Annotated in this window: 54 protein-coding genes and 3 tRNA genes (1 of these 57 only partly in view); 34 read left to right on the plus strand and 23 right to left on the minus strand. The window is 54.6% G+C overall.

All coding sequences use genetic code 11. The features are described from left to right. Positions 1-34: 34 nt before the first annotated feature. The 15 genes from folP (at position 35) to NR302_RS02630 (ending at position 15,288) form a co-directional block, all read left to right on the plus strand. The gene (folP, locus tag NR302_RS02565; RefSeq protein ID WP_154193142.1) at positions 35-868 is read left to right on the plus strand and encodes a dihydropteroate synthase; all 834 of its coding nucleotides are present in this window, start codon (positions 35-37) and stop codon (positions 866-868) included. Positions 869-872: 4 nt separating this feature from the next. Further along, on the plus strand, positions 873-2,207 hold the full coding sequence (gene glmM, locus NR302_RS02570; RefSeq protein WP_008104307.1) for a phosphoglucosamine mutase: 1,335 nt from the start codon (positions 873-875) through the stop codon (positions 2,205-2,207). 217 nt (positions 2,208-2,424) lie between these two features. Continuing rightward, the gene (secG, locus tag NR302_RS02575) at positions 2,425-2,760 is read left to right on the plus strand and encodes a preprotein translocase subunit SecG (protein WP_007886689.1); all 336 of its coding nucleotides are present in this window, start codon (positions 2,425-2,427) and stop codon (positions 2,758-2,760) included. 49 nt (positions 2,761-2,809) lie between these two features. Next, positions 2,810-2,896, plus strand: a tRNA-Leu gene (locus tag NR302_RS02580). Between the two features lie 59 nt (positions 2,897-2,955). Continuing rightward, positions 2,956-3,032, plus strand: a tRNA-Met gene (locus NR302_RS02585). 212 nt (positions 3,033-3,244) lie between these two features. Next, complete coding sequence (gene rimP / locus NR302_RS02590; RefSeq protein ID WP_036620302.1) at positions 3,245-3,697, plus strand: ribosome maturation factor RimP; 453 nt, start codon at positions 3,245-3,247, stop codon at positions 3,695-3,697. Between the two features lie 24 nt (positions 3,698-3,721). Continuing rightward, positions 3,722-5,209 carry a transcription termination factor NusA gene (nusA, locus tag NR302_RS02595; RefSeq protein WP_258144470.1) on the plus strand — a complete coding sequence of 496 codons (1,488 nt, stop codon included), beginning with the start codon at positions 3,722-3,724 and terminating at the stop codon, positions 5,207-5,209. Positions 5,210-5,226: 17 nt separating this feature from the next. Next, the gene (gene infB, locus NR302_RS02600; protein WP_061718245.1) at positions 5,227-7,917 is read left to right on the plus strand and encodes a translation initiation factor IF-2; all 2,691 of its coding nucleotides are present in this window, start codon (positions 5,227-5,229) and stop codon (positions 7,915-7,917) included. A gap of 66 nt (positions 7,918-7,983) precedes the next feature. Further along, positions 7,984-8,391, plus strand: coding sequence for a 30S ribosome-binding factor RbfA (rbfA, locus tag NR302_RS02605; protein ID WP_007886693.1), 408 nt, complete (start codon positions 7,984-7,986; stop codon positions 8,389-8,391). Beyond that, on the plus strand, positions 8,391-9,335 hold the full coding sequence (gene truB / locus NR302_RS02610; protein WP_061718244.1) for a tRNA pseudouridine(55) synthase TruB: 945 nt from the start codon (positions 8,391-8,393) through the stop codon (positions 9,333-9,335). The genes rbfA and truB overlap by 1 nt, the downstream gene beginning before the upstream one ends. A 133-nt stretch (positions 9,336-9,468) precedes the next feature. Beyond that, the gene (gene rpsO / locus NR302_RS02615; protein ID WP_036620269.1) at positions 9,469-9,738 is read left to right on the plus strand and encodes a 30S ribosomal protein S15; all 270 of its coding nucleotides are present in this window, start codon (positions 9,469-9,471) and stop codon (positions 9,736-9,738) included. A gap of 309 nt (positions 9,739-10,047) precedes the next feature. After that, on the plus strand, positions 10,048-12,186 hold the full coding sequence (gene pnp, locus NR302_RS02620) for a polyribonucleotide nucleotidyltransferase (protein ID WP_008104291.1): 2,139 nt from the start codon (positions 10,048-10,050) through the stop codon (positions 12,184-12,186). Between the two features lie 129 nt (positions 12,187-12,315). Next, positions 12,316-13,200 (plus strand): lipoprotein NlpI, encoded by an 885-nt coding sequence (gene nlpI / locus NR302_RS02625; RefSeq protein ID WP_008104288.1) that lies wholly within the window; start codon positions 12,316-12,318, stop codon positions 13,198-13,200. Positions 13,201-13,310: 110 nt separating this feature from the next. After that, the gene (gene yrbN, locus NR302_RS23705; protein WP_152689941.1) at positions 13,311-13,361 is read left to right on the plus strand and encodes a protein YrbN; all 51 of its coding nucleotides are present in this window, start codon (positions 13,311-13,313) and stop codon (positions 13,359-13,361) included. Between the two features lie 16 nt (positions 13,362-13,377). Beyond that, positions 13,378-15,288 (plus strand): DEAD/DEAH family ATP-dependent RNA helicase, encoded by a 1,911-nt coding sequence (locus NR302_RS02630; protein ID WP_008104286.1) that lies wholly within the window; start codon positions 13,378-13,380, stop codon positions 15,286-15,288. Positions 15,289-15,356: 68 nt separating this feature from the next. On the opposite strand, the gene NR302_RS02635 is transcribed toward NR302_RS02630, so the two are convergent. Beyond that, a complete protein-coding gene (locus NR302_RS02635; protein WP_258144473.1) occupies positions 15,357-16,103 on the minus strand; it encodes an SDR family NAD(P)-dependent oxidoreductase in 747 nt (248 codons plus the stop codon). Between the two features lie 183 nt (positions 16,104-16,286). Between NR302_RS02635 and NR302_RS02640 the strand changes: the two genes are divergently transcribed. Next, positions 16,287-17,204: an AraC family transcriptional regulator gene (locus NR302_RS02640; protein WP_154154453.1), complete on the plus strand. Its 918-nt coding sequence runs from the start codon at positions 16,287-16,289 to the stop codon at positions 17,202-17,204. Between the two features lie 3 nt (positions 17,205-17,207). On the opposite strand, the gene NR302_RS02645 is transcribed toward NR302_RS02640, so the two are convergent. The 3 genes from NR302_RS02645 to NR302_RS02655 all read right to left on the minus strand — a co-directional run bounded on the left by NR302_RS02645 (position 17,208) and on the right by NR302_RS02655 (position 20,225). Then, the gene (locus NR302_RS02645; RefSeq protein WP_154154450.1) at positions 17,208-18,218 is read right to left on the minus strand and encodes a luciferase-like monooxygenase; all 1,011 of its coding nucleotides are present in this window, start codon (positions 18,216-18,218) and stop codon (positions 17,208-17,210) included. A gap of 117 nt (positions 18,219-18,335) precedes the next feature. Then, positions 18,336-19,220: a U32 family peptidase gene (locus NR302_RS02650; protein WP_179451903.1), complete on the minus strand. Its 885-nt coding sequence runs from the start codon at positions 19,218-19,220 to the stop codon at positions 18,336-18,338. A 9-nt stretch (positions 19,221-19,229) separates the two neighbouring features. Beyond that, positions 19,230-20,225: a peptidase U32 family protein gene (locus NR302_RS02655; protein ID WP_258144474.1), complete on the minus strand. Its 996-nt coding sequence runs from the start codon at positions 20,223-20,225 to the stop codon at positions 19,230-19,232. A 203-nt stretch (positions 20,226-20,428) separates the two neighbouring features. Here NR302_RS02655 and NR302_RS02660 point away from each other — a divergent pair, with 203 nt between their 5' ends. Both NR302_RS02660 and NR302_RS02665 read left to right on the plus strand, forming a co-directional pair. Beyond that, entirely contained in the window at positions 20,429-20,953 is a 525-nt protein-coding gene (locus NR302_RS02660) for an SCP2 domain-containing protein (RefSeq protein ID WP_036648365.1), read from the plus strand. Next, positions 20,947-21,453 carry a GNAT family N-acetyltransferase gene (locus NR302_RS02665; RefSeq protein ID WP_061718238.1) on the plus strand — a complete coding sequence of 169 codons (507 nt, stop codon included), beginning with the start codon at positions 20,947-20,949 and terminating at the stop codon, positions 21,451-21,453. The genes NR302_RS02660 and NR302_RS02665 overlap by 7 nt, the downstream gene beginning before the upstream one ends. On the opposite strand, the gene NR302_RS02670 is transcribed toward NR302_RS02665, so the two are convergent. Further along, entirely contained in the window at positions 21,437-21,724 is a 288-nt protein-coding gene (locus NR302_RS02670; RefSeq protein WP_061718453.1) for a GIY-YIG nuclease family protein, read from the minus strand. The genes NR302_RS02665 and NR302_RS02670 overlap by 17 nt on opposite strands. Positions 21,725-21,804: 80 nt before the next feature. On the opposite strand from NR302_RS02670, the gene NR302_RS02675 reads away from it, so the two are divergent. Together NR302_RS02675 and NR302_RS02680 are read left to right on the plus strand one after the other, a co-directional pair. After that, on the plus strand, positions 21,805-22,236 hold the full coding sequence (locus tag NR302_RS02675) for a YhbP family protein (RefSeq protein ID WP_008104269.1): 432 nt from the start codon (positions 21,805-21,807) through the stop codon (positions 22,234-22,236). Between the two features lie 140 nt (positions 22,237-22,376). After that, positions 22,377-23,411, plus strand: a complete 1,035-nt coding sequence (locus NR302_RS02680) for a permease (RefSeq protein WP_258144475.1) — start codon at positions 22,377-22,379, stop codon at positions 23,409-23,411. On the opposite strand, the gene nrdG is transcribed toward NR302_RS02680, so the two are convergent. Then, positions 23,304-23,870: an anaerobic ribonucleoside-triphosphate reductase-activating protein gene (nrdG, locus tag NR302_RS02685; RefSeq protein ID WP_256698299.1), complete on the minus strand. Its 567-nt coding sequence runs from the start codon at positions 23,868-23,870 to the stop codon at positions 23,304-23,306. The genes NR302_RS02680 and nrdG overlap by 108 nt on opposite strands. Beyond that, positions 23,867-26,005, minus strand: coding sequence for an anaerobic ribonucleoside-triphosphate reductase (gene nrdD, locus NR302_RS02690; protein ID WP_258144476.1), 2,139 nt, complete (start codon positions 26,003-26,005; stop codon positions 23,867-23,869). The genes nrdG and nrdD overlap by 4 nt, the downstream gene beginning before the upstream one ends. A gap of 268 nt (positions 26,006-26,273) precedes the next feature. Between nrdD and NR302_RS02695 the strand changes: the two genes are divergently transcribed. Next, positions 26,274-28,658 carry a beta-N-acetylhexosaminidase gene (locus NR302_RS02695; protein WP_258144477.1) on the plus strand — a complete coding sequence of 795 codons (2,385 nt, stop codon included), beginning with the start codon at positions 26,274-26,276 and terminating at the stop codon, positions 28,656-28,658. 67 nt (positions 28,659-28,725) lie between these two features. Here NR302_RS02695 and ridA read toward each other — a convergent pair whose 3' ends face one another. The 4 genes from ridA to argF form a co-directional block, all read right to left on the minus strand. Then, on the minus strand, positions 28,726-29,112 hold the full coding sequence (ridA, locus tag NR302_RS02700; protein WP_061718232.1) for a 2-iminobutanoate/2-iminopropanoate deaminase: 387 nt from the start codon (positions 29,110-29,112) through the stop codon (positions 28,726-28,728). 78 nt (positions 29,113-29,190) lie between these two features. Further along, positions 29,191-29,655, minus strand: coding sequence for an aspartate carbamoyltransferase regulatory subunit (pyrI, locus tag NR302_RS02705; RefSeq protein ID WP_007886734.1), 465 nt, complete (start codon positions 29,653-29,655; stop codon positions 29,191-29,193). An 11-nt stretch (positions 29,656-29,666) separates the two neighbouring features. Next, positions 29,667-30,602 (minus strand): aspartate carbamoyltransferase, encoded by a 936-nt coding sequence (pyrB, locus tag NR302_RS02710; protein ID WP_176970202.1) that lies wholly within the window; start codon positions 30,600-30,602, stop codon positions 29,667-29,669. A gap of 243 nt (positions 30,603-30,845) precedes the next feature. After that, positions 30,846-31,853, minus strand: coding sequence for an ornithine carbamoyltransferase (argF, locus tag NR302_RS02715; protein ID WP_258144479.1), 1,008 nt, complete (start codon positions 31,851-31,853; stop codon positions 30,846-30,848). A gap of 162 nt (positions 31,854-32,015) precedes the next feature. Here argF and rraB point away from each other — a divergent pair, with 162 nt between their 5' ends. Beyond that, the gene (gene rraB, locus NR302_RS02720; RefSeq protein ID WP_008104254.1) at positions 32,016-32,438 is read left to right on the plus strand and encodes a ribonuclease E inhibitor RraB; all 423 of its coding nucleotides are present in this window, start codon (positions 32,016-32,018) and stop codon (positions 32,436-32,438) included. 58 nt (positions 32,439-32,496) lie between these two features. After that, positions 32,497-33,267, plus strand: a complete 771-nt coding sequence (locus tag NR302_RS02725; RefSeq protein ID WP_258144480.1) for a tRNA-(ms[2]io[6]A)-hydroxylase — start codon at positions 32,497-32,499, stop codon at positions 33,265-33,267. A 64-nt stretch (positions 33,268-33,331) separates the two neighbouring features. Here the strand turns inward: NR302_RS02725 and NR302_RS02730 are convergent, their stop codons facing one another. From NR302_RS02730 to pepA, 4 genes are all read right to left on the minus strand, one after another. Next, complete coding sequence (locus tag NR302_RS02730; protein ID WP_008104250.1) at positions 33,332-33,835, minus strand: GNAT family N-acetyltransferase; 504 nt, start codon at positions 33,833-33,835, stop codon at positions 33,332-33,334. Between the two features lie 66 nt (positions 33,836-33,901). Then, positions 33,902-36,757, minus strand: coding sequence for a valine--tRNA ligase (locus NR302_RS02735; RefSeq protein ID WP_258144481.1), 2,856 nt, complete (start codon positions 36,755-36,757; stop codon positions 33,902-33,904). Between the two features lie 2 nt (positions 36,758-36,759). Continuing rightward, positions 36,760-37,221 carry a DNA polymerase III subunit chi gene (locus NR302_RS02740; RefSeq protein ID WP_008104246.1) on the minus strand — a complete coding sequence of 154 codons (462 nt, stop codon included), beginning with the start codon at positions 37,219-37,221 and terminating at the stop codon, positions 36,760-36,762. Positions 37,222-37,387: 166 nt separating this feature from the next. Beyond that, entirely contained in the window at positions 37,388-38,899 is a 1,512-nt protein-coding gene (pepA, locus tag NR302_RS02745; protein WP_008104244.1) for a leucyl aminopeptidase, read from the minus strand. Between the two features lie 269 nt (positions 38,900-39,168). Between pepA and lptF the strand changes: the two genes are divergently transcribed. Next, on the plus strand, positions 39,169-40,269 hold the full coding sequence (gene lptF / locus NR302_RS02750; protein ID WP_036648360.1) for an LPS export ABC transporter permease LptF: 1,101 nt from the start codon (positions 39,169-39,171) through the stop codon (positions 40,267-40,269). Beyond that, positions 40,269-41,345 (plus strand): LPS export ABC transporter permease LptG, encoded by a 1,077-nt coding sequence (lptG, locus tag NR302_RS02755; protein ID WP_008104239.1) that lies wholly within the window; start codon positions 40,269-40,271, stop codon positions 41,343-41,345. The genes lptF and lptG overlap by 1 nt, the downstream gene beginning before the upstream one ends. 66 nt (positions 41,346-41,411) lie before the next feature. Here lptG and NR302_RS02760 read toward each other — a convergent pair whose 3' ends face one another. The 3 genes from NR302_RS02760 to NR302_RS02770 all read right to left on the minus strand — a co-directional run bounded on the left by NR302_RS02760 (position 41,412) and on the right by NR302_RS02770 (position 45,938). Further along, positions 41,412-42,689 carry a DUF445 domain-containing protein gene (locus NR302_RS02760; protein ID WP_258144482.1) on the minus strand — a complete coding sequence of 426 codons (1,278 nt, stop codon included), beginning with the start codon at positions 42,687-42,689 and terminating at the stop codon, positions 41,412-41,414. Between the two features lie 10 nt (positions 42,690-42,699). Next, positions 42,700-44,202, minus strand: a complete 1,503-nt coding sequence (locus tag NR302_RS02765) for a helicase HerA-like C-terminal domain-containing protein (protein WP_258144483.1) — start codon at positions 44,200-44,202, stop codon at positions 42,700-42,702. Positions 44,203-44,369: 167 nt separating this feature from the next. Beyond that, entirely contained in the window at positions 44,370-45,938 is a 1,569-nt protein-coding gene (locus NR302_RS02770) for an ABC transporter substrate-binding protein (protein ID WP_258144484.1), read from the minus strand. Positions 45,939-46,470: 532 nt separating this feature from the next. On the opposite strand from NR302_RS02770, the gene NR302_RS02775 reads away from it, so the two are divergent. The 3 genes from NR302_RS02775 to NR302_RS02785 are packed head-to-tail and all read left to right on the plus strand — an operon-like array spanning position 46,471 to position 50,264. After that, positions 46,471-47,202, plus strand: a complete 732-nt coding sequence (locus NR302_RS02775; protein ID WP_008104229.1) for a gluconate 2-dehydrogenase subunit 3 family protein — start codon at positions 46,471-46,473, stop codon at positions 47,200-47,202. Positions 47,203-47,239: 37 nt separating this feature from the next. Beyond that, the gene (locus tag NR302_RS02780) at positions 47,240-49,009 is read left to right on the plus strand and encodes a GMC family oxidoreductase (RefSeq protein WP_008104227.1); all 1,770 of its coding nucleotides are present in this window, start codon (positions 47,240-47,242) and stop codon (positions 49,007-49,009) included. Positions 49,010-49,013: 4 nt separating this feature from the next. Then, positions 49,014-50,264, plus strand: a complete 1,251-nt coding sequence (locus NR302_RS02785) for a cytochrome c (RefSeq protein ID WP_258144485.1) — start codon at positions 49,014-49,016, stop codon at positions 50,262-50,264. Between the two features lie 47 nt (positions 50,265-50,311). Here the strand turns inward: NR302_RS02785 and NR302_RS02790 are convergent, their stop codons facing one another. The 4 genes from NR302_RS02790 to NR302_RS02805 form a co-directional block, all read right to left on the minus strand. Next, positions 50,312-50,989 (minus strand): MarC family NAAT transporter, encoded by a 678-nt coding sequence (locus NR302_RS02790; protein WP_008104223.1) that lies wholly within the window; start codon positions 50,987-50,989, stop codon positions 50,312-50,314. A 114-nt stretch (positions 50,990-51,103) separates the two neighbouring features. Continuing rightward, positions 51,104-51,739 (minus strand): hypothetical protein, encoded by a 636-nt coding sequence (locus NR302_RS02795; protein WP_008104221.1) that lies wholly within the window; start codon positions 51,737-51,739, stop codon positions 51,104-51,106. A 95-nt stretch (positions 51,740-51,834) separates the two neighbouring features. After that, a complete protein-coding gene (locus tag NR302_RS02800; RefSeq protein ID WP_008104219.1) occupies positions 51,835-52,314 on the minus strand; it encodes a carboxymuconolactone decarboxylase family protein in 480 nt (159 codons plus the stop codon). A 17-nt stretch (positions 52,315-52,331) separates the two neighbouring features. Next, positions 52,332-52,937, minus strand: coding sequence for an FMN-dependent NADH-azoreductase (locus NR302_RS02805; RefSeq protein ID WP_258144486.1), 606 nt, complete (start codon positions 52,935-52,937; stop codon positions 52,332-52,334). A gap of 112 nt (positions 52,938-53,049) precedes the next feature. Here NR302_RS02805 and NR302_RS02810 point away from each other — a divergent pair, with 112 nt between their 5' ends. Next, a complete protein-coding gene (locus NR302_RS02810) occupies positions 53,050-54,426 on the plus strand; it encodes a PLP-dependent aminotransferase family protein (RefSeq protein WP_258144487.1) in 1,377 nt (458 codons plus the stop codon). Between the two features lie 45 nt (positions 54,427-54,471). On the opposite strand, the gene NR302_RS02815 is transcribed toward NR302_RS02810, so the two are convergent. Further along, positions 54,472-54,981, minus strand: a complete 510-nt coding sequence (locus NR302_RS02815; RefSeq protein ID WP_179451918.1) for a DUF2501 domain-containing protein — start codon at positions 54,979-54,981, stop codon at positions 54,472-54,474. A 273-nt stretch (positions 54,982-55,254) separates the two neighbouring features. Here NR302_RS02815 and NR302_RS02820 point away from each other — a divergent pair. The 5 genes from NR302_RS02820 to NR302_RS02840 form a co-directional block, all read left to right on the plus strand. Next, positions 55,255-55,339: transfer RNA gene (locus NR302_RS02820), tRNA-Leu, on the plus strand. A gap of 365 nt (positions 55,340-55,704) precedes the next feature. Continuing rightward, the gene (locus tag NR302_RS02825; protein WP_258144488.1) at positions 55,705-56,190 is read left to right on the plus strand and encodes an Hcp family type VI secretion system effector; all 486 of its coding nucleotides are present in this window, start codon (positions 55,705-55,707) and stop codon (positions 56,188-56,190) included. 3 nt (positions 56,191-56,193) lie between these two features. Further along, positions 56,194-56,610, plus strand: coding sequence for a polymorphic toxin type 44 domain-containing protein (locus NR302_RS02830; RefSeq protein WP_258144489.1), 417 nt, complete (start codon positions 56,194-56,196; stop codon positions 56,608-56,610). Then, entirely contained in the window at positions 56,588-57,016 is a 429-nt protein-coding gene (locus tag NR302_RS02835; protein ID WP_154193104.1) for a hypothetical protein, read from the plus strand. The genes NR302_RS02830 and NR302_RS02835 overlap by 23 nt, the downstream gene beginning before the upstream one ends. A 94-nt stretch (positions 57,017-57,110) precedes the next feature. Further along, a protein-coding gene (locus NR302_RS02840; RefSeq protein WP_258144490.1) for a DUF1090 domain-containing protein crosses the window boundary here: on the plus strand, positions 57,111-57,279 show its beginning. Its footprint extends 218 nt past the window's final position; only the first 169 of its 387 coding nucleotides appear in the window; the start codon lies at positions 57,111-57,113; its stop codon lies beyond the right edge, outside the window.

Here is a 57,279-nt window from a genome sequence, read left to right on the forward strand (position 1 = left end):
TGCGATTCAGTGATTCCTCAAGGAGATTCTCGCCATGAAGTTGTTCGCCCGTGATTCCCATCTCGATCTCTCTTTTCCCCATGTGATGGGTATTTTGAATGTCACGCCGGACTCTTTCTCTGATGGTGGAAGCCACAACACGCTGGTCGATGCGCTGACGCACACCAATGAAATGGTAAATGCCGGTGCCACCATCATAGATGTTGGCGGTGAATCAACACGTCCGGGCGCTGATGAAGTCAGCGTGGAGGAAGAACTGGCACGCGTCATTCCGGTGGTTGAAGCCATCGCGCAGCGTTTTGAGGTGTGGATTTCCGTCGATACTTCCAAACCAGAAGTGATTCGTGAAGCGGCGCGAGTGGGCGCTCACATTATCAATGACATTCGTTCCCTGTCCGAACCGGGCGCGCTGGCAGCGGCAGCAGAAACCGGTTTGCCAGTGTGTTTGATGCACATGCAAGGTGAACCGCGCACCATGCAGCAGGCACCGGAATATAGCCACATCGTGAGCGAAGTGGACGCTTACTTCGCTACGCAGATTGCGCGATGTGAAGCAGCCGGCATCAAAAAAGATAATCTGCTGCTCGATCCTGGCTTCGGTTTCGGTAAGAATCTCAGCCACAACTATGAACTGCTGGCCAATCTGAGTCATTTCCACCATTACGGCTTACCGCTGTTGGTCGGGATGTCGCGGAAGTCGATGGTTGGTCAGTTGCTAAATGTCGGTCCGGCGCAGCGCCTGACCGGAAGCCTCAGCTGTGCGGTAATTGCCGCCATGCAAGGGGCGCAAATTATTCGCGTGCATGATGTGAAAGAGACTGTCGAAGCGATGCGCGTCGTCGAAGCGACACGGAGAGCAAAAGGATAAAGGCATGAGTAATCGTAAATATTTCGGTACAGATGGTATTCGCGGCAAAGTCGGTGAAGCACCGATTACCCCTGATTTTGTTCTCAAGTTGGGCTGGGCGGCCGGTAAGGTGCTGGCGCGTCAGGGTTCACGCAAAGTATTGATTGGTAAAGATACGCGTATTTCAGGCTATATGCTGGAATCGGCGCTGGAAGCGGGTCTGGCGGCGGCGGGATTATCTGCAGCCTTCACCGGTCCGATGCCGACACCTGCTATTGCTTATCTGACACGCACTTTCCGCGCTGAAGCCGGCATTGTGATTTCGGCTTCGCATAATCCCTTCGACGACAATGGCATCAAATTCTTCTCTGCTGAAGGCACCAAGCTGCCGGACGAAGTCGAAGAAGCCATTGAGCTGGAGATGGAAAAGCCGATCACCTGCGTGGAGTCAGCTGAACTGGGCCGCGCCAGTCGCATTGTCGATGCCGCAGGTCGTTACATCGAATTCTGCAAAGGGACGTTCCCAAGCGAGCTAAGCCTGAATGGGCTGAAGATTGTGGTTGATTGCGCTAACGGCGCAACTTACCACATTGCGCCTAATGTGCTGCGTGAGCTGGGTGCGACGGTGATTGCTATCGGCGTGCAGCCGGATGGCATGAACATCAACAAAGATTGCGGTGCGACCGATCTGCGTCTGCTGCAGCATCGCGTGTTGGAAGAGAAGGCCGATCTCGGACTGGCTTACGACGGCGATGGCGACCGCATCATGATGGTTGACCATTTAGGTCATAAAGTCGATGGCGATCAGATTCTCTACATCATTGCACGCGAAGGGCTGCGTCAGGGCCAATTGCGCGGCGGCGTGGTCGGCACGCTGATGAGTAACATGGGTCTGGAGCTGGCGCTGAAACAGCTGGGTATTCCATTTACCCGTGCGAAAGTGGGTGACCGCTATGTGCTGGAAAAAATGCAGGAAAAGGGCTGGCGTTTAGGGGCAGAAAACTCCGGTCACGTGATCCTGTTGGATAAAACCACCACCGGCGACGGCATCGTGGCAAGTTTGCAAGTGCTCACTGCAATCGTGCGCAACCATATGACACTTCACGATCTGTGCAGCGGCATGAAAATGCTGCCGCAGATTTTGGTCAATGTGCGTTTCGCTGGCGAGCACGATCCGTTGGAAAGCGAGAGCGTGAAAGCCGTGACCGCAGAAGCAGAAAAAACGCTGGCGGGGCGTGGTCGTGTGTTGCTGCGCAAATCCGGCACAGAGCCACTGATTCGTGTGATGGTAGAAGGCGAAGATGAGGCGCAGGTCAGCGCGCTGGCGCACAAAATCGCGGATGCAGTAAAAGCGGTTTAAGTTGTTTCAGGCGGAGAGGTTTTGTACTTTCCGCCTGCAAAATCACCGTGATGGTGCTTTTTTCCGCAATCGAAAGCGATGGTGAAAATTGCACTTGCAGAGGTATGTGCCTTTGGTTAGTATTCACACCCGCTTCTGATGGGTGATGACGAGACTCCCCATCGATATTGGTTGAAGCTTTAACTGTGCAGATAACGCGCAAGGAAACAGGTTGATTATGTACGAAGCTCTGTTAGTTGTTTTCCTTATTGTAGCGATTGGCCTCGTAGGTTTGATCATGCTGCAGCAAGGCAAAGGCGCTGATATGGGAGCCTCATTCGGTGCGGGCGCTTCTGGTACGCTGTTCGGTTCAAATGGGTCTGGCAACTTTATGACTCGCATGACTGCGGTACTGGCTACGCTGTTCTTCATCATCAGCCTGGTTCTGGGTAACCTGAACAGTAATAAAACAGCCAAAGGTAGCGAGTGGGATAACCTCACTGCGCCGGCGCAGTCTGAACAGCAGACTCAGCCAGCTAAACCGGCAACGCCGGGCAATGATATCCCGCAGTAAGATCGTCAACGCTGTAGTGCGATAAAACAACGTCGCAGTCTAGTGATGTACCGAGGTGGTGAAATTGGTAGACACGCTACCTTGAGGTGGTAGTGCTCGAAAGGGCTTACGGGTTCAAGTCCCGTCCTCGGTACCAAATCTCAGTTTAACTTGCATTTTTTGCAAGGTCGGCGTATTATTCGCCACGTTTTCGGACGCGGGGTGGAGCAGCCTGGTAGCTCGTCGGGCTCATAACCCGAAGGTCGTCGGTTCAAATCCGGCCCCCGCAACCACTTTCCCTTAGAGTTCTTTTTCAAATATACTGTATGCATCGACGGACGCAATCTCAGTGATTTTTGAAAAAAATTCTTTTGGATTGTGCTCCGAAGCCGCTATGCGGCGTACAGGGTCCAGTCACAAAAAGCCCCGAATATTCGGGGTTTTTTGTTATCAGGAAATCGAAACACTGGGCTATAGGCCCTTTTTTTATGTCTTGGGGGTGGGCTTGTCCACATTAGAGCAAAAATTGACAGAGTTGATCTCTGCTCCAGTAGAAGCGCTTGGCTACGAATTAGTCGGTATTGAGTTTATTCGTGGTCGCACATCAACCCTGCGCATCTATATTGATAGTGAAGAGGGTATCAATGTTGATGATTGCGCCGATGTTAGCCACCAGGTTAGCGCAGTAATGGATGTGGAAGATCCAATTACCGTGGCTTACAACCTTGAAGTTTCCTCGCCGGGTCTCGAACGTCCTCTTTTCACTGCTGAACATTATGCACGTTTTGCCGGTGACGAGGTGAGCCTGGTACTACGCATGGCCGTACAAAACCGCCGTAAATGGCAGGGTATCATTAAGTCTGTTGAAGGCGAGATGATCACGGTGACCGTTGAGGGTAACGATGAAGTGTTCGCGCTGAGCAACATTCAGAAAGCGAACCTGGTCCCCCACTTTTAAAAGTCCGGATTGAGGCTAACCAGGATGAACAAAGAGATCTTAGCTGTAGTAGAAGCCGTTTCTAACGAAAAAGCCCTGCCGCGTGAGAAAATCTTCGAAGCGCTGGAGAGCGCTTTGGCCACTGCGACCAAAAAGAAGTATGAGCAAGAGATCGAAGTGCGTGTCAGCATCGATCGCCGCAGCGGCGATTTCGACACCTTCCGTCGCTGGCAGATTGTGGAAGAAGTCACGCAGCCGACTCGCGAGATCACGCTGGATGCAGCTCGTTATGAAGACGAAGCGTTCAATCTGGGCGAATTTGTCGAAGATCAGATTGAATCTGTCACCTTCGACCGTATCACCACCCAAACTGCTAAGCAGGTTATCGTACAAAAAGTACGTGAAGCTGAGCGCGCGATGGTGGTTGATCAGTTCCGTCAACACGAAGGCGAAATCATCACCGGCGTGGTGAAGAAAGTGAACCGCGACAACATTTCACTGGACCTCGGCAGCAATGCTGAAGCCGTGATTGTGCGTGAAGACATGCTGCCGCGTGAAAACTTCCGTCCAGGTGACCGTATTCGCGGCGTGCTGTACGCCGTTCGCCCTGAAGCGCGTGGCGCGCAGCTGTTTGTCACCCGTTCTAAGCCAGAGATGCTGATCGAATTGTTCCGCATTGAGGTGCCAGAAATTGGCGAAGAAGTTATCGAGATCAAAGCGGCAGCGCGCGATCCGGGTTCACGCGCCAAAATCGCGGTGAAGACCAACGATAAACGTATTGATCCAGTGGGCGCTTGCGTCGGTATGCGCGGTGCGCGTGTCCAGGCGGTTTCGAGCGAGCTGGGTGGCGAGCGTATCGACATTGTGCTGTGGGACGACAACCCGGCGCAGTTCGTTATCAACGCTATGGCGCCAGCCGATGTGGCGTCAATTGTGGTGGATGAAGACAATCACACCATGGATATCGCTGTTGAAGCCGGCAATCTGGCTCAGGCGATCGGCCGTAACGGCCAAAACGTGCGTCTGGCTTCCCAACTGAGCGGTTGGGAACTGAACGTGATGACCGTCGATGATCTGCAGGCCAAGCACCAAGCTGAAGCCCATGCAGCGATCGATATGTTCACCAAACATCTCGACATCGACGAAGAGTTCGCCACCATTCTGGTGGAAGAGGGCTTCTCTTCGCTGGAAGAATTGGCTTATGTGCCAATCAACGAGCTGCTGGAAATCGACGGCCTCGATGAAGAGACCATTGAAGCCCTGCGTGAACTAGCAAAAAATGCGTTAACTACCCTGGCATTAGCGAAAGAAGAGAGCCTTGGTAATCAGGAGCCCGCTGAGGATCTTCTGAATCTTGAGGGCTTGGATCGTGCGCTGGCGTATCGCCTGGCGGCGAAAGGCGTTTGCACGCTGGAAGATCTCGCTGAGCAAGGTGTTGACGATCTGACAGATATTGAAGGGCTGGATGACGAGAAAGCCGGTGCGCTGATTATGGCTGCACGTAATATCTGCTGGTTCGGCGATGACGCGTAATAACAGGAAGGAACAGCATGACAGATGTAACCGTAAAATCGCTGGCCGCCGAAATTCAGACCCCGGTCGATCGCCTGGTACAGCAATTTGCTGATGCAGGGATCCGTAAGTCTGAGAACGATGCGGTGTCCCAGCAAGAGAAAGAAACCTTACTGTCTCACCTGAATCGTGAGCACGGTCAGACCGGTTCAAGCAAGCTGACTTTGCAGCGCAAGACGCGCAGCACCTTGAATATTCCCGTCACCGGGGGTAAAAGTAAGTCGGTACAAATTGAAGTCCGCAAAAAGCGCACATACGTGAAAGGCGACGCAGAGTCTGAGCAAGCTCAGGCAGAAGCGGAAGCCGAGGCGCAGCGTGAAGCGGAAGAGCAGGCGCGTCGCGAGGCGGAAGAACAAGCCCGTCGCGAAGCTGAACAGAAAGCGCAACGTGAAGCCGAAGATAAAGCCAAGCGCGAAGCCGCTGACAAGGCCAAACGTGAAGCAGCGGAAAAAGAGAAATTGACTAATCAACCTACCGACGTAGTAGCCAAGGCTGCGCAGTCTGATAAAGCCCGTCGTGAAGCAGAAGCTGCCGAACTGAAACGTAAAGCAGAAGAAGAAGCACGCCGTAAGCTGGAAGAAGATGCGCGCCGCGTGGCTGAAGAAGCCCGCCGCCTGGCTGAAGAAAAAGCTGTTGAATGGGCCAAACCTGAAGAAGAGGATAAAGGCGACTATCACGTCACTACCTCAACTCACGCCCGTCAGGCAGAAGACGAGAACGATCGCCAGGTAGAAGCTGGCCGTGCACGTGCTCGCACCACCAAAGCTGCTCGCCCGGTGAAGAAAGGCAACAAGCATTCTGAAGCCAAAACCGATCGCGAAGAAGCGCGTGCGCAGGTTCGTGGCGGTAAAGGCGGCAAACATCGTAAGCCAAGCACCCTGCAGCAGGGCTTCAACAAGCCAGCTCAGGCTGTTAACCGCGATGTCGTCATCGGTGAAACCATTACCGTTGCTGAACTGGCCAACAAAATGGCGATCAAAGGTTCTCTGGTCGTTAAAGCGATGATGAAGATGGGCGCCATGGCGACCATCAACCAGGTTATCGATCAAGAAACCGCTCAGATGGTCGCGGAAGAAATGGGTCACAAAGTGATCCTGCGCCGCGAGAATGAGCTGGAAGAAGCGGTAATGGACGATCGTGATACCGATGCTGCGCAAGAGTCTCGTGCTCCGGTCGTTACCATCATGGGTCACGTTGACCACGGTAAAACCTCTCTGCTTGACTACATTCGTTCAACGAAAGTGGCATCAGGCGAAGCGGGTGGTATTACTCAGCATATCGGTGCTTACCACGTTGAAACTGACAACGGTATGATCACCTTCCTCGATACCCCGGGCCACGCCGCGTTTACCGCAATGCGTGCTCGTGGTGCGCAGGCCACGGATATCGTTATCCTGGTTGTTGCTGCTGACGATGGCGTGATGCCTCAGACCGTTGAAGCTATCCAGCATGCGAAAGCAGCCGGTGTGCCAGTGGTTGTTGCGGTCAACAAAATCGATAAGCCAGATGCTGATCCAGACCGCGTTAAGAACGAACTGACCCAATACGGAATTCTTCCGGAAGAGTGGGGCGGTGAGAACATGTTCGTTAACGTCTCTGCGAAAGCCGGTACCGGTATTGACGATCTGCTGAATGCGATTCTGCTGCAAGCAGAAGTACTGGAACTCTCTGCTATCCGTGAAGGTATGGCGAGCGGAGTGGTAATTGAATCGTTCCTCGACAAAGGTCGTGGTCCGGTTGCTACCGTGCTGGTACGTGAAGGTACGCTGAATAAAGGCGATATCGTGCTGTGCGGCTTCGAATACGGCCGTGTACGTGCGATGCGTGACGAATTGGGTCGTGAAGTGCTGGAAGCGGGTCCATCCATTCCAGTGGAAATCCTTGGTCTGTCCGGTGTGCCGGCCGCAGGTGATGAAGCGACTGTCGTACGTGATGAGAAGAAAGCGCGTGAAGTTGCGCTGTATCGTCAGGGCAAATTCCGTGAAGTTAAGCTGGCGCGTCAGCAGAAGTCTAAGTTGGAGAACATGTTCGCCAACATGACTGAAGGCGAAGTGTCTGAGCTCAACATCGTACTGAAATCTGACGTACAGGGTTCTGTCGAAGCCATCTCTGATTCGCTGCTGAAACTCTCTACCGACGAAGTGAAAGTGCGCATTATCGGTTCAGGCGTTGGTGGTATCACCGAAACCGACGCAACGCTGGCTGCAGCATCCAACGCTATCATTCTCGGCTTCAACGTGCGTGCTGATGCATCTGCTCGCCGCGTGATTGACGCTGAAAACGTTGACCTGCGTTACTACTCCGTCATCTATAATCTGATCGACGAAGTGAAAGCAGCGATGAGCGGTATGCTGGCTCCAGAGTTCAAACAGCAGATTATCGGTCTGGCTGCGGTACGTGACGTGTTCAAATCACCGAAGTTTGGTGCCATCGCGGGCTGTATGGTCACCGAAGGTAACATCAAACGTCACAACCCAATCCGCGTACTGCGTGACAACGTGGTTATCTATGAAGGCGAGCTGGAATCTCTGCGCCGCTTCAAAGATGACGTTAACGAAGTTCGTAACGGCATGGAATGTGGTATCGGCGTGAAGAACTACAACGACGTTCGCGTTGGCGATATGATCGAAGTGTTCGAAGTGATTGAAATTAAACGCACCATCGATTGATCATCATTTGATGTGTTGCAATTTGGGAGGCCTCTGGCCTCCCGAATTATTTGGGAGAAAGAAATAATGGCAAAAGAATTTGGCCGCCCACAGCGCGTTTCTCAGGAGTTGCAGAAAGAGATTGCAATCATCCTGCAGCGCGAAATTAAAGATCCACGTCTTGGTATGATGGTGACAGTTTCGGGCGTCGAAGTGTCGCGCGATCTCGCCTATGCCAAGGTGTTTGTGACCTTTTTGAATGACAAAGATGAAGAAGCGGTACAAAACGGCCTGAAGGCGCTGAAAGAAGCCTCAGGCTATATCCGTACGCTGGTAGGCAAAGCGATGCGTTTGCGTATCGTGCCGGAGCTGACCTTCTTCTACGACAACTCGCTGATCGAAGGTATGCGTATGTCGAACCTGGTCAGCAACGTCATTAAGAGCGATGTTGAGCGTCGTGGCGATAGCCCGGCGGAAGATGACAAGGAGGACTAATGAGTCGTCCTCGTCGTCGCGGTCGCGACGTCCACGGTGTGTTTCTGCTGGATAAGCATCAAGGTGCATCTTCCAATGATGTGCTGCAGAAAGTAAAACGTCTGTTCAATGCGAACAAAGCGGGCCATACCGGCGCCCTCGATCCGCTGGCGACCGGCATGCTGCCGGTTTGCCTCGGCGAAGCCACCAAGTTTTCGCAGTATCTGCTCGATTCTGACAAGCGTTATCGCGTTATTGCTCGCTTGGGTGAACGCACTGATACGTCTGATGCCGACGGCAATATTGTTGAGACGCGCGCGATTACTTTTGATCAGGCAGCACTGGATGCGGCGCTGGACTATTTTCGTGGCGACACCATGCAGGTGCCGACCATGTTCTCCGCGCTAAAGTATCAGGGACGCAAGCTGTACGAGTACGCACGTGAAGGCATTACTGTGCCGCGTGAAGCGCGCCCGATCAAAGTGTTTGAGCTGCAGTTTATTCGCTGGGAAGGTGATGAGCTGGAGCTGGAGATTCACGTCTCTAAAGGCACTTATATCCGCACTATTATCGACGATCTCGGTGAGCGGCTTGGCTGCGGTGCGCACGTTATCATGCTGCGTCGTCTGCAAGTGGCGCGTTATCCGATCGAGAGAATGGTAACGCTGGAGCAGCTGCAGGACGTGGCGGCCACCGTCAATATGGCGGAAACGCCAGATTACAGCGCGCTCGATGCGTTATTGCTGCCGATGGATAGCCCGGCAGAAGAGTTCCCGATTGTGAATTTGCTGCCTGCGGTGGCGGCTTATTTTAAACAGGGTATGCCGGTTCAGGTGGCGGATGCGCCGGAACAGGGATTGGTGCGCGTGACTGAAGGTAATGAGCACAAATTCATTGGTATGGCCGAAATCGCCGAGGATGGGCGCGTGGCGCCGCGTCGTCTGGTGGTAGAATTTCCTGCGTAATCAATCCTCTCGCATTTGACCTAACGGCGCATTTGCGTTGCTATCAGGCGAAGAGTAGAATGGCGCGGCTTTAAAAGCGGGCTGCTGAATTAGAGATCGGCACCCATACATTCATTATTTACTGGAGTTTATTATGTCTCTAAGCGTAGAAGCTAAAGCAGAGATCGTTGCTAAATACGGTCGTGGTACCAACGACAGCGGTTCAACTGAAGTTCAGGTTGCTCTGCTGACTGCTCAGATTAACCACCTGCAGGGTCACTTCTCTGAGCACAAGAAAGATCACCACAGCCGTCGCGGTCTGCTGCGCATGGTATCTCAGCGTCGTAAGCTGCTGGACTACCTGAAGCGTAAAGACGTTGCTCGCTACACCGGTCTGATCGAAAGCCTGGGTCTGCGTCGCTAAGTCTGAAGAATCTGATCAAGGGTGTAGCGCATGCACTATGCAAAAAAACGCATCTGACGATCAGATTTGTGCGAGTTTCGCGAAAAGGGGGCCTTTATGGCCCCTTTTTTCGAGCAATCCGCAGCAATCCGGACCAAACTCATGTATTGTTGCAGAGAGTGATCTTTGCTTGCAGAGGTTCGCGCGGCTAATGAGAGGCTTTACCGCATGGGCGGTTAAGGTTGTCATTAGTCGCGAGGATGCAACTGAAGATCGGTAATCCCCGGCGCGCCAGAATGGGCTGCGCCCCTGAATTTAAGGACTTAAATTTTGCTGAACCCGATCGTACGCAAATTCCAATATGGTCAGCATACCGTCACGCTGGAAACCGGCATGATGGCGCGCCAGGCTACCGCTGCAGTAATGGTGAGCATGGATGACACTGCTGTATTCGTTACCGTTGTTGGCCAGAAAAAAACTAAACCAGGTCAGGATTTCTTCCCGCTGACGGTTAACTATCAGGAGCGTACTTACGCTGCTGGTCGTATCCCGGGTAGCTTCTTCCGTCGTGAAGGCCGTCCAAGCGAAGGCGAAACCCTGATCTCACGCCTGATTGACCGTCCAGTTCGTCCGCTGTTCCCGGAAGGCTTCATTAACGAAGTCCAGGTTATTGCGACCGTGGTTTCTGTTAACCCACAGGTTAACCCAGACATCGTTGCGATGATCGGTGCATCTGCTGCACTGGCTCTGTCTGGCCTGCCGTTCAATGGTCCAATCGGCGCAGCGCGCGTCGGTTATATCAATGACCAGTACGTACTGAACCCAACTGCTGATGAAATCAACGAATCACGTCTGAACCTGGTTGTTGCCGGTACCCAGAACGCGGTGCTGATGGTGGAATCAGAAGCTGACATCCTGACTGAAGAGCAGATGCTGGGCGCTGTGGTATATGGCCACGACCAGCAGCAGATCGTTATCGAAAACATCAATGCGCTGGTTGCCGAAGCCGGTAAACCACGTTGGGATTGGCAGCCACTGCCAACTAACGATGCACTGATTGCACGCGTTACTGCCCTGGCAGAAGCGGGCATCAGCGATGCCTATCGCATCACTGATAAGCAAGAGCGTTACACTCAGGTTGGCGCAGTGAAAGACGCGACCATCGCGGCACTGCAGGCTGAAGATGAAACGCTGGATGCTGGCGATATCGCTGACATCGTACACGACCTTGAGAAGAGCGTTGTTCGTAGCCGCATCATCCGTGGCGAACCGCGTATCGATGGCCGTGAGAAAGATATGATTCGTGGTCTGGACGTGCGCACTGGCGTACTGCCACGTACGCACGGTTCATCACTGTTCACCCGTGGTGAAACGCAGGCGCTGGTTACCGCAACGCTGGGTACCGCACGTGATGCGCAGAATCTGGATGAGTTGATGGGCGAGCGTACTGATAGCTTCCTGTTCCACTACAACTTCCCTCCGTACTGCGTGGGCGAAACCGGTATGGTTGGCTCACCGAAGCGTCGTGAGATTGGTCACGGCCGTCTGGCGAAGCGTGGCGTGCTGGCCGTAATGCCTAAGCAAGCTGACTTCCCATACACCGTGCGTGTGGTTTCAGAAATCACCGAATCTAACGGTTCTTCTTCAATGGCTTCCGTGTGTGGTGCTTCTCTGGCACTGATGGACGCTGGCGTACCGATCAAAGCAGCCGTAGCCGGTATTGCGATGGGTCTGGTTAAAGAAGCCGACAACTTTGTGGTTCTGTCTGACATCCTGGGTGACGAAGATCACCTCGGCGACATGGACTTCAAAGTAGCAGGTAGCCGCGATGGTATTACTGCGCTGCAGATGGATATCAAAATCGAAGGCATCACCCGCGAAATTATGCAGGTTGCTCTGAATCAGGCTAAAGGTGCGCGTCTGCACATCCTGAGCGTGATGGAACAGGCAATCAGCACGCCGCGTCAGGAAATCTCTGAGTTCGCGCCGCGCATTTACACCATCAAAATCAGTTCAGACAAGATCAAAGATGTCATCGGTAAAGGCGGCTCGGTTATCCGTGCGCTGACCGAAGAAACCGGCACCACCATCGAAATCGAAGATGACGGCACCGTGAAGATCGCTGCAACTGATAGCCTGAAAGCTAAAGAAGCCATTCGTCGTATCGAAGAGATCACTGCTGAGATCGAAGTTGGCCGCATTTACTCAGGTAAAGTGACACGTATCGTTGATTTCGGTGCCTTCGTGGCAATCGGCGGCGGTAAAGAAGGTTTGGTTCACATCTCTCAGATCGCCGATAAGCGCGTAGAGAAAGTAACCGACTATCTGCAGATGGGCCAGGAAGTTCCAGTGAAAGTAATGGAAGTGGACCGTCAGGGACGTGTACGCCTGAGCATCAAAGAAGCGACAGAGCAGAAACCAGCGGAAGAAGTTGCTACCGCTGCATCTGATGCATCTGACGCCGAGTAAGCGTTTACCGATTTACCTCTCCCTGCTTTGCGGGGAGAGGTGTTTAGATCATCGCGAGGGCGGGAATCCTTGTGCACAGCAGGAGGATGACAGGATGGTTGTCCCAATGTTTGTATTCGGGAGTGGGAAATGAAGCCTTTTTTGCGCTGGTGTTTTGTTGCGACAGCTATCACGCTGGCAGGATGCAGCAACTCCAATTGGCGTAAGAACGAAGTTCTGGCAGTACCTTTGCAGCCCACACTGCAGCAAGAGGTGATCCTGGCGCGCATGGAACAAATTCTTGCCAGTCGTGCCCTGACCGATGATGAACGCGCACAGCTATTATATGAGCGCGGAGTGTTGTATGATAGTTTGGGTCTGAGGGCACTAGCGCGGAACGATTTTTCGCAAGCGCTGTCTATAAGACCAGATATGCCTGAGGTATTTAACTATCTCGGTATATACTTAACGCAGGCAGGCAACTTTGATGCTGCCTATGAAGCGTTTGATTCTGTACTTGAGCTTGATCCAACTTACAACTATGCGCATTTAAACCGTGGTATCGCCCTCTATTACGGCGGTCGATACAAGTTAGCGCAAGATGATCTGCTGGCGTTTTATCAAGACGATCCTAACGATCCATTCCGCAGCCTTTGGCTCTATCTCGTTGAAAGCGATATGGATGCCGACAAGGCAAAAGTTACGCTGAGACAGCGTCATGACAAAGCGGTTCGCGATCAATGGGGATGGAATATTGTCGAGTTCTACCTTGGCGACATCAGTGAAAAAACGCTGATGGAACGTCTCAAGGCGGACGCAACGGATAACACCTCGCTCGCTGAACATCTCAGTGAAACCAACTTCTATTTAGGTAAGTACTACCTAAGTCTGGGGGAGAAGGACGACGCGAAAGCGTTGTTCAAACTGGCGGTGGCCAACAACGTAAACAACTTTGTTGAGCACCGATACGCATTGTTGGAACTGGCGCAACTCGGCCAGACACAAGACGATTTATCAGAATCTGACCAGCAATAGCTGACGAACTTTTATTGCCTGAATACCTGTAAAGTCATCATCTTCAGAGATGAGGGCTTTTCTGTTCGTCAAAACTTCTAATTTGAGCCGGTTCACACTTTTTGATGAAAATGACTGAAAGTTTTCACGACGAGTTATGTAGACTGGCCGCCGCAATCTAAGAGGCACGTGTACTACATGACTGATATTCAAACCACTTTTGCTGACCTTGGCCTGAACGCCGACATCCTCGAATCACTGAACGGTATGGGCTACGTTAAGCCTTCTCCAATCCAGGCTGAGTGTATTCCTCACCTGCTGGCTGGCCGTGACGTGTTGGGTATGGCGCAGACCGGTAGTGGTAAAACTGCGGCTTTCTCACTGCCGCTGCTAAACAACATTGATCCCACTGTTAAAGCACCGCAAATTTTGGTGCTGGCACCGACCCGCGAATTGGCGGTACAGGTTGCTGAAGCCGTCACAGAATTCTCTAAACATATGCGTGGCATTAACGTTGTAGCCCTGTACGGCGGCCAACGTTATGACGTACAGCTGCGCGCACTGCGTCAAGGACCACAAGTTGTTGTGGGTACGCCTGGTCGTCTGCTGGATCACCTGAAGCGTGGCACGTTAGATCTGTCTAACCTGCGCGGTCTGGTGCTGGACGAAGCTGATGAAATGCTGCGTATGGGCTTCATCGAAGACGTTGAAACCATCATGGCGCAGATTCCAGACGGTCATCAGACCGCGCTGTTCTCAGCAACCATGCCAGAAGCGATTCGTCGTATTACCAAGCGCTTCATGAAAGATCCACAGGAAGTGCGCATCCAGTCAAGCCTGACTACGCGCCCAGACATTTCTCAGTCTTACTGGACCGCTTACGGCCGTAAAACTGACGCACTGGTTCGCTTCCTGGAAGCAGAAGATTTCGATGCAGCCATCATCTTCGTGCGTACCAAAAATGCCACGCTGGAAGTGGCCGAAGCGCTGGAGCGCAGCGGTTATAACAGCGCAGCACTGAACGGTGATATGAACCAGGCACTGCGTGAGCAGACGCTGGAGCGTTTGAAAGATGGTCGTCTCGACATCCTGATCGCGACCGACGTTGCCGCACGTGGTCTGGACGTTGAGCGTATCAGCCTGGTAGTAAACTTTGATATCCCAATGGATGCAGAGTCTTACGTTCACCGTATCGGTCGTACCGGCCGTGCAGGTCGTGCAGGTCGTGCGTTGCTGTTCGTTGAGAACCGCGAGCGTCGTCTGCTGCGCAACATCGAACGCACCATGAAGCTGACCATTCCAGAAGTTGAACTGCCGAACGCAGAACTGCTGGGTGAGCGTCGTCTGGCTAAGTTCGCGGCTAAAGTACAGCAGCAGCTGGAAAGCAGCGATCTGGACCAGTACCGCGCACTGCTGAGCAAAATGCAGCCGGGCGAAGATCTGGATATCGAAACTCTGGCCGCAGCACTGCTGAAAATGGCTCAGGGCGAACGTCCACTGATTCTGCCACCAGAAGCACCGCGTCCAGCGCGTCGTGAGTTCAGCGATCGTCCTGACCGTGGTGAGCGTCGCGATTCACGTGATTCTCGTGGTCCACGCGAAAGCCGTGACAGCCGCGATGGTGATCGTCCACGTCGTGAACGTCGTGACGTTGGCGAAATGCAGCTGTACCGCATTGAAGTAGGCCGCGATGATGGTGTAGAAGTTCGTCACATCGTTGGCGCGATCGCTAACGAAGGCGACATCAGCAGCCGTTACATCGGTAACATCAAGCTGTTTGGTACTCACTCAACCATCGAGCTGCCGAAAGGCATGCCGGGCGAAGTACTGCAGCACTTCACTCGTACGCGTATTCTGAACAAGCCGATGAATATGCAGCTGATGGGTGATGCACCGGTGCATGAGCGTAGCGAACGTCGTCCATCTGCTGGCGGCGAACGTCGTGGCAATGGCGCACCGCGCGGTGAGGGTGCTCCACGTGGCGAAGGCGCTCCACGTCGCTTCTCCGAGCGTCGTGAAGGTGGCCGTGAAGGCGGACGCTTCAGCCGTGAAGGTGGCCGTGGCCCGCGTCCAGAAGGCGCAGCTGCACCACGTCGTCGTGACGCATAAGCGTTAAACGCTAAAAGTAAAAAGGGACGCTGATGCGTCCCTTTTTTTATGCCTGTGGAAAGTAAAGTTTACACGCCGCCAGCAATCAGTACACGTTCACCGCTAACATATGCCGCCTCTTCCGACGCTAAAAACAGCGCGACTTGCGCCACATCTTCCGGCAAGCCAAAGCGTCCAAGTGGGGTTGCGGCAATCAGCTGTGCCTTCAACTCCGGATGCATCTTCTTCGCCGCCAGCAAACCTTCGGTCAAAATAATGCCGGGTGCCAGCGCATTGACGCGAATATTGTGTGGGCCAAGCTCGCGTGCGAGGCCCTGCGTCAAGGTATCGATCGCGCCTTTGGTTGCCGCCCACAGCACCGAACCGGGCGTGCTGCGTTGGCTGTTTAAGGCGCTTAGATTGATGATGGAACCGCCGCGTGCGGGGAAATGTTTTGCCGCCTGCTGACACACCAGCAAGGTGCCCAGCAGATTCACATTCAGCTGCTGCTGCATTTCGCTGATGCTAAGGTCAGCAAAGTCACCGTGGTGAAAAATGCCGGCGTTATTCACCACAATATCGGGTGCGCCAAACTGCTCAATGCTGCTAGCGAACAGGCGCTGCACATCGGCCTCGCGTGAGATATCAGCCTGGACGGCGATGGCGTCGCTACCCAGCGCCTGGATGTCGGTCACCACATCCGCCGCACCCACTTCGTCCTGAAGATAATTCACCACCACCCGAGCACCGGCCGCCGCGAAAGTCATGGCGATGGCGGCACCAATGCCTTTCGAAGCGCCCGTCACCAGCGCAATTTTGCCTTCAAGTGTTTTCATCGTGTCTCTCCACCTGAGATTTCGGGGAAGATAAAGCATGCGCTGTCCATACAATCGGGTGGTAGCGCAATCCTGCAAGCTTCTTGCACGATCCTGCAAATCTGCTGCTCAAGGACTAGGCGCAACGCCAGCGACAAGCGAGAATATCAACTCAGTGATTTCTTATCGCGGAGCGCAGAACGCATGATTCATCAGGAACAATGGCAGCAGTTGGTGGCAATCATTGCCCGCCATGCGCCGCAGGATGGTCGTCACTATTGCCCGATCGATTTTCTCTCTTTCGGCCGCAGCTCTCAGCCCACCAGTTTGGCGCATGTGGCGACCTGGGCCAGCTTTGCCCTGATCGCGCAGGGGCAAAAAGCGCTGCGCATGGGCGATGAAGTGATGCATTACGGGCCGGGCGATTTACTGCTGGTGACGCTCGATATGCCGGTGCAATCCTGCGTGGTGATGGCGACGCCGGAGAAGCCAAATCTCGGCGTAGGCATCACCATTAATGAAACGCGTCTGATGCGTTATCTGGAACACTTTCCGCACCATCATCTCGGCAGCACGGCGGTTAGCGAGCGCGGTATCGCCGTGCATAAAGTTGCGCCGCCGTTGGTGGATGCAGTGATGCGTTTGGTGGAGTTGCTGGATCACCCGCAGGATATTGCCGCGCTGGCACCGTTAATTGAGCAGGAGATTTTCTATCGTCTGCTGACCGGGCCAGAAGGGCGGCGTATTCTCAACATGGCGTTGACGGAGCGGCCAGGCAACAAAGTGGCGCGTGCCGCACGCTGGCTAAGGGAAAACTTTCATCATCCATTGAAAATGGATCATCTGGCGAGCAGCGTGGGGATGAGTATTTCGTCGCTGCATCATCACTTTAAAGCGGTAACGGCGATGACGCCGATGCAATATCAAAAGCAGCTGCGGCTCAACGAGGCGCGTCGTTTGATGTTGATTGAAAAGCTGGATGCTGGAACGGCGGGTTATCGGGTGGGTTATCAAAGTGCTTCGCAGTTTAGCCGCGAATACAGCCGCTTTCACGGCCAGTCACCGGCGCGTGACGCGCGAACCATTGCGGTGGGTCCAGAGTGGGTAAACCCACCGCAATGAGGTTTACAGCGTGCGCGCGGCTTCCATTGCCATCGCGAACGAGCGCAGACGCGCCTGCGAATCGTAAATCTGGCCGTTGACCATGATTTCATCCGCCTGGGTTTCACGTATCAACGCAGCGAGGCCGCTGCGCACTTTATCGCTATCGCCGACAATCGACATGCTCAGGGCCTGCTGCACGCCATATTGCTCGGACGGTGACCACAGATTATCCATGTTCTCCACCGGTGCGGGCAGCGGACCCGGCTTGCCGCGGCGCAGATTAATAAACTGCTGCTGCATCGAGGTGAACAGGAAGCGCGCATCACGCTCGCTGTCGGCCGCCACCACGTTGACGCACACCATTGCATACGGCTTCGCCAGACGCGCCGAAGGTTTGAATTTCTCACGATAAATATGCAGCGCCTGGAACAGCAGATCGGGTGCGAAATGCGAGGCAAACGCAAACGGCAAACCAAGCTGAGCGGCCAATTGCGCGCTATACAAACTGGAACCGAGCAGCCACACCGGAATTTTCAATCCTAAACCCGGAACCGGTTGAACTGGCGGATGTTCACCCTCTTCGGCGTCAAACCAGCGAATCAGTTCAGAAACATCTTCCGGGAAGCTATCTGCCTGGGCGCTGGAAAGATGGCGACGCAACGCCAGCATGGTGCGTTGGTCCGAACCGGGCGCGCGGCCCAGTCCCAAATCGATACGGCCAGGATAGAGTGATTCGAGGGTACCAAACTGTTCGGCGATCACCAGCGGCGCATGGTTGGGCAACATGATACCGCCTGAGCCGAGGCGCAGCGTTTCGGTATTGGCGGCTAGATAGCCAATCAAGACTGAGGTCGCGGCGCTGGCAATCCCCGTCATATTATGGTGTTCAGCCAGCCAGTAGCGGTGGAAACCCAGCGCTTCAGATTGACGGGCCAGCGCCAGCGAATTATGGAACGCATCGCGTGCAGCGGAACCTTGTGGAATAGGCGCCAGATCCAACACGGACAGGCGAACAGTTTTTTTCTCAGACATGGGCACTCCAAATAGGGATGGCGCAGGTGTTTAGTCGGACCTGCGCTTGTGAGTATTACTCATCGTTACCCATATTAAAACTGCTAATAACCGCAGGAATATAGCCGGAATGTGCCTTTACCGCTCGCCTTCAAGCGCCATCCCGGCCAGGCGACGCCAATATCCGTTGCAGTCGCTGCCGCGCGCCATCATCAGCGGCGCCTGACCGGCTTCGTTGGCGCGGAAGCGATCCACTTCGGCGAGCGTACTTTCGCCCTGTGGCGACAAACGCACAATGTCGATCCAGTTATGCATGCCGCTCAAATCATTGCCGAGGTTGTAGCAATAGCCGCTCATGGTTTGAATGCCGTTGAGCACAAACACCTGCTGGCCTTCCTGTGAAAGCACGCGGCGGCCAGTGGGATAATTGATGCAGCAGGTTTGGCAATCATCTTTGCCTCGATTCTCGGCGCGTGCGGTAAAGCAGCGCGCTGACAACGCCAGCGGCAGATGGCCATAACCGAGCACTTCAACCTCAAATTGCTCGCGCACGCCCGCCGCATCGCACTGCTGCAGCAGCTGAATCAGCCAGTCGCGGGACATCTCCACCGGAATGCACCAGCGCGTCATGCCTTCTTGCAGCAACAGTTGTAGCGTCTGCGCGTTATACACATTGAGCGTTGGGCCGGCGACAAACGGCAATTTGCGTTCTGCCGCCATGTTCACGGTGCCGATGTCATTGGCTTCCAGCAGGAACTCACCGTTCTCGACATAGCGTCGCAGCTCCTTCACTTCCGAGGGCGATTGCAGCAGTGCCAGCGTACTCAGCACCACTTGCTTGCCCTGCAGCGCCAGCATGCGCGCAATCTCCATCCATTGATTGAATGACGTCGCACGTCTCTTGCTGCACACCGCTTCGCCGAGATAGATGATTTCGGCACTGCTCTCGGCGGCGCGTTGATAAAAGGTTTCCAGCGTTTCTGTTGGCCAGTACCACAGCACCGGCCCGATAGCGTATTTCATGCGATCTCCTTATTGCCAGTCGCGGTGATAAGCACCGAGCGTGGTTTGGCTGCCTTCTGATAACTCGCCCAGCACCTGCATCCAGGGTTCCTGCACGACATACTGTTCAGGCGATGCCATGCAGCGATCAATTGCCTGACGCCACACTTTTGCCACCTGCGCCACATAGGCCGGGCTGCGCTGACGCCCTTCAATTTTCACCGAGGCAATATTGGCGCGCAGCAGTTCAGGCAGCAGCGACAAGGTGTTCAGGCTGGTGGGTTCTTCCAGCACGTGATAGAGCTGGTTATCCACTTCATAACGCCCTTTACACAGCGTGGGATAGCCCGCGCTCTCGTCGGGCGCGTAGCGGTCAATCAGCACTTCATTCAGGCGTGATTCCATGCCCTTTGGCGTCTGTTGCCAGCGGACAAATTTCGCTGGCGAGCAGGCACCTGCGCTGTTAGGCGATTCGCCGGTCAGCCAGGATGAGAGATAGCAGCGGCCTTCGGCCATAATGCACAGGCTCCCGAAAGCGAACACTTCCAGCGGCACCGGCGTCTCACGCGCCAGCTGTTTGACCTGATGCATCGAAAGCACGCGCGGCAGCACAACGCGGCTAAGTTGAAAGTGACGATGATAAAAATGAATGGCCTGCAAATTGGTGGCGGAGGCTTGTACCGAAAGATGACGCTCAACCTGCGGATAGCGTTTTGCCGCGTACTCCAGCGTGGCAATATCCGCCAGAATCAGCGCATCCGCACCGTTCTGGGCGGCAACATCAATCGCGCTTTGCCAGCGATTCATCCCATCAGGATGGGCGAAGGTGTTGATGGCCACATGCAGTTTGCGGCGATGCTGATGCAGATAGCGCGCGGCTTCAGCCAGTTTCTTATCGGTAAAATTGAGGCCAGCAAAGTGGCGGGCATTGGTATCGTCTTTCAGGCCGACATACACCGCGTCAGCACCATGCTCCACCGCCGATTTCAGCGCAGGCAAATTCCCCGCCGGACACAGCAGTTCCATACATTTTCCTCCCCGGATTCTGAAGCCGAAGAGTGTAAATAACTGACCGGACAGCAATGTTGATTTAAGGCAGTGAAAGCGGCATTGATGATCGGGAGTGAAGCTTTTTCGTCCAGCCAGGCGGCGATTTCCTTGATCTCAGTGGAGGCGACGCCGGTCAGATGTGGCAAAATAGATGAAATTTTCTGAAGGGAATGTCGATGATGTTTGCGCGCTTACGCGGTCTGATTGTGGAAAAAGGCCCAGAATTCCTTGCTTTACCCGTTTCCATTACCCCTTTCCCGCTAAAAAAAGCTATTCTGCAACAACTCCTAAACTGGCAATTTCGTCATGCTTTGTCTGAAGGTGAGTTAGACTTTCTGGAAGGGCGTTATCTGGGGATCGAGGTTGCCGATGTGAATCTGCGCTGGATCACCACCCTGCAAGCAGGGCGCCTGACCGTTTCGCGCGACACCGAGGCTGATGTCTGGTTTCGCGGTGAAGCCAACGATCTGTTGCTGGTGGCAGCACGCAAAGCGGATCCCGATATGTTGTTCTTTCAACGCCGTCTGGTGATTGAAGGTGACACGGAGCTGGGACTTGAGGTGAAAAACCTAATGGATGCCATTGAACTGGATGCCATGCCCACGCCATTACGCACGGGATTGCAGCAGCTCGCTGCTTTTATTGAGGCAGGAATGAAACAGGACGCGAAGGCCGCTGAGGCGCGCGCGGGGATCTCATGTTGATTCGTACTGAAATTGGCGTTGATGCAGCAGGCATCGATAGCCTGTTAAAGCGCAGTTTTGCTACCGCTGCCGAAGCGGAACTGATACAGCAACTGCGCGAAGATGGCTTGCTGACTCTTGGTGTCGTTGCCACGGATGATGAAGGTCAGGTGCTGGGTTATGCCGCTTTCAGTCCGGTGACCCTGCAAGGAGAAGACCGCAACTGGGTAGCGTTGGCGCCGCTCGCCGTGGATGAATCGGTGCGCAAACAGGGCCTTGCTAAACAGCTGGTGTATGAAGGATTGGATTCACTTAATGAGTTCAGCTACAGCGCCGTGGTGGTGCTGGGCGATCCTGAGTTTTACAATCCACTCGGCTTTGAACCGGCGGCACGTCATGGCTTGCACTGTCGTTGGTTAGGCAGCGAAGCGGCCTTTCAGGTGTACAAACTGGCTGACGATGCGTTTGTCGGTGCAGAAGGGCTGATCGAATTCGCCGAGCCGTTTAATCGTTTCGACTAAACCAGGCCACTAAGCAGGGCGGCTGCTGCGCAACCAGCAGCAGCTTTTGCGCGCGGCTCAGCTGCTTCACCTGATACTCCAGGCGTGACGCCGCAGCGCGATCGCCGGCATCGCAATGAAACACCAGCGTTAAGGGGCCTTTGCCACGCAGCGAACGCGCGCCGCGTCCTAGCTGATGCTGTTGCAGGCGACGATTAACATCGGTGGTGATGCCGGTATACAGCATGCCTGCGGCGGTTTGTAGCAGATAGAGCTGCCAGCCTTGTTCCATCATACTCATCTCGAAAATTAGCTGGCAGGCAGTGTAGCGCGCTTCAGGCCGCATCGCTATTCGCCGCACGGAGTCCGATTTTGTCCGACCATGCTCATCTGATTCGCTACTTAAAAAAACAGCATGTGCTGTCGTTATCTGCCAGCCACGGCGACGATCTGTGGTGCGCCAACTGCTTCTATGTGTTTGATGCAGCGAACATGGCGTTCTGGCTAATGACCGAGCCTGACACGCGCCATGGTGCATTAATCCAGGCAAATCCTCGCGTGGCAGGCACCGTGAATGGCCAGCCGAAAAGCGTGCTGTTGATCAAAGGCGTGCAGTATCGCGGCGTGATTCAGCTTCTAAGCGGAGAAAGGGAAACGATGGCGCGTCACGCCTATCAGAAGCGTTTTCCGGTGGCGAAGAAAGTCACTGCGCCGCTGTGGGAAATCATGCTCGATGAAGTGAAGATGACCGACAATGCGCTGGGCTTTGGCAAAAAAATTGTCTGGCAACGCAGCGACATGTAGGTGCAAGAGGTAAATTTCCGCCCCGGATCAAGTTTGAGCGATTTCCACATGGCGGAATGAAATGACCTGAATAACACTAAGGCCTATCCGCCGCGTATCCCAACGCGGCATCGTTATTCAGTTGAATACGGAATTCTGTGATGACCCAACTCTCCTCTCACGCCCCAGCGACACGCTTCGCCTGGTGGAAACCGCTGCTGTTCCTCGCCGTGGTGGTAATCGGTCTGTGGTATGTCAAATGGCAGCCTTATTACGGCAAAGCCTTTACTGCCGCCGAAACGCACTCGATTGGTAAATCGATTTTGGCCAATGCGGCGGACTCACCGTGGCGCGCAGCGCTTGATTACGCCATGGTCTATTTCCTCGCCGTGTGGAAAGCGGCGGTGCTCGGCGTGATCCTCGGATCGCTGGTGCAGGTGCTGATTCCACGTGCCTGGCTGCTGCGTCTGATGGGCAGCTCGCGCTTTGGCTCGACGCTGATGGGCACTGGATTAGGTTTGCCAGGCATGATGTGCAGTTGCTGTGCAGCGCCGGTGACCGCTGGTTTGCGTCAGTCGCAGGTTTCCAGCGGCGCGGCGATGGCATTTTGGCTGGCGAATCCGCTACTCAATCCCGCCACGCTGATTTTTATGGGCTTTGTGCTCGGCTGGAATTTTGCGGCGATTCGGCTGGTGGCGGGTTTGATGATGGTATTGGGCATCGCGTGGCTGGTGCAGCGCAGCGTGCCGGATCAGGCCGTTGCCGCGCCCGTTATACCGGCTCGCGATGAGCAGCCGTTTCTGACGCGCTGGCTGCAAGTGATGTGGCGACTGTTCTGGAACACCATTCCGTTGTATATCATCGCGGTATTGTTGCTCGGTGCCGCCCGCGTTTGGCTGTTCCCGCACGCGGATGGCGCAGTGGGCAATACGCTGTTTTGGGTGATGTTGATGGCAATTGCTGGCTGCCTGTTTGTGATTCCCACCGCTGCGGAAATCCCGATTGTGCAGACCATGATGCTGGCGGGCATGGGCGTTGCGCCCGCGCTGGCGTTGTTAGTCACGCTGCCCGCCGTGAGTGTGCCGTCGTTATTGATGCTGCATCGCGCCTTTCCCGCACGGGCGCTGTGGATCGCGCTGATCGGCGTGGCAGGCAGCGGCATGCTGCTCGGCGTGCTCGCCTTGTGGCTGGCGTAACCACCAAATCTTCTGATTGCGGCTGCCGCGCCACAGCAGCCGCGCATCTTTTTCCGCTTCGATAAAACGTCCGTCAATCAGCACATCAATCTCATCCACCACTTCGCGCTGTGCCGCACTGAGTTCCGCCATCTCGTAGCCGGTCCACAGCCAGATATCCTTATCCGGACATTCACGTCGCACGCGTTTCACCAGGCGACGCACATGCGGCACGTTATGCGGATGCAGCGGATCGCCGCCGCTCAGCGACAAGCCCTGACGCGGAATGCGCCGATCGTTAAGATCGGCGATCAGCTGCTCTTCCATCTCCAGCGTAAAAGGCACGCCGGAATCCAGCCGCCACGTGCTTTGGTTATAGCAGCCGCGACATTGATGTTCACAGCCCGCGACAAACAGCGTGCAGCGCGTGCCGGGTCCGTTAACGATATCGACCGGATAATAGCCGTGGATGCGCATCATCCCAGTTTTCCTGTCTCCAGATGTTTAACGCGCCGCTGCACCTCTTCCTGTTTACCGGCGTTAAACGGACGCGCATCCGGGCTGCCGAGATAGCCGCACACGCGGCGCGTCACCGATACGCGCGCCGGATCGTGATTACCGCAGCATGGGCAGGTAAACCCTTTGCTGGTGCAGCTGAACTCGCCGCTAAAGCCGCATTCGTAGCACTCATCGATCGGCGTATTGGTGCCGTAATAGGGCACGCGGTGATAGCTGTAATCCCAGACGTCTTCGAGCGCTTTGAGGTTGTGCTGGATGTTGGGATATTCGCCGTAACAGATGAATCCGCCGTTAGCGATGGTGGGATAGGGCGCTTCAAAGTCGATCTTGTCGTAGGGATTGACCTTTTTCTCCACGTCGAGATGGAAGCTGTTGGTGTAATACCCTTTGTCGGTCACTCCTGCCACCACGCCAAATTGGGCGGCATCGAGACGGCAGAAGCGGTCGCACAGATTCTCGCTCGGCGTACTGTACAAGCTGAAGCCGTAGCCGGTTTCCGCTTTCCAGGCATCCACCGCGTTGCGCAGATGGGTAACAATCGCCACGCCTTTTGCCCGCAGGTATTCGGCGTCGTATGGATGCACTTCGTTGCCGCTCAGCGCATTCAGCGTCTCATGCAGGCCGATGTAGCCAAGGGAAATCGAGGCGCGGCCGTTGCGGAAAATGGCGCCCACTTCGTCATCCGCTTTCAGCCGCACGCCGCAGGCACCTTCCATATACAGAATCGGCGCCACGCGCGCTTTGGTTTTTTCCAGCCGGGCGATACGCGTCATTAAGGCACGCTTCGCCAGCGCCAGACGTTCATCCAGCAACCGCCAGAACTGCGCTTCGTCGCCTTTGGCTTGCAGCGCGATACGCGGCAGATTGAGGCTAATGACGCCAATATTGTTGCGGCCTTCGTGAATCTGCTCGCCGTTCTCCTCGTACACGCCAAGGAAGCTGCGGCAGCCCATCGGCGTTTTAAACGAGCCGGTGACTTCCACCACTTTTTCGTAGTTGAGGATATCCGGATACATGCGTTTGCTGGCGCACTCCAGCGCCAGCTGTTTGATATCGTAGTTAACTTCGCCAGGCCGACGATTCACGCCTTCGCGGATAGCAAACACCAGTTTCGGGAATACCGCCGTTTTATGATTTTTACCCAATCCGGCAATGCGGTTACGCAGAATGGATTGCTGAATCAGGCGCGCCGCCCAGTCGGTGCCGAGGCCAAAGCCAAAGGTGACAAACGGCGTCTGGCCATTGGCGGTGTGCAGCGTGTTCACTTCATATTCCAGCGACTGAAACGCGTCGTAGCACTCTTTCTCGGTGCGCACGCGCGCATAGGCTTCGGCATCGGTAATCTGCCACTCTTGCGCCACCGCGCGGTGCTTCTCCAGGCTGAGCGTAACGAACGGTGCCAGCACTTCATCAATGCGGTTGATGGTGGTGCCGCCGTAAATATGGCTGGCAACTTGCGCGATGATCTGCGCGGTGACCGCCGTGGCGGTAGCGATCGATTTGGGCGGCTCGATCTCGGCGTTGCCCATCTTGAAACCGTTGGTCAGCATGCCGTGCAGATCGATCAGCATGCAGTTAAACATCGGGAAGAACGGGGAATAATCGAGATCGTGATAGTGGATGTCGCCGCGCTCATGCGCTAGCACCACATCGCGCGGCAACAGTTGCTGCTGAGCGTAATGTTTAGCAACGATGCCAGCCAGCAGGTCGCGCTGGGTTGGAATCACTTTGCTGTCTTTATTGGCGTTTTCGTTGAGCAGCGCCGCGTTGGTTTGCTCCACCAAACCGCGAATGGCGTGATGCAGTTTACCGCGCTGTTCACGCACTAGATCGCGGTCATGGCGATATTCGATATAAGCGCGCGCCAGCTGCGGCCAGCGTCCACTCATCAGCGTCTCTTCCACCGCGCACTGAATGTCGCGGATATCCACTTCGGCCTGTTCAGCCAGCTGCTGGCTAACCTGCGCCGCCACTTGCGCGCACCAGGCCGTATCATCGATTTGTGCCGCACGCGCGGCCGCGCTTACTGCCGCCTCGATCCGCTGCGCATCAAACGGCACTCTGCAGCCGTCACGCTTAATCACCACCGTCGCCATTTCTTCTCCATGAAACTATATGTAGATAATTTTAAGGAGTGTAATCGCTATATATGGTGTTTGCGCGCTAATTAATCGCAGGCGGTTTGACCTACAGCAAGGAAGCCACAACCAAGATTGAAAGCCGCGCAATGGTTACTCTGGTTAAAATACAAAAGTTTTAACCCGCCTTGATTTCGGTTTGTCGCCACTTGCTTTGCAAAGCGAAACAGGTTTAATGGGCCTTTTGCCCATTTTGGTCCGCTGTTTCATTTACAAGGATGCCCAGATGCCATTGCAGAGAACCTTGCTTGCCTGTTGTTTATCCATGACTTTTTCCGCCTTCGCCGCGCCCGCCGGAGATTTACCGCTGATGCCGTGGCCACAAAGCGTGGTGCAGCCGAGCGGCGGCGGGGCGTATGCGTTAACACCGCAGCTCACGTTGCATATCTCGGGCGATCATCTGGAAGGTGCTGAATCGCGCTGGCGCGCGCGCATTGCGCGGCAAACCGGCTGGCCGCTGCTGCCAGCCAGCGCATCCAGCGATCATCCCAGCATTCAAGTGCAAATCGCGCAGGCGGTTGATCCGATTCCCCAGCCGGACAGCGACGAAAGTTATCATCTGCTGGTTAACAGCGACGGCGTGTTACTGAAAGCCAATACGCGCTTTGGTGCGATGCGCGGCATGGAAACCGTGCTGCAGCTGATTGAAAACACCGAAAACGGCACCGAAATCCCCTACGTCACCATTGACGATAAACCGCGCTTTCCGTGGCGCGGTGTGCTGATTGATTCGGCGCGCCACTTCCTGCCGATTGAAACCGTTAAGCGGCAAATCGATGGCATCGCCGCTGCGCGTATGAACGTGTTTCACTGGCACTTAACCGACGATCAAGGTTGGCGTTTTGCCTCCAGCCACTATCCGCAGCTGCAGGAGAAAGCCAGCGACGGCTTGTACTACACGCAGCAGCAGATGCGCGATGTAGTGCACTATGCCACGCAGCGCGGCGTGCGCGTGGTACCGGAAATCGATCTGCCTGGTCATGCCTCAGCGATCGCGGTGGCGATGCCGGAGCTGATGAGCGCGCCGGGCCCGTATCAGATGGAGCGCGGCTGGGGCGTGTTTAAGCCGCTGCTCGATCCCAGCAACGAAGCAGTATTCCGCTTTATCGACACCTTAATGGGCGAAGTAACGGCGATATTCCCCGATCCCTACATTCACATCGGTGGCGATGAGGTCGATCCAAGCCAGTGGAATGATTCCACGCGTATTCAGCAATTTATGCGCGATCACGGCCTGAAGGATACGTATGCGCTGCAAGCCTGGTTTAACCAGCGCGTTGAGAAAATCCTCGAAGCACATCAGCGCCGCATGATCGGTTGGGATGAGGTTTACCATCCTGATCTGCCAAAAAGCATTCTGATTCAATCATGGCAAGGACAGGATGCGTTGGGCACCGTGGCGAAAAACGACTTCCGCGGCATTCTCTCCACCGGTTTCTATCTCGATCAGCCGCAAACCGCCGCCTATCACTATCGCAATGAACCCTGGCCGCAAGGGCTTAACGGTGCGGATCAGGTGCAAGCCGGTGAGCAGACACAGAGCTGGCAATTCACCATGCCGCGCCTGAAAGGCAGCGCGCTGAAAGGCAGCTTTACGCTGATTGAGGGGAAAAACGGCTGGCGCGGCTTTATCGATTTCAGCGGCAAAGCACGTCGCATGGTCAGCGATATCCGCTGGCTGTCGCCAACGCAGCTGACCTTTAGCGTCGATACGTGGATGGGGCCGTTCCAGCCGATGGTGACGCTGACGCAAGACAAGCTGACCGGTTATATGCTGGTGGGCAACGTGCGTTATCCCACGGAAGGCAGCAAGCTGATGCAAGTGCCAACCGGCATTGCGCCATCATTGCCGACGCCGGAGCAGATGCAAAACAACCTGATTGGCGGCGAAGCGGCGCTGTGGGCTGAGAACGTTAATAGCCGGGTGATTGATACGCGCCTGTGGCCGCGCGCTTTTGTGGTGGCTGAGCGGTTATGGTCGGCAAAGGATGTCACCGACAGCGACAACATGTATCAACGCCTGAGCGCAGTGGATCGCTGGGGCACCATTTCAGTCGGTTTGCAGCAGCATCAGCAGGCTGAAGTGCAGATGATGCGATTGGCGAACAGCAGCGACATCACGCCATTACGTATATTGGCCGAAGTGCTGGAACCGGCGCAGTACTACACGCGCCAGCATCTGAAATTCCAGGCGGGACATTACGACTATTTTGAACCGCTCAATCGTTTGGCGGATGTGTTGCCTGCCGAGAGTAACGCGGTGCGTTTGCTGGATAAGCAGGTTGATCGCTTGATCGCCAATCGCGCCGATCACGCGGCGGCGCATGCCATCCGTCAGCAACTGCAGCGCTGGCAGAACAACAGTGATGCGGTGATGCCGCTGATTCTGGGTAGCTATCAGCTCAAGCCGCTACAGCAGCAGGTGCAGCAAGTGACAGAACTGAGCCGGATGGGGCTGGATTTGGTCAACGCGCTGGAGCGTAATCAGGCGTATGGCGCAGGCGAAGTGGCGCAGATGCATACGCAACTGGACGCGGCAGCGCAGGTGCAGGATGAAACGGTGCTGGCGCTAGTGCGGCCGCTGGAGAAGTTACTGCGATCGTTTAAATAACAGAGGTCGCCATTAATGGCGACCCTACGAAAAGCGTAGGGTGCGCATTTATACGCACCGCGATCAATCAACGACGAACCGCAATCGCCTCAATCTCAATCTTCACATCTTTCGGCAGACGCGCCACTTCTACGCAAGAACGCGCTGGGAAGCTGGCGTTGTGCTCGGTGAAGAAGGCTTCATAGGTCGCGTTAACCGTGGCGAAGTCATTCAGATCCTTCACAAACACGGTGGTTTTCACGATATCGCCCACTTTCAGGCCTGCGGCTTCGACAATCGCCTTCACATTTTCCAGTGACTGACGTGCCTGTGCAGAAACATCGTCGGCAACGGCGCCAGTGGCGGGATCAACCGGGATCTGGCCTGAAGTGATGATCATACTGCCGAGATCCACGCCCTGCACGTAAGGGCCAATCGCTGCGGGTGCGTTTGAAGTACTGATTTCGCGAGACATTGTTTCTCCTTGAAAGTGCGCGGCCGACCGATGTCCGCCGCGAAATGAATCGTCCCATTATAGGGACGACGCGGGCGATTACCAGTGACCGAGCACCACGTGGCGCGCGAACTCTTTCTCGCAATATTTGCACTTCAGATGTACATCATCTTCGCGCTTTTTCACCGCAAAGCTGGTGAACACCGGCTCGTTGCGGCTGATGCAGTTGCTGTTCGGGCAAGTCAGCACGCGGTCAATACGATCCGGCAAGGTTGGGGCGATCTTCGCCACCACTTCGTATTCGTCAATGCGGTTCACAGTCGCGAGCGGCGCATACACCGCCAGCTGATTGATCTGATCGTCGGTCAGGAAGGTGTTTTCGATCTTGATTAGATCTTTGCGGCCCATCTCGCCCGACGGCAAGTTAAGGCCGATGGTGATGCGCTGATCGGTTTCGGTCAGACGAAACAGCGACAGTAACTTAAAGCCGACCTGCGCCGGGATATGGTCGATTACCGTGCCGCGTTTGATGGCTTCAACCTGCAATTTATTATCGTGTGTCATCGCTTTGCTCCTTACAGTGCCAGTTCGCGATTCAGTACCAGCGCCAGCAGTGCCTGGCGAGCGAAGATGCCATTTCCAGCCTGCTGGAAATACCAGGCGTGCGGCGTGCTATCCACGTCGGTGGTGATCTCGTCAATACGCGGCAGCGGATGCAGCACTTTCATGTTGTCGCGCGCACCGGCTAAATCGGCGGCGCGCAGGATGAACTGCGCTTTAACGTTGGCGTATTCCGACGGATCGAGGCGCTCTTTCTGCACGCGCGTCATATACAGAATGTCGAGTTGTGGCATCACTTCTTCGATGGTGTCGTGGCGCGACCAGGCAATGTTCTGCTCATCCAGCATATCGGTGATGTACGACGGCATCGCCAGCGCATCAGGCGCGATAAAGAAGAAGCGGTTGCCATCAAACTTCGCCAGCGCCTGCGTCAGTGAATGCACGGTGCGGCCATATTTCAGGTCGCCGACCATCGCCACATTCAGGTTATCGAGGCGATTTTGCGTTTCGCGGATGGTGAAGAGATCGAGTAGCGTTTGTGTCGGATGCTGGTTGGCACCGTCACCGGCATTGAGAATCGGAATGCCGCCGGAGAATTCCGTCGCCAGACGCGCCGCGCCTTCCTGCGGATGACGCATCACGATGGCATCGACGTAAGTACCAATCACTGAAATGGTATCGGCGAGGGTTTCACCTTTCTTGCCGAGCGAGGTGTTGCTGCCGTCGGCGAAGCCCACCACCGACGCGCCGAGACGATGCATCGCGGTTTCAAACGACAAGCGCGTGCGCGTTGAAGCTTCAAAGAAGCAGCTGGCGATCACGTTGTGTTTCAGCAGCTCCGGCTGGGGATTGGCTTTCAACTGGGCGGCGGTATGCAGCACCAGCTCCAGCTCGTCGCGGTTGAGATCGTTGATGGAAATAATGTGCTTGCGATATAGCGGGTTGGCCATAGCGTTCTCCTCTGCGCTGCCGGATTGCGGACAAAAAAAAGCCCCTGCTTAAGGGGCTTTTTTTACGATCGATTGATGACGGAAAGAAACAGATGCGCCGCCCGCTGTCAGGCGTCGTTGAGCGTCAAATTGTGCGCTGCGCTGTTGCATGTTTCCTCCGGCAAATTGGGCCGCATTATACGCATTCACTGATTTGCATCAAGCAAATATCGCGCACGAGGTAAACGTTTGCGGCGCGACCAATCATAGCTTGCCGAGCGTCGCCACCATCACCGCTTTAATGGTGTGCATGCGGTTTTCAGCCTGATCGAACACGATGCTGTGCGCAGACTCAAACACCTCATTACTCACTTCCATGCCATCCTGCAAACCGTACTGCTCGGCCATTTGCCGGCCCAGCGTGGTTTTGTCGTCATGGAAGGCCGGCAAGCAGTGCAGGAACTTCACCTGCGGATTGCCGGTCAGTGCCAGCATCGCGCTGTTTACCTGATAAGGGCGCAGCAGGGCGATGCGATCTTCCCACACCGATTTTGCTTCACCCATCGACACCCACACATCAGTGTAGATGAAGTCGGCACCTTGCACGCCTTCGGCGATATCTTCGGTCAGGGTGATTTTGCCACCGGTTTGCTGCGCGGCCACGCGGCATTGATCCACCAGTTCCGCTTCCGGCCAGCAGCCTTTTGGTGCCACCAGACGCAGATCCAGGCCAACCAGCGCGGCGGCTTCCAGCATGCTGTTACCCATGTTGTTGCGCGCATCGCCGACGTAAACCAGCGTCATTTCATTCAGCGCTTTACCCGGCAAATGTTCCTGCATCGTCAGCAGATCGGCCAGCAGCTGCGTGGGGTGGAATTCGGTCGTCAGGCCATTCCATACTGGCACGCCAGCGAATTCCGCCAAGGTTTCCACCAGTTCCTGGCCGTAACCGCGATATTGAATACCGTCATACATGCGTCCCAGCACGCGCGCGGTGTCTTTCATTGACTCTTTATGGCCGATTTGGCTGCCACTTGGGCCGAGATAGGTAACGTTAGCGCCCTGATCGTAAGCGGCAACTTCGAAAGAGCATCGGGTGCGAGTCGAGTCTTTTTCGAAGATGAGCGCGATGTTTTTGCCTTTCAGGTACTGCGTTTCGCTGGCATTTTTCTTTGCGTGTTTTAATTCACCTGCCAGACTCAGCAGAGAATCGATTTCGGCTGGGGTGAAATCCAGCAATCTCAGGAAATGTCTTTGATGTAGCTGACTCATACAGCGCTCCGGGTGCCCACATTAAAATGAATTAAAATTCAATCTAACCGTATGAATATGCATTTTCAACCCCAGCGTTAAGAAACTTGTTGTTTTGTGTAGTGGCGCGCGAGGCAGTGTGGGAAAATAATTGTATTCAGCCGAATATTTGAGGACACACCCATGGCATATGAAGCATTGCTGGAAGAACAGCGCGAAGAGACGCGACTGATCATTGAAGAGTTGCTGGAAGACGGCAGCGATCCAGATGCGCTTTACACTATCGAACATCATCTCTCCTGCAACAACTTTGACTCGCTGGAGAAGGTCGCGGTTGATGCCTTCAAACTGGGCTACGAAGTCAGCGAGCCAGAAGAGCTGGAGCTGGAAGATGGCACCACCGTGATGTGTGTGGATATCCTGAGCGAAGGCGCGTTGAAGCCTGAGCTGATTGATGCGCAGGTTGAGCAACTGGTGAATCTGGCGGGCAGCTACAACGTCGATTACGACGGTTGGGGCACCTACTTTGAAGACCCTGATGCCGAAGATGAAGACGACGATGGCGAGTTCATCGACGACGAAGAAGACAACGGTGTGCGTCACTAAGCATTAATGGGCGGCGCTCGCCGCCCTGAAACCTCTCCCCGTAAGACAAAGACTGCCCATGAATTACGCTCCGCTATTAGAACCGATCTATCAATTCCTGCATTGCCGCACGCCACAAGCGTGGATTCATGAAGCGCGCAAGCCGGATAATCTGACGTTGCTGCTCACCGATCACATGGTTTGCGAATTGAAGGCCGCGCAAACTGCGGTGTTTATCATCCGTAAATACGTGGCGGATAAGCCGAGTGGTGATGCCATTCTGGCGTGGCTCAAGCCGTATGAAGATTTTATCTACCGCGACGAGCAGGACAGTAACTTTATCAATGCCCACAAGAATCTGACCAAAAGCATTATCGTGCGCAACGAACTGCCGTGGGCCGACGATCTGGTGGAGATGATGGTGCTGCTGGTGAAAGAGGAATTGCATCATTTCTATCAGGTGTGGGAGATCATGCAGTCGCGCGGTTTGCCATATCGCAAAATCACCGCCAGCCGCTATGCCAAAGGGCTGATTCGCGAAATTCGCACTTACGAGCCGGAAGCGCTGGTGGATAAGCTGATTTGCGGGGCGTACATCGAAGCGCGATCCTGCGAACGTTTCGCCAGCCTTGCGCCGTATCTGGATGAGCAGCTGGAGAAGTTCTATATTTCGCTGCTGCGCTCGGAAGCGCGTCACTATCAGGATTACCTGAAGCTGGCACAGCAGATTTCGCCGAAGGACATTGCGCCGCGCGTAAAGGTGTTTGGTGAAACAGAAGCGCGCTTAATCAGCGAACCGGATGGCGAGCTACGCTTTCATAGTGGGGTGCCGGCAGTTTGGTGCGCATGAATGCGCACCCTACAAAAAACCGGCAACTAAACCGTAGGGTCGCCATTCATGGCGACCTCTATCATCACAACACCTTCAACATCCGCACTTCGCAATCCACATGCCCGGTACAGCCCATCGCGTTATCAATCAGCTCAAACCCCAATGACTCATACAACTTAATCGCACGCGTCAAACTGCCAGTCGTCTCCAGATAGCAACGCTGAAAACCCCGTTGACGGGCAAATTCCATGGCGCGCAGCGCCAGATCGCGCGCCAGGCCTAAGCCGCGCACCTGCGGCAGGAAATACATCTTCTGCAACTCGCAGATATCCGGCGCGCTGCAGGCCAGAGGAGCAACGCCGCCGCCGCCCACTACCACACCATCATGTTCCACAATCCAGTAGGCGCTATTGGCTTCGCTGTAGAGTTCGAACAGGCGATCGAGATGGGGATCGGACACGGTGTAGCCTTTGTCCGCCGTCAGGCCAAATTCAGCTGACACATCACGGATCACCTGCGCGATCAGCGAGTTATCGGCAGCGGTAATGGGGCGCACCTTTAAATTGATGGAGGCGTCGGTGGTCATCATTATCTTCCGGTAAAAAAAAACCGGGCAGTGCCCGGCTTCGATTAAGCAGTTGGACTGAAGCGCTTACAATGCCGCAATCACGCCCTGCTGTTCAAACAGTTTTGCTTTTGATTGCTCAAGCTCAGCCACGCGCTCACGCTCTTTCGCGACAACCGCTTCCGGCGCACGTGAGACAAAGCCTTCGTTCGCCAGTTTGGTCTGGATCTTCTCGATTTCGACATCAAGTTTCACCAGCTCTTTCGCCAGACGCTCCAGCTCGGCTTCTTTGTTGACCAGATCCGCCATCGGGATCAGCAACTCAGCGCCTTCAACAATCTTGGTGACCGAAACCGGGCCTTTCTCGCCCGCAGGCAGAATGGTCAGGCTTTCCAGACGCGCCAGACGCGACAGGAAGGTGCGGTTCTCTTCTACGCGACGCTGTGCGGCAGCAGAGCAATCACGCAGCAGCACGTCGAGCGGCTTGCTTGGTGCAATGTTCATCTCAGCACGAATATTACGCACCGCAACGATCGCCTGCTTCATCCACTCGATATCGGCCTGCGCCTCGGCATCCTCTTTCGCCGCGTCATACTGCGGGAACGGCTGCAGCATGATGGTATCGTGATCGATGTTTTTCAGGCCTTTCACACGCTGCCAGATGGTTTCGGTGATGTAAGGAATGATTGGATGCGCCAGACGCAGCAGCGCTTCCAGCACGGTAACCAGCGTATTACGCGTACCGCGCAGTTCCGCTTCGCTACCGCTGGTCATTACCGGCTTGGTCAGTTCCAGATACCAGTCACAGAACTGGTTCCAGGTGAAGTCGTACAGAATATTGGCCGCGATATCAAAGCGATAGCTATCCAGCGCTTCGCGATAGGCTTTCACGCTGCGGTTGAATTCGCTCAGGATCCAGCGATCCGCCAGCGACAGCTTCATTTCGCCGCCGTTTTGGCCGCAATCCTGCTCTTCGGTATTCATCAGCACGAAGCGGCTGGCATTCCACAGCTTGTTACAGAAGTTGCGGTAACCTTCGAGGCGCTTCATATCCCAGTTGATATCACGACCGGTAGACGCCAGCGCGGCGAGGGTAAAGCGCAGCGCATCGGTACCTGAAGGCACGATGCCGTCCGGGAACTGCTTCTCGGTACGTTTGCGGATCTTCTCAGCCAGCTGCGGCTGCATCATGTTGCCGGTACGCTTCTCCAGCAGATCTTCCAGCGAAATACCGTCAATCATATCCAGTGGATCGATGACGTTGCCTTTCGACTTGGACATCTTCTGGCCTTCTTCATCACGGATCAAACCGGTCATGTAGACGGTTTTGAACGGCACCTGCGGTTTGCCGTTTTCATCTTTGATGAAGTGCATGGTCAGCATGATCATGCGCGCAATCCAGAAGAAGATGATGTCGAAGCCGCTCACCAACACGCTGGTTGGATGGAAGGTACGCAGCGCTTCGGTGTTCTCTGGCCAGCCCAGTGTCGAGAAGGTCCACAGACCGGACGAGAACCAGGTATCCAGCACGTCGTCGTCCTGGCGCAGCGCCACGTCGGCGGCCAGATTGTTTTCCTGGCGCACTTCGTCTTCGGTGCGGCCGACATAGACGTTGCCGTCGTTGTCGTACCATGCTGGGATGCGATGTCCCCACCACAACTGACGTGAAATACACCAATCCTGAATGTCGCGCATCCATGAGAAGTACATGTTTTCGTACTGCTTCGGCACGAACTGGATGTCGCCGTTTTCTACCGCTTCCACCGCGACTTTCGCCAGCGGTGCGGTGCGCACATACCATTGGTCGGTCAGCATTGGCTCGATCACCACGCCGCCGCGATCGCCGTAAGGCACGGTCAGGTCGTGCGGTTTGATCTCTTCCAGCAGGCCGATCTCATCAACGGCAGCAACAATCGCTTTACGCGCGGCGAAACGCTCCATCTTCTGGAACTGTGCCGGGATATCGTCGGCGCACTCGTCGCTGACTTCACCATTGGTGTCGAACACTTCCGCGCGCTCGCGGATATCGCCATCAAAGGTCAGAATGTTGATCATTGGCAGCTTATGACGACGACCCACTTCGTAGTCGTTGAAGTCATGCGCAGGGGTGATCTTCACACAGCCGGTGCCTTTTTCCATGTCAGCGTGTTCATCGCCAACAATCGGAATGCGACGATTCACCAGCGGCAGGATCAGCTCTTTGCCGATGAGATCTTTGTAGCGTGGATCTTCCGGGTTAACTGCCACGCCGGTATCGCCCAGCAGGGTTTCCGGACGCGTGGTCGCCACCACCAGATAATCTTTGCCTTCAGCGGTTTTCACGCCGTCAGCCAGCGGATAGCGGATGTGCCACATCGAGCCTTTGCTCTCGCGGTTTTCCACTTCCAGATCGGAGATGGCGGTACGCAGTTTTGGATCCCAGTTCACCAGGCGCTTGCCACGATAAATCAGGTTCTCTTTGTACAGGCGGACAAACACTTCGCGCACCGCGTTGGACAGACCGTCATCCATGGTGAAGCGCTCGCGCTCCCAGTCAACCGAGTTGCCGAGACGACGCATTTGGCGAGTAATAGTGCCGCCAGATTCCGCTTTCCACTGCCAGATTTTGTCGATGAACGCATCGCGGCCATAATCCTGGCGCGTTTTGCCCTCTTCAGCGGCGATTTTGCGTTCTACCACCATCTGCGTGGCGATACCGGCGTGATCGGTACCGGCCTGCCACAAGGTATTTTTACCCTGCATGCGCTGGTAGCGAATCATGGTATCCATGATGGTCTGCTGGAAAGCGTGACCCATATGCAAGCTGCCGGTGACGTTCGGCGGCGGGATCATGATGCAAAAGCTTTCCTGGCTGGTATCGCCATTCGGTTTAAAGTAGCCCTGCTGTTCCCAGTGCTCGTAGAGCGGCTGCTCGATATCTTGCGGGTTATATGTCTTTTCCATTTCTACACTGTCGTTTGCGGCGAGGGTGGCGTCGCCGTATTCAATTGGAAACCAACGCTGCGATAGGCTTTGTAGCGATCGCGCGCCAGTTGTTTTAGGGATTCTTCATAAGGAACGAAGTCTATCACTTCATGGAAACCAGTAGCAAAATCTGCGAACTGTGGCAGAAGGCTGATCAGCAGATCGCGCGGTGAACTGCCGCGACGCTGTGGCCAGGCCAGCTCAACCGGCGCGCCGTAACGCGGGCCTTCACCGGCGAGGTTATGCGGTACAAAGGCGTTGGCCGGAAGCTGCCAGAGCGCTTCATCCAGCCGATTGGCTTGTTCTTCGTTTTCGCAGGCAATCAGGATGCGTTTGCCGTCACGCCAGCGTGTTTCGGCAAGAGAGCACACCAATGCTTCGATGGCGGTTAGGCCGTCGCTGGCGCTCTCAGACTCCATCACATAGAAAGTGGCGTTTTTCATGGGATCCTTTGGATGAGAGTGCGGTGCTTGCTGTCCCCCATCCCGGCCTTCCCCCACGAGTGGGGGAAGGAGACGCTGCCACATGCAGCTTCATCACTGACATGTGGCAGCATCTTCCTCCCCCATTTATGGGGGAGGACCGAGGAGGGGGACAGCCATCACCAAATCAATCGTCGCCGTTCAACCCTGCGCGATTCAGCAGGAATTGCGACAGCAGCGGTACCGGACGACCGGTTGCGCCTTTGGCTTTACCTGAACGCCATGCGGTACCGGCGATATCCAGGTGCGCCCAGTTAAACTTACGCGCAAAGCGCGCGAGGAAGCAGGCCGCCGTAATCGCACCGCCAGGACGGCCGCCAATGTTCGCCATATCAGCAAAATTGGATTCCAGCTGCTCCTGATACTCATCCGCCATCGGCAGACGCCAGGCGCGGTCGCCGGACTGCTCAGACGCGCTAATCAGCTCGTGCGCCAGCGGATTGTGGTTCGACATCAAACCGCTGACATGATGACCCAGCGCAATCACGCAGGCGCCGGTCAGCGTGGCGACGTCAATCACCACTTCTGGCTCGAAGCGTTCAACGTAGGTTAGCGCATCGCACAGCACCAGACGGCCTTCGGCATCGGTATTCAGCACTTCAACGGTTTGGCCCGACATGGTGGTCAACACGTCGCCCGGACGCATCGATTTGCCATCTGGCATGTTTTCACAGCCCACCAGCACGCCCACCACGTTCAGCGGCAGATTCAATTCCGCCACCATGCGCATCACGCCGTACACCGACGCCGCGCCGCACATGTCGTACTTCATCTCATCCATCGCTTCGGCTGGTTTGATCGAGATACCGCCGGAATCGAAGGTTAACCCTTTACCGACCAATACGATTGGACGCGCTTCGGGATCGTTATTGCCTTTGTATTCAATTACCGACATCAGCGATTCATTGTGGGAACCGGCGCCGACCGCCAAATAAGCGTTCATCCCCAATTCTTTCATCTGCTGTTCGCCGATAACGCGGGTTGTTACATTTTTGCTGTATGCATCCGCCAGCTGACGCGCCTGCGACGCCAGATACGCGGCGTTACAAATATTTGGCGGCATATTGCTGAGGTCTTTTGCGGCTTTAACACCGGCAGCCACAGCCAAACCGTGCTGAATAGCACGTTCGCCGCTGGTGAGTTCACGGCGGGTCGGCACGTTGAACACCAGCTTACGCAGCGGACGGCGCGGCTCGACTTTGTTGCTTTTCAGTTGATCAAAGTTGTAGAGCGCTTCTTTCGAGGTTTCGACCGCCTGACGCACTTTCCAGTAGGTATTGCGACCTTTGACGTGCAGTTCAGTCAGGAAGCACACTGCTTCCATCGAGCCGGTGTCATTCAAGGTATTGATGGTTTTCTGAATCACCTGCTTGTACTGGCGCTCATCCAGCTCGCGCTCTTTACCGCAGCCGATCAGCAGGATGCGTTCGGAGAGGATATTCGGCACATGGTGCAGCAGCAGCGTTTGGCCCACTTTTCCTTCCAGTTCACCGCGGCGCAGCAGGGCGCTGATGTAGCCATCGCTGATTTTATCCAGCTGCTCAGCAATGGGTGACAAACGGCGCGGTTCGAAAACGCCAACAACAATGCAGGCGCTACGCTGTTTTTCCGGGCTACCGCTTTTTACACTGAACTCCATGCACTCTCCTGAATCTTAAAGACAACGGCCTAAGCTGTCGTTAGAATGTAGCGCGCTCGTAACTCATTAATTCGTTACGGCGCCATGACAATTCAACGCCGGTAGTCATAATGAGTTGTGGTGACAAGTATGTTGTTTTTTCACCACGCTAACGCGTTCGTCATACTATTTTAGCTACGATGACGGCCATTGATGAAGAAAAATGGCTGATAAGCGTTGAAACTAGCGATTTTCCTGCAAAAAGACAAGTTATCACAGGCGTACTAAGCGTGATCATCATTAGATATCTGGTTCGGGAAACGCTCAAAAGCCAGCTGGCTATCCTCTTCATCCTGCTACTTATCTTCTTTTGCCAGAAGTTAGTGCGGATTTTGGGAGCTGCGGTGGATGGCGAAATTCCAACAAACTTAGTTCTGACATTGTTAGGACTTGGCGTGCCTGAAATGGCACAACTTATCCTGCCCCTAAGCCTGTTTCTGGCGATTTTAATGACCCTTGGGCGGCTGTACACCGAAAGTGAAATCACGGTGATGCATGCCTGCGGCCTGGGGAAAAGTGTGCTGATCAAAGCCGCGATGATTCTGATGCTGTTCACATCGATTGTGGCGGCGGTCAACGTCATTTGGTTAGGGCCATGGTCCTCACGTTATCAGCAGGAAGTGACGCAAAACGCCAAAGCGAACCCAGGCGCGGCGGCGCTGGCAGCTGGACAGTTCCAGACCTCCAGCGACGGTAATGCGGTGCTGTTTGTTGAAAATGTGAAGGGCAACCATTTCGGTAACGTGTTCCTGGCGCAACTGCGTCCGAAAGGCAATGCGCGTCCTTCGGTGGTGCTGGCTGATAGCGGTCACATGGAGCAGCATAAAGATGGCTCGCAAGTGGTAACGCTGGATAAAGGCACGCGTTTTGAAGGCACGGCGATGCTGCGTGACTTCCGCATCACCGACTTTGTGAATTATCAGGCGCTGGTGGGCTACAAAGAAGCCACGCTCGATCCGAACGATGCCGATCAGGCGGATATCAGCACGCTGTTCCAGAACAAAACCCCGCAGTTCCAGGCTGAGCTGCACTGGCGCTTAACGCTGGTGTTTGCGGTGCTGATTATGGCGTTGATGGTGGTGCCGCTCAGCGTGGTGAACCCGCGTCAGGGCCGCGTGCTGTCGATGCTGCCTGCCATGCTGCTGTACCTGATCTTCTTCTTGCTGCAGAGTTCGCTGCGTTCCAACGCCGCGAAAGGCCGCTTCGATCCGGCCATCTGGATGTGGGTAGTGAACTTCTCCTATCTGGCGCTGGCGGTGCTGCTGAACCTGTGGGATACCGTGCCGATGCGTCGCATCCGTGCGCGCTTTAGCCGTGGAGGATCGGTCTGATGTTTAAGGTTCTTGACCGCTATATCGGCAAAACCATCTTCAACACCATCATGCTGACGCTGTTCATGCTGGTGTCGCTGTCGGGCATTATCAAGTTCGTTGATCAGCTGCGTAAAACCGGGCAGGGCGCATATACCGCGCTGGACGCCGGTTACTACACGCTGCTCAGCGTGCCGAAAGATATCGAAATCTTCTTCCCGATGGCGGCGCTGTTGGGCGCATTGCTGGGTTTGGGCACGCTGGCGCAGCGTAGCGAACTGGTGGTGATGCAGGCATCGGGCTTCACCCGCATGCAGGTGGCGCTGGCGGTGATGAAAACGGCGATTCCGCTGGTGCTGTTAACCATGGCGGTGGGCGAATTCGTTGCGCCGCAGGGCGAACAGATGGCGCGTAACTACCGTGCGCAGCAGCTGTACGGCGGCTCGCTGGTTTCGACGCAAAACGGTCTGTGGGCGAAGGACGGCAACGACTTCATCTACATCGAGCGCATCAAAGGTGATAACGAAATTGATGGCGTCAGCATCTACAAGTTCAGCGATCAACGCCGTTTGCTGAGTGTTCGCTATGCGGCGAGTGCTACCTGGAATGCGGATAAAAAGCTGTGGGCGCTGTCGCAGGTCGATGAATCGGATCTGCAAGACGCCAAACAGATTACCGGCTCGCAAACCCTGAGCGGCGAATGGAAAACCAATCTGACGCCCGATAAGCTTGGCGTGGTGGCGCTGGACCCGGACGCGCTGTCGATCACCGGCCTGTATAACTACAGCAAATACCTCAAGCAGAGCGGCCAGGTTTCAGGACGCTACCAGCTGAATATGTGGAGCAAAATCTTCCAGCCGCTGTCGGTGGCGGTGATGATGCTGATGGCACTGTCGTTTATCTTTGGTCCGCTACGTAGCGTATCAATGGGCGTGCGCGTGGTGACGGGGATTAGCTTTGGTTTCCTGTTCTACGTGCTGGATCAGATCTTTGGTCCGTTGAGTCTGGTCTACGGTTTGCCGCCAATCCTGGGTGCGATTCTGCCAAGCGGCGCGTTCTTCGCCATCAGCTTGTTCCTGCTGATGAAACGCCGGTAATGTTGGGCGGTCGCCATAAATGGCGACCTTTCCACGTCCGTAGGGTCGCCATTCATGGCGACCTTTTTAATGAATACGCTCGATCCATCCCGGCACCTGCGACAACAAATACAAAATCAGCCCAATTGTCCCGCCAACCAGCGTGCCGTTAATGCGGATAAACTGCAGGTCACGGCCAATATTCAGCTCAATTTGCTGTGACATATCGCGGGCGTCCCAGCTTTTCACCGTATCGCTAATATGGCGCGTCAGAAAGGCAGCAAACTCCGGTGCGACGCTACGTGCAGCGTCTTCCAGATGCTGATTCATGGAAGCGCGCAGCGCTTCATCAGCCGCCAGAGTTTCACCCAGCCACAGCGCAGCCAGCCGGACGCGCTCCTGCACCCGCGAATCCTCGCTGCTCAGGTCGTCTTTCAGCCAGCCACGTAAATCCTGCCACAGCTCGCCAATGTAGCGATTGAAAGACTCATCTTCCTTCAGCCAGCTCTTGATGGTTTCGGCGCGTTCCGCCATCTCAGGATCGCTTTTCAGCCGCTCAATCAGGCGCTGCACCGCGCGGTCAAAGCCGAGACGTAACTCATGTCCCTGATCGAGCGCCACCTGATCGAGTATCGAATCCACCGCATTCGCCACCAAGTCGGCGCTGTGCTCGCCAAGCCATTCGGTCGGCAACATTTTGGCTTTAATCGGATGCTCGCGCTTCAGCCAGCGCACAATCTGCGCGGCGATAAACTCGCGCGTACCGGGCTTGTGCAGCAGGCGCAGCAGCTGTTGTACCGCCGCATCCAGCAGCTCCTGATGACGATTATTTTTCGTCAGGCTATCCAGCAGCAGCGCGCTGGATTGGGTGAGATCGACCTTATCTAACGCGCGATGCACTGCACGGCGCAGAAAACCCTGAATGCGTTGATCATCGGTGAGATCGAGAAAACCGCGCATCACCTGCAACAGATGGCGGCCAATACGATCGGCGTTGCCCGGCGTGTTCAGCCACTGCGCCAGCATCTGCGATGGATCGTGGCGGCGAATCAGCGCCAGCAGCGAATCGGTATCAAGGAATTTCTCCTGCACGAAGCGACCCAGATTCTCGCCAATGCGATCTTTATTGCGCGGAATAATCGCGGTATGACGCGAGATAAACGGCACCGGCACGCGGCGGAACAGCGCCACCACGGCGAACCAGTCGGCTAATGCGCCGACCATTGCCGCTTCGGCAATCGCCTTCAGCCCGAGTACCCAAAAGTTGGGGGGCAAAAACAGCGTTACCACAAAAGTCGCTGCCGCAATCAGCAGCAGCGACAGCGCCAGACGCTTGCTGCGTTTGAGTTGTTGATATTTATCCATAATTCCTTTTTTAACGACGTCGTCCGCCTAATAAACTGCCTAACACACCACGAATGATCTGATTGGTGACCTGGCGCGCGGCACTCTTCGCCACGCTCTGCACCACGCCGTCACGCTTGCCGCCGCGCGGGCCAGTGCTGCCGAACAAGATGTCCTTCAGGCCGCCGAGAATGCCATCATCGACGGCAACGTTGTTGCCTTTGGCTTCTGGCGCATTGGCTTGCTGCGTGGTGGCCTGCACGCCTTTTTGCAGCATTTCGAATGCGGATTCGCGATCCACTTCCGTGTCGTATTTACCGTACAGCGGCGAGTTGTTGATCAGGCCGTTACGTTCATCCTGGTTCACCGGCCCCATGCGCGAGCCGGGCGCAATCACCATCGCCCGCAGCACCATTGATGGGCTGCCTTTTTCATCGAGGAAGGAGATCAGCGCTTCGCCGGTGCCGAGCGCCTGAATCGCCTCGACGGTATCAAACGCCGGATTGGCGCGCATGGTTTCGGCGGCGCTTTTTACCGCTTTCTGATCTTTCGGCGTAAAGGCGCGCAGCGCGTGCTGCACGCGGTTGCCGAGCTGGCCCAGCACGTTGTCGGGAATATCGGCGGGATTTTGCGTCACGAAATAGACGCCAACGCCTTTGGAGCGGATCAGGCGAATCACCTGCTCAACTTTCTCCAGCAGCACCGGCGGCGCGTCGGTAAACAGCAGATGCGCTTCGTCGAAAAAGAACACCATTTTCGGCTTATCAAGATCGCCAGCTTCGGGCAAGTGCTCATACAGCTCGGCCAGCAGCCACAGCAGGCTGGTGGCGTAAAGTTTCGGCATTTGATAGAGCTTTTCCGCCGAGAGGATGTTGATAAAGCCTTTGCCGTTGCTGTCGCAGCGCATCCAGTCGCGGATATCCAGCATCGGCTCGCCAAAGAAGTGTTCAGCACCTTGCTGCTCCAGCGCCAGTAATCCGCGCTGAATCGCCCCAACGGATGCGCTGTTGATGTTGCCATATTGCGTCTGGAAGGCTTTGGCGTTGTCGCCGATGTACTGCGTCATGGCGCGCAGATCTTTGAAATCCAGCAGCAACAAGCCCTGATCGTCGGCGATGCGGAAGATGATTTGCAGTACGCCCGATTGCACCTCGTTGAGGTTGAGCAGACGCGCCAGCAGCAGCGGGCCGAGATCGGAGACCGTGGCGCGCACTGGATGGCCTTGCTGACCAAAAATATCCCACACCATCACCGGATTTTTCTGCGCCTGCCAGTCGGTAACGCCAATCTTCGCCAGACGCGCCAGCAGCTTCTCCGAACCTTCACCCGCAGCGGAAATGCCGGTGAGATCGCCTTTCACATCGGCCATAAACACCGGCACGCCGATATCGGAGAAGGATTCCGCCAGCTTTTGCAGCGTGACGGTTTTGCCGGTGCCGGTGGCGCCAGTGATCAAACCGTGGCGGTTGGCCATGTTGGAGAGAAGATGCAGTTGAACGTCAGGCGTTTGGGCAATCAGTAACGGAGTGGTCATGATTTTTTCGCTCTCAGGCAATAGGTTATGCCAGAAAGGATAGCAAGCGGCGCGGTGTATCGCGTAATGTTTGTCAGTCGAGGTTCATAACGGTCGCCATGAATGGCGACCCTACGGTTTTGTAGGGTGCGCATTTATGCGCACCGAACAATAACGCTGAAATGAGATTACTTCTGCACCGTATCAAAAAACAGCAAACTCACGCCGATCCCTTGCTGCACATGATTCACGTTATTCCGCACCGCCACCTGCTGTGCGCCCTGCAGCGTCACCACGAACGGTGAGTTCTGCTGCACGGTTTTCTGCAAATCGGTATAGAGCGCACGGCGCTTAACGGCATCGCTTTCACCGGCTGCAGCACGGGTTTTCGCACTCAGATCCGGAATATCCCAGCCGACGCGCCACGCCAGGGTTTTGGAACCGCCCGGCACGTTATACGCAAAGGCGCTGGCGTTGGTGTTCGGATCGACATAGTCCGCGCCCCAATAGATGAAGATCGACTGGAAATCGCGACCGCGCATTTTGCTCCACAGCTCGGATTCCGCCACCGGCTGCAACTCAATCTGCACATCGGCTTTGGCGAAGCTGGCCTGCAGCGCCTGTGCCACGTCAATGTAAGGCGGCTGATTGATCACCGTCAGCGCAAACCTGGTACCCGGCTTGATGCCGCCTTTGGCTAAAATCTCTTTGGCTTTCGCCACATCGTAGTGGAACGGCTGATCGTCCAGCGCGCCGTCAAAACCTTGTGGCAGGAAGCTCTGATGAATGCGGTACTGACCTTTCAGCAAATCCTTCGAGATGGAATTGTAATCCACCAGCCAGCGCGCGGCTTGCCACAGCGCCGGATTGCCTAATGCCGGTTGCGCTTTGTCTTTGGTATTGAAACCGAGGTAGTAAACCAGGCTGGATGGGAAGGCTTCAATGCGCAGGTTTTTGTCGCTCTTAAGCGCATCAATCTGGTCCGGGCCAAGCTGGTACGCCACATCGACATCGCCTTGCTGAATCAGCAAACGACGCGCACCGGCATCCGCCACGCCTTTCAGCAAAATGCGTTTCAGCTTCGGCTGCGGATTAGCTTGTTGGTTAGCGCTCAACACCAGCGCTTGCTGCGGTACATATTGCTGAATGGTAAAGGCGCCGCTGCCGGCGGAGTTAGTATGCAGCCAGCCGTTGCCGAGATCGTTATTGGCGACGTGTTGCTGCACGGTTTTGCTATCTACCACCGAGGCAACCGGCGCGGTCAGCAGACGTAGCGCCAGGTTTTGACCAATCTGCGCCGGCCACTGAATCTCCAGCTGATGGTCATTCAGCACTTTGAACTGGCTGGCGATGTTTTCCCTGGTCCAGCCAAATTCAGCGAGGATGAAAGAGGGCGCTTTGTTCAGTTGCACCGCGCGCGTCAGTGAGAAGATCACATCCTGCGCCGTCACCGGATTGCCGCTGGAGAAGTGTGCATCGGGTTGGATGTTGAACACTAAGCTGTGCGGCGTGCTGCCTTGTTGCCAGTTGGTGGCCAGCAGCGGTGCCAGTTTTTGTGGGTCATTACGATCCGCCTCCACTAACGTTTGGTAGATGTTGCGCTGCACGCTGTTACTGACGGTTTCGAAGCTTTCAGCGGGATCGAAGCTAATAATGCCGTCGAGCGGGACGGCGACGACAAGGGTATCTTTCGGTGTGGCGGCGTGCAGTGCAAAGCTGCTGCCCCATAAAGCGACGAGCAAAATCAGTGAGCGCATTATTATTGTCCTGAGTGATAGATAAATTCACTCTATATCTGCCGTCGCGTTGGCAAAATGCCGGTTTGTTCTGAGCTGTGCCGGAAAATAACAATTGATTACCTTGAGGTATTATTACGTTTATTTTGTGCGCGACTTGTCATTTCCACGAAATAGATCGTTCATCTGCTGGTCAATAAAGTAAATAAGATGTTATAAATGAGAATAATTCTCTGGTATGGAAGTATGATTTTTTTTCATTGATTCATTTCTGCGATTATTTCTTTGCGCGATAATACCTGGTCAAATGCCCACTAATTAGTGCCAATATCCCATCAAATGTACGGTTAAAACCGTGTTTTTCGCCTCGAAAGCCTTTTACCAAGCCTTAACCTAAATTCAACATGATGATTGAATTTCATCAAAACACATCCTTAATTGAATTTTTACATTCAGAAATACCTATATCCCTAAGATTGCCAGGTTATTTACCGATTTATAAAGCTATTAACAAAAATAATTATCTTTCTTAGCAAGTGAGAGTCGTCGCGCCATGCTTCTAAATAAACCGACCACCAGACGTAAGTTTTTACTTGGGTCTCTTCTGGCTTTGCCATTAAGTGACCTGGTATTTAAGGGATTGACTGCGGCGCAAGCTGCGGAAATGGCAGCACCTGAGCTCGCCGACTATAAACCGATCTTTTTCAGTGCCGATGAGTGGCAATTTATTCTGGCCGCAGCCGATCGTCTGATCCCCGCCGGCGGCAAAGGTAAAGCGCCAGGTGCACTGGAAACCAACGTACCGATCTTTATCGATCAGCAGTTGCACAGCCCGGAGTTCGGGGCAGAGATCTACATGCAAGGTCCTTTCAACGTGCATGCGCCTGCCACCATGGGTTATCAAATTCCGTTCACGCCACAGCAGATGTACCAAACCGGTATCAAGCTGGTGAATCAATGGACGCAAAGCAACTTCCAGAAACCGTTCCATGAGCTGTCACTGGAAGAGAAAGATGCCGTCCTCACCAAAGTGAACAAAAACGACGGTATCGACTTCGCCGCGCTGGGCGAAGAGAACCTGAAAGCCTCGCAGTTCTTCGGCCAACTGCTTGCAGATACCAAACACGGCTACCTCGCTGACCCGATGTACGGCGGCAACAAAGGCATGAAAGCCTGGATTGCCATCGGCTTCCCGGGCGCACGCGCCAGCTTTACCGAATGGGTGAAGCAGCACAACGTGCCGTACCCGCTGGGACCGGTCAGCCTCTTGGGTGAAAGCGCGTAAGCACACCTCCGTTTTTGGTATGTGAGACAGGATTAACATGGCACAGATTACAAAGAAAGAAGTCGACGTCGTCGTTTGCGGCCTCGGCTGGGCCGGCTCGTTGATGAGTATCGAACTGGCGATGGCGGGACTCGAAGTGCGCGCATTAGAGCGCGGCGGCGAGCGTGATTACCCGGATTTCGCCTATCCGAAACCGGCCGATGAATACGCCTACAACGTGCGTAACAAAGTGTTCGCCACCCCGAAAGAAGTGGCGGTCACCGTGCGTTACAACAGCAGCCAGACGGCGTTGCCCACCCGTAAATGGGGCGCGTTTGCGCCGGGTACCGGCGTAGGCGGCGCGGGCATGCACTGGACGGCGGTGCTGATTCGTCCCACCCCAACCGATATCAAGCTGAAAACCTACGTCGATGAGGCCTACAAGCCAGGCATCCTGCAGGAAGATATGCGCGTGATGGACTTCCCGTTCACCTGGGAAGAGATCGAGCCGTATTACTACAAGTTTGAGCTGATCTGCGGTCAATCCGGTAACACCGGCAACCTGCGCGGTCAGATTCTGCCGGGCGGCGATCCGTTTGAAGGCCCACGCTCTGAACCTTATCCGTTGCCTGCGCTGGAAGACACGCTGAACAACGTGATGTTCAAAGAGGCGGCCACCAAGCTGGGTTATCATCCGTTCCCGAACCCTTCTGCCTGCGTATCGCGCGCGTGGAAAAACCCGTATGGCAACCAGATCGCGCCGTGCAACTACTGTGGCTACTGCTCGAAATATCCGTGCCTCAACTACTCAAAAGCATCACCACAAACTGCGGTGATGGATGCGCTGAAGCGCATGCCAAACTTCTCTTACGAAGTGCACGCCGAAGTGGTGAAAGTGGTACTGCACGACGACCAGAAAACTGCTAAGGGCGTGATTTATTACGATGTGGACGGCAACGAAGTATTCCAGCCGGCGAAGATCGTGGTGCTCTCCAGCTTCCAGCTCTACAACGTGCGCCTGATGCTGCTTTCCGGTATCGGCAAGCCGTATAACCCAATCACCGAAGAAGGTGTGGTGGGGCGTAACTACGCGTTCCTGTCGAACGGCGGCGCAACTCTGTTCTTCAAAGACAAAAACTTCAACTCTTACGCCACCGCAGGCGCCACCGGCCAGATGTTCAACGACATCTCACCAGGCAACTTCGACGGTCCAGGCCTCGGCTTCCTGGGCGGCGCCAAGATCCACAGTTCTCAGGCCACCGGTACGCCAATGGCAGCTGCGTTGCCGAAAGGCACACCGAGCTGGGGCATGGGTTACAAGGAAGGTCTGGAGGAGTGGTACAACCATTCCATGAAGATCAGCATCACCACCACGTGCCAGTCGTATCGCGATATCTATCTGGATCTGGATCCAAACTACACCGACCATCGCGGTCAGCCGTTGCTGCGTATGACGTTCAACTGGAAAGAGAACGAACTGAAGCTGCAACAGCATCTGAAAGGCATCGTCGGCAACATCGCTAAAGAGCTGAACCCAGACAGCATGAGCATGAGCTTCCTGCCGATGGGCGCGGACTTTGACCTCACCAAATACGTTTCGACCCACAACGTGGGCGGCGCGGTGATGGGCGATAACCCGAAAACCTCTGCACTGAACAAGTACCTGCAGAGCTGGGATGTTCATAACGTGTTTGTGCCTGGTGGCAACGCCTTCCCGCAAAACTTCCAGGCGAACCCGACCGATACCATCGGCGCGATCACCTTGATGGCGGCACAAGCGATTAAAGAACATTATCTGAAAAATCCCGGTCCACTGGTACAGGCATAAGCGCATGAAATTAAAATCATTGTTAATCGCCAACGCCGTGCTGGTGGGCAGCTTTGCAGTGCAGGCACACGCGGAAGATGAAGCTCAATTGATCAAGCAGGGTGAATACCTGTCGCGTCTCGGCGACTGTATGGCGTGCCATACGGTTTCTGGTAAAGGGGATTACGCTGGTGGTTTGGCGATTGAGTCGAATCTTGGCACTATTTACTCCACCAACATCACGCCAGACAAAGAGCACGGCATCGGCAACTACAGCGAGCAGCAGTTCTCGGACGCGGTGCGCAAAGGCGTGTTGCCGAACGGGTCGCGTCTCTATCCGGCGATGCCGTATCCGGATTACGCCAAAATCTCCGACGCCGATATGCACGCGCTGTATGTCTACTTCATGAAAGGCGTGAAGCCGAGCAGCGAGCAGCCGCCGGAAACCGATCTGAGCTTCCCGTTCAGCCAGCGCTGGGGCATGCGCTTCTGGAACTGGGCGTTCACCTCTGACAAGCCATTCCAGCCGATTGGTGGCGCGTCAGAAGAGGTCAATCGCGGGGCTTACATCGTGGAAAGCCTGGGTCACTGCGGCAGCTGCCATACGCCACGCGGCCTCGGCATGAACGAGAAAGCGCTGGATAGTGGCGACGATCAGTTCCTTGCTGGTGGCAGCCTGAATAACTGGGATGTGCCGTCACTGCGTGGCTTGCCGCGCTGGAGCGAGCAGGAGATCGTTGATTACCTGCAAACCGGTCGTAACGATAAAGCGGCGGTGGGCGGTGAGATGAAGTCAGTGATTGAGCACTCGAGCTCGCACATGACCGATGCTGACCTGAAAGCGATTGCCTCCTATCTGAAGTTCCTTGGCGGCAACCCGGCGCTGCAGGCGTATGACGTGAAGAAACAGCAGGCGACGGAAGCGAAACTGACTGCCGCGAAAGGTTTGTCGGAAGGTGAGCGTCTGTATATCGACAACTGCGGCGCTTGCCACTTTGTCACTGGTAAAGGCGCGCCGGGGATATTCCCGGAGCTGGATCAGGCAACGATCGTCAATGCCAAAGATCCAAGCGGTTTGATCCACACCATTCTGGCCGGTGCGCAGCAGCCATCGACCGAGAAGGCGCCATCAACGCTGGCGATGCCAGGTTTTGCTAAGCGTCTGGATGATGATCAAGTGGCTAAACTGGCAACCTTTATTCGTCAGGGCTGGAGCAACAATGCGCCAGCGGTGACGAAAGATCAGGTAGCAGAAGTACGTAAAACGTTGAAATAAAACCGTAGGGTCGCCATTCATGGCGACCTTTTTTTAATGTCTTGATATCAATGATAATTGTGAATCACTTCTAACACGCCGTTAATCACGAACTGCACGCCCATACACACCAGCAAAAAGCCCATCAAACGTGAAATCGCTTCGATCCCGCCTTTACCTACCAGCTTCATGATGGCGCCGGAACTGCGCAGAGAAATCCACAGAATCACCGACACGGCCAGAAATATCAGCACCGGCGCAACGGCAACTACCCACGCCGGGAAGTCCACACCCGATTTAACCGTCGACGCGGAACTGATGATCATCGCGATGGTGCCCGGCCCAGCGGTGCTCGGCATCGCCAGCGGTACAAACGCGATGTTGACGCTTTCACGGTTGCTATCGGTCGCGTCCAGCTCATCCTGCTTATGCTCGGCTTCAACCGAATGCCCCACCGGTTTCGCCGGAAACAGCATGCGAAAACCGATAAACGCTACAATCAATCCGCCCGCCATGCGCAGGCCGGGAATCGAGATACCAAAGGTGTGCAGCACCGCGCTGCCGGCGTACCACGCCACCATCATGATCAGGAAAACGTAGATCGAGGCCTGCATCGCCTGGCGATTACGTTCCTGGAAATTCATCTCACCGGCCAGGCCGAGAAACAGCGCCACGGTGGTCAGCGGATTGGCGAGCGGCAAAATCACCACCAATCCCAGCCCGATGGCTTTAAACAATTCCAGCATGAAATGTCCTCAGAATTCCAGGTCGCCATAAATGGCGACCCTACAAATACGGCGATGCCCTCCGTAGGGTCGCCATTTATGGTGACCGTGTCACGCACCGCACCTACCCAAACATCAATGCTTCGGCGTATCCAGTGCCTCGATCAACTCGGGGAAGAAATCCTGCAGCAATTCCGGCGTCATCAGTTCGGGATAGTTGATCAAATGCTCACGAATGCGCTCATTCACATCAGGCAGCAAACGCTGGGCGGCGTCTTGCGCGCTGATCTTCTTCTGCTTCATCAGGCGCAGCACGTCATCCGGCAGATTGTCTTCATCTTCGACTTCATCCACACCTTCGAGATCGTCCAGCTCATCCAGCAGATCCATCAAGGCTTCAATCTGCGGCGTGCGTGACTGGTATTCGGATGGCTGCTCGTTTTCCAGATAACGCAGCAGCGCGCGTACCGGTGAACCATCGGGTTCGGCAGGCGGTTCGTTGGCGAACCAGGTCAAAAGATCGTGCTGAGTGACCTGATGGACGTGATAACCGTTATCCACCAACTCATCGGCGAGGATATCGGCGGTATCGTGCTCAATCAGGCAAATGTGGGTGCGATTAGGCGTGAACTGCTCCAGCCACTGATAAATCTCTTCAATTACGCTGTCGTCGTAAATAAAGGTTTGGCTGAGATAGCTGTCATCCTGCTGGTGAACGCAGATGTGAATCTGGTCGGGATCGAAGTAAATCGCAATGTTGATGCCTTTCATGTGCGCTGTCCTGTGTGGTGCAAAAACTCACTATAGCCTCAGGCAGCGCAGATGAACATGGTGGTGCCAGCAGCATCGGCTACTGGCGGTAAAAATTAACGTAAATCAGCACGATCCAACCCATAAGCGCTGTCCAGTGCGCCCGGCGTCATCTGCGACAGCACCATCAGGCGGTTCCAGGTGTTGATCACCGCGATGCAGAACGTCAGCTCGCTGGTCTCCACTTCAGAGAAGTGCGCGCGCACCTCGTTGTACAGCGCTTCGTCGATGCCGTGATCGCCCAGACGCGTCAACGCTTCGGTCAGCGCCAGCGCCGCTTTCTCTTTAGCGGTGAACAGCGGGGATTCGCGCCAGATTGCCACGTGATGCAGACGCAGCTCGCGCTCGCCGTGCAGTTTGGCCTCTTTCACATGCATATCGACGCAGAACGCACACTGGTTGAGCTGCGAGGCGCGTAGATCGACCAGATGCTTAATGGTGGTGTCGAGTGACGATTTCCCCAGCGCAGCGGTGGCATCGCCTAAGGTTTTCACCAGCGCGGGAATGTTTTTGAAATGGTTAACGCGTGAAGTCATGGTGTTGTCCTCTCTGTTCAAAATAGACGTTCAATGGATTGCAGGGCATGCGGTAAAGCGGTGGCGCGACTGACGGGATCGTGCGTGCCGTCAACGCGGATAAACGCCACATCGGTGATGCCGATGTATTCGAGCGCCACGCGGATGTAAGGCGTGAACTGGTCATCCTGCACAAACGGACCGTGGGCAAACACGCTGCCGCTGGCGACGACGCTATACACCTTTTTGCCGTTCACTAATCCAACTTTGCAGCCATCCGGCGTGAAGGCGAAGGTGCGTCCGGCGCGGGTGATATGGTCGAACCAGGCTTTCAGCACCGACGGCAAACCGAGGTTCCACATCGGCGAGGAGATCACCAGTATGTCGCAGGCAAACAGCTGATCGACTAAATGCTCCGACGTCTGGATGGCGGCACGTTGCGCTTCATCGCGCTGATCCGGCTGAGTAAAGAAAGCGCCAATCGTAAAAGCATCCAGATGCGGCAGCGGATGTTGCGCCAAATCCAGCACCGTCTCTTCGAGGTCGGCATGCTGCGCCCGCAGCTTCCCCACTAAATGGGCCGAAGCGATGCGCGATGCCGAACCCGCCAAATCGGGGCTGACTTTGATGTGCAGCAGTTTCATTCAATTGTTCCTTAAGCGAGATGGCGATGCATTGCGTGGTTGATGCGTGCATCTTAAACTTCTATGTCTGAGTGGAAAGGGTCAAAAACCGTGAAAACAGGTAGGACATGGCGTGGGATATAAAGAGATCTACGCGCGATATCGCCAGCAAATTCTCGCAGGGCAACTGAAGCCGGGTGACCGCGTACCGGCGATCCGCACGCTGGCGAGTGAGTTGCGGGTGGCGCGAAAGACGGTGGAAGCCGCCTATGAAATCCTGATCGGCGAAGGCTATTTCGTCAGCCAGGGCGCGAAGGGCACGCGCGTTAATCCGGAACTGATTCTGGCGGCAGCGACCGAGCAAACAGCGCTGCCAGCGCCGCCAGCCAGTGATGCTTCACTGCGTGAACCAAAAGGCGAGCTGCGGCTGGGCATTCCGGCGCTGGATGAGTTTCCGCATAAAAAATGGCTGCTGATTTCCGGTAAAGCGGCGCGAACCTTGCGTGCGGATGAGATGATTTTGCCGCCAATTATGGGTTATCAGCCGCTGCGAGAGGCTATCGCCAGCTATCTGAACATCTCGCGTGGGCTCAACTGCCAGCCGGAACAGATCTTCATCACCAGCGGCTATCGCGCCAATCTGCGATTGATTCTGGCGGTGCTGGCGCAGCCGAGCGACAAAGTGATGTTTGAAGATCCCGGCTACTTCTTCGGGCAAAAACTGCTGAAGCGTATCGCGCCGAATCTGCATTACGTGCCGGTTGATCGGCAAGGTATGGATGTGGATTATCTGCTGCGCTATCACGCCGATGCGCGTTTCGCCATCGTCACGCCCACGCATCACAGCCCGCTGGCGGTGACCTTATCGCTGCCACGTAAGCATCAACTGCTTGAGTGGGCGCAACACAACGATAGCTGGATCATTGAAGATGATTACGACGGCGAGTTTCACTACACGCGCAAAGTGATTCCGGCGCTGAAAAGCCTCGATGTGCACGATCGGGTGATTTACACCGGCACCTTCAGCAAAACCATGATGCCGGCGATGCGCGTGGGTTATCTGGTGATGCCGAAAGAGACCATCGCGCGCTTTAGCGAGCTGGGAGAAATCCTCGAAACCGGTATGTCGCTGCTGCCGCAAAAGATTCTGGCGCAGTTCCTGAGTGAAGGGCATTTCTATCGCCACATCAAAAAGATGCGCACTCTTTATCAGCAGCGACGCCGCATGATGCTGGATGCCTTACAGGCGTGTTTCCCGGATGTGTTTGGTTTTGAACTGACCGATGGCGGCATGCACATTGTCGCCTTCCTGCCACGCGGCACGCAGGACGCGGCGCTGGCGGAGATTTGGCAGCGGCATCAGCTGCGCGTCTTGCCGCTTTCCGGCTGGTACATGCAGACGCAGAAACGCTATGGCCTGGTGATTGGCTATACCAATATTCGATCGGTGGAGCAGGCGCGGGAGTTGTTGCAGAGAACGGTACAGGAGACGCGAACGTTATTGGGTTAAAGAAAAGGCGCGAGGGACAGCTCGCGCCTTGATATCGGCGCGTCCTTACATGCCGATATATTTTTTGCCTTGCTTCAGAACCACGTCGCAGGCTTTGGTTTTCAGCTTCTCACCCATCGGCGAGTTGCTCAGACTCTGCAAATTCAGCTGCTGACCGTTGCCGGTGTTCAGCAAGCCTTGCAAACCCTGCTGATAATCAGTTTTCTGCGCTTGTGCCGTTGGCGTGCTTAAACCGAGCTTGCTCAGCACCTGGTCCTTCACCGATGACACATTGTTATCCACCACGTTGTGCTGCACGCAATACGACATCACGCCCGCGGCGTTGGTCATGCTGTTGGAGCTCACCGCTTTATCGCCGCCGTTCAGCAGGCCGGTGAGCGATGAGAGCGACATGCCGCCGTTCTGCGTGGTGCTAGTGTTGCTGGTGCTGTTGTTCTGCTGCGACAGCTGCGATGCCGCGCTGCTCAGCTGATCCTGCCAGCTTGCCGCCGATGCGCTTCCCGCAACCATGGCTGCCGCGATGCCCCATCCCCAAATCATGCCTTGTAATTTCATCTCAACCTCGTTGTCTTTTATGTTCTGACTGCGTCAGTTTTGGTTAAGAGAGGTTTGACTGCGGAAAGTTCCAGTTAAGCGGGCGGATTGGGGCAAATTGGGACCGTTCTGGGTTTTGGTTTTTGAACTTCGGTTTGCGTGATTGACGGTATAACAAGCAGTTATCTGCGAAACGCTGTTTTTTTCAACGCTTAGCACACATCCCCAACGATTCCAGTTGCGCACTCTGCTCGTAACGGTATAATCCCCAACGTTTTCCGCATCCTCTTCAGTGCCGAAGTGGCGAAATCGGTAGACGCAGTTGATTCAAAATCAACCGTAGAGATACGTGCCGGTTCGAGTCCGGCCTTCGGCACCATCGATTGATGCAAAATTAAGTCGCTTACGAGCGGCTTTTTTTGTGTCTGAAATCCTCTGTAGCTCCGTAGAAAAATGCACAAAATGGAGTTCATTACACATCCTCCATCAAGCATACTTTCAAATTGAAAAGGATGGCTTTGTTATTGCAGTATTATTAACAAATCCTCTTATGTGAACGCCTAATATAAACTGAGGGTTTTCCTTCTCATTGGGAACAGTTCCAAATATTTCAATTCTCAACCCACAAAATTTAATAATAATGTTTGAATCACAATTTTCCCAAAAGACCACAAAATAACTACATGTTATTTGTTTCTTTGTGTATCTTCGCTTAAAGGATGAACAAAAAAAGGACGATGTGAAATGCCTATTCCAGCAAATCTCTGGCTAAAAGATGATGGCGGGGCTGATATTCGTGGCTCCGTGGATGTGCTAAATCGTGAGGGCAGTATTGAAGTTACCGGATTTTCTCATAACGTTAGACTCCCAACTGATCCTCAAACAGGTAAACCTACTGGTACACGAAAGCATGCACCAATAATCATTCAAAAAGAATTTGATGCTTCATCACCGTATCTTTACAAGGCTGTAGCAACTGGTCAAAACTTAACATCAGCTGAATTTAGGTGGTATCACATTAATGATTCCGGACAGGAAGTGGAATATTTTAATATCCTGGTTGAAGGTGTGAAAATCATTGGTGTGTCACCAATAATGCACGACACGAAAGACCCTGAAAAAGAGAAACACAATCACCTCGAATGTGTTGAGTTTGCATATGAAAAAATTACCTGGAAATATTGTGACGGTAATATTATGTTCTCCGATAGCTGGAATGAGAGAGCATAATCAATGCGCTATCCAACTCTTGCTGCATCGCCGCAGCCTCCATTTGATATTATCTCGTTTAGCCCGCCGGGGGTTTCAATTCTCAATAATATGATGTTAGCCCGCCTACACAAAGGGCCGTCAGCCATGACCTACGCATGGTTCTATAGTCAAGTTAGAGGACATGGTCCATGGGATTATAAAAATTACAGTGGTAAACAATATGCCAATTTTGGGAACTTCAATTATGGTGCTGTTGGGCATGCGGCTGGAATAACTGACGCTGTATTACTAAGAGCTGCGGGGTGGGCGCAAAGTCGTGCAGGGACAAGTAACATAGAATTTGGAAGTTGGTATGGTTCAAGCCCATTTGGCGACGATCCTGAAGACCAATATTGGATAAGAGCAGGGATTGAATATGCTAAACGCTCAGGTTTTTAAGAAACGTCATTTTTTAATGATGTTTTTTTTAATGGTAATTTTTTTTGGTATTTACTCGTTATCAAAGCTATCTCCGCTGGAACAATCAATTGTCCGTGAGCAAGCGGTTAATACTCAGGCTAATATTTTTATTACTGAGGCAAGTGCAGGCGCTACGACAGATTTCTCATATCGTTATTACTTATACGATTCAAGTAAAACCGTTGAGGATTTCAAGAAGGCTTTAAGTGATGATTATTCGCCTTTTCTGATTACTTCTGATGCTAACGCACTCATTAAGGTTGAAAATGGAGTGATTTATCTGAATGTCAAAGGTAAGATTTTTTCTTTTAATAATCTTCCTGCCTATAATTATAATAATTCAATTTATACCGTTCCCGTAGTTATCACGGCAAAACCATACTAATTCTTATCAAAGTTAGTATTGATTTGTTGCCCTTAAGATCCTGTTAAGAACTCTTCGTATAATAGCGCCCATCAACTTAAACCAAGAGTTCACCATGAAAAACACCCTGATTTCCCTTTCGATTCTTTTCTCCGCTTTGACTGTGACTTCGGTTCAGGCTGCCAACCCAGCCACCGGTTGTGCCGCCAAAAAACAGGATATTCAGCAAGAACTGGTGATGGCACGTGAGCATGGCAATCCAGCGCGCATCGCGGGTTTGGAAA

This window comes from Pantoea sp. SOD02 (assembly GCF_024707505.1).
In the GTDB taxonomy this organism is placed as follows: Bacteria; Pseudomonadota; Gammaproteobacteria; order Enterobacterales; family Enterobacteriaceae; genus Pantoea; species Pantoea symbiotica.

Excerpts from the sequence above, each read along its gene's own strand:
- NR302_RS02665 (WP_061718238.1), top strand. The coding sequence starts at position 20,947 with ATGTTGATTCGTACTGAAATTGGCGTTGATGCAGCAGGCATCGATAGC.
- rbfA (WP_007886693.1), top strand. The coding sequence starts at position 7,984 with ATGGCAAAAGAATTTGGCCGCCCACAGCGCGTTTCTCAGGAGTTGCAG.
- ridA (WP_061718232.1), bottom strand. The coding sequence starts at position 29,112 with ATGTCTCGCGAAATCAGTACTTCAAACGCACCCGCAGCGATTGGCCCT.
- pepA (WP_008104244.1), bottom strand. The coding sequence starts at position 38,899 with ATGGAGTTCAGTGTAAAAAGCGGTAGCCCGGAAAAACAGCGTAGCGCC.
- folP (WP_154193142.1), top strand. The coding sequence starts at position 35 with ATGAAGTTGTTCGCCCGTGATTCCCATCTCGATCTCTCTTTTCCCCAT.
- NR302_RS02780 (WP_008104227.1), top strand. The coding sequence starts at position 47,240 with ATGGCACAGATTACAAAGAAAGAAGTCGACGTCGTCGTTTGCGGCCTC.
- NR302_RS02760 (WP_258144482.1), bottom strand. The coding sequence starts at position 42,689 with ATGGATAAATATCAACAACTCAAACGCAGCAAGCGTCTGGCGCTGTCG.
- NR302_RS02770 (WP_258144484.1), bottom strand. The coding sequence starts at position 45,938 with ATGCGCTCACTGATTTTGCTCGTCGCTTTATGGGGCAGCAGCTTTGCA.
- NR302_RS02680 (WP_258144475.1), top strand. The coding sequence starts at position 22,377 with ATGACCCAACTCTCCTCTCACGCCCCAGCGACACGCTTCGCCTGGTGG.
- NR302_RS02725 (WP_258144480.1), top strand. The coding sequence starts at position 32,497 with ATGAATTACGCTCCGCTATTAGAACCGATCTATCAATTCCTGCATTGC.
- NR302_RS02775 (WP_008104229.1), top strand. The coding sequence starts at position 46,471 with ATGCTTCTAAATAAACCGACCACCAGACGTAAGTTTTTACTTGGGTCT.
- NR302_RS02695 (WP_258144477.1), top strand. The coding sequence starts at position 26,274 with ATGCCATTGCAGAGAACCTTGCTTGCCTGTTGTTTATCCATGACTTTT.
- NR302_RS02635 (WP_258144473.1), bottom strand. The coding sequence starts at position 16,103 with ATGAAAACACTTGAAGGCAAAATTGCGCTGGTGACGGGCGCTTCGAAA.
- nlpI (WP_008104288.1), top strand. The coding sequence starts at position 12,316 with ATGAAGCCTTTTTTGCGCTGGTGTTTTGTTGCGACAGCTATCACGCTG.
- NR302_RS02645 (WP_154154450.1), bottom strand. The coding sequence starts at position 18,218 with ATGTCTGAGAAAAAAACTGTTCGCCTGTCCGTGTTGGATCTGGCGCCT.
- NR302_RS02795 (WP_008104221.1), bottom strand. The coding sequence starts at position 51,739 with ATGAAAGGCATCAACATTGCGATTTACTTCGATCCCGACCAGATTCAC.
- NR302_RS02765 (WP_258144483.1), bottom strand. The coding sequence starts at position 44,202 with ATGACCACTCCGTTACTGATTGCCCAAACGCCTGACGTTCAACTGCAT.
- rraB (WP_008104254.1), top strand. The coding sequence starts at position 32,016 with ATGGCATATGAAGCATTGCTGGAAGAACAGCGCGAAGAGACGCGACTG.
- NR302_RS02630 (WP_008104286.1), top strand. The coding sequence starts at position 13,378 with ATGACTGATATTCAAACCACTTTTGCTGACCTTGGCCTGAACGCCGAC.
- NR302_RS02740 (WP_008104246.1), bottom strand. The coding sequence starts at position 37,221 with ATGAAAAACGCCACTTTCTATGTGATGGAGTCTGAGAGCGCCAGCGAC.
- infB (WP_061718245.1), top strand. The coding sequence starts at position 5,227 with ATGACAGATGTAACCGTAAAATCGCTGGCCGCCGAAATTCAGACCCCG.
- nusA (WP_258144470.1), top strand. The coding sequence starts at position 3,722 with ATGAACAAAGAGATCTTAGCTGTAGTAGAAGCCGTTTCTAACGAAAAA.
- pyrI (WP_007886734.1), bottom strand. The coding sequence starts at position 29,655 with ATGACACACGATAATAAATTGCAGGTTGAAGCCATCAAACGCGGCACG.
- NR302_RS02650 (WP_179451903.1), bottom strand. The coding sequence starts at position 19,220 with ATGAAATACGCTATCGGGCCGGTGCTGTGGTACTGGCCAACAGAAACG.
- NR302_RS02655 (WP_258144474.1), bottom strand. The coding sequence starts at position 20,225 with ATGGAACTGCTGTGTCCGGCGGGGAATTTGCCTGCGCTGAAATCGGCG.
- NR302_RS02815 (WP_179451918.1), bottom strand. The coding sequence starts at position 54,981 with ATGAAATTACAAGGCATGATTTGGGGATGGGGCATCGCGGCAGCCATG.
- NR302_RS02730 (WP_008104250.1), bottom strand. The coding sequence starts at position 33,835 with ATGACCACCGACGCCTCCATCAATTTAAAGGTGCGCCCCATTACCGCT.
- NR302_RS02670 (WP_061718453.1), bottom strand. The coding sequence starts at position 21,724 with ATGGAACAAGGCTGGCAGCTCTATCTGCTACAAACCGCCGCAGGCATG.
- nrdD (WP_258144476.1), bottom strand. The coding sequence starts at position 26,005 with ATGGCGACGGTGGTGATTAAGCGTGACGGCTGCAGAGTGCCGTTTGAT.
- NR302_RS02805 (WP_258144486.1), bottom strand. The coding sequence starts at position 52,937 with ATGAAACTGCTGCACATCAAAGTCAGCCCCGATTTGGCGGGTTCGGCA.
- pyrB (WP_176970202.1), bottom strand. The coding sequence starts at position 30,602 with ATGGCCAACCCGCTATATCGCAAGCACATTATTTCCATCAACGATCTC.
- NR302_RS02785 (WP_258144485.1), top strand. The coding sequence starts at position 49,014 with ATGAAATTAAAATCATTGTTAATCGCCAACGCCGTGCTGGTGGGCAGC.
- NR302_RS02830 (WP_258144489.1), top strand. The coding sequence starts at position 56,194 with ATGCGCTATCCAACTCTTGCTGCATCGCCGCAGCCTCCATTTGATATT.
- NR302_RS02825 (WP_258144488.1), top strand. The coding sequence starts at position 55,705 with ATGCCTATTCCAGCAAATCTCTGGCTAAAAGATGATGGCGGGGCTGAT.
- rpsO (WP_036620269.1), top strand. The coding sequence starts at position 9,469 with ATGTCTCTAAGCGTAGAAGCTAAAGCAGAGATCGTTGCTAAATACGGT.
- glmM (WP_008104307.1), top strand. The coding sequence starts at position 873 with ATGAGTAATCGTAAATATTTCGGTACAGATGGTATTCGCGGCAAAGTC.
- NR302_RS02790 (WP_008104223.1), bottom strand. The coding sequence starts at position 50,989 with ATGCTGGAATTGTTTAAAGCCATCGGGCTGGGATTGGTGGTGATTTTG.
- lptG (WP_008104239.1), top strand. The coding sequence starts at position 40,269 with ATGTTTAAGGTTCTTGACCGCTATATCGGCAAAACCATCTTCAACACC.
- NR302_RS02640 (WP_154154453.1), top strand. The coding sequence starts at position 16,287 with ATGATTCATCAGGAACAATGGCAGCAGTTGGTGGCAATCATTGCCCGC.
- nrdG (WP_256698299.1), bottom strand. The coding sequence starts at position 23,870 with ATGATGCGCATCCACGGCTATTATCCGGTCGATATCGTTAACGGACCC.
- NR302_RS02835 (WP_154193104.1), top strand. The coding sequence starts at position 56,588 with ATGCTAAACGCTCAGGTTTTTAAGAAACGTCATTTTTTAATGATGTTT.
- truB (WP_061718244.1), top strand. The coding sequence starts at position 8,391 with ATGAGTCGTCCTCGTCGTCGCGGTCGCGACGTCCACGGTGTGTTTCTG.
- argF (WP_258144479.1), bottom strand. The coding sequence starts at position 31,853 with ATGAGTCAGCTACATCAAAGACATTTCCTGAGATTGCTGGATTTCACC.
- NR302_RS02660 (WP_036648365.1), top strand. The coding sequence starts at position 20,429 with ATGTTTGCGCGCTTACGCGGTCTGATTGTGGAAAAAGGCCCAGAATTC.
- NR302_RS02800 (WP_008104219.1), bottom strand. The coding sequence starts at position 52,314 with ATGACTTCACGCGTTAACCATTTCAAAAACATTCCCGCGCTGGTGAAA.
- secG (WP_007886689.1), top strand. The coding sequence starts at position 2,425 with ATGTACGAAGCTCTGTTAGTTGTTTTCCTTATTGTAGCGATTGGCCTC.
- NR302_RS02735 (WP_258144481.1), bottom strand. The coding sequence starts at position 36,757 with ATGGAAAAGACATATAACCCGCAAGATATCGAGCAGCCGCTCTACGAG.